Genomic DNA, 56,520 nt, shown 5'->3' with positions numbered 1-56,520 from the left:
CACTTCAGTAACCGCGTCTTCTATCAGTTTGGAAGGAAACTCCAAGTGAGTTAAGGATTATGAGTGAAGAGGTAAGTGTGAAGAGGTAAAAGTGTGCGTCAGCCAACTTAATTCTTCACTTTTACCTCATAACTATTTTAGCACTTCGGCGGAAATGCCCCGGCGGCAGATTTCGTTTCGTTTGGGAACCAGTTCTTCCCAGGAACCATTTTTAACCCGGCATTTGCCTTTATAGTGGATGATGATCGTGCATTGTTCGGCCTGTTCGGGCGTGTGTTCACAGACATCAATCAGCGTATCAATTACGTGATCGAATGTATTCACATCGTCATTGAAAACCACCAGATTGTATAAATCAGTAGCAATCACATCTTCCAATACATCGACGTCGTTTTCTTCGAACGGTTGCATTACACGAATTTTCTTGTTTGTTTAGCAAATTTACGAAATTTTGGCCGCTTTTACCACGTTTTTAGAAACTGTGGAATAAACAAAAACTTCCAAAAGTATAACTTATTGTTTACCTAAAAAGTTGCCCCTCGCGGTATGAATCCCAACATTGCGTTAACAATCCTGGTTGCCTATTTCGCCATGCTCATCCTGGTCTCCTGGTATACCGCCCGTGGGGCCGACACCAATACGTTTTTTACGGCTAACCGGCAGACTCCCTGGTACTTAGTGGCCTTTGCAATGATTGGTACATCCCTGTCGGGGGTGACGTTTATTTCGGTGCCGGGGGCCGTCGGTACCAAAGCATTTTCCTACTTTCAGGTCATCCTGGGCAACATCGTCGGCTACTACGTCATTGCGACGGTTTTGATGCCGCTGTATTACCGGATGAACCTGATTTCCATTTATGGGTACCTGGAAAAACGGTTCGGTTTCTGGTCCTACAAAACCGGGGCGGGATTCTTTCTGCTGGCCCGGACGGTGGGTTCCGCCATCCGGTTATATATCGCGGCCGGTGTCCTGCAAATTGCCATTTTCAACAGCTTCAACATTCCGTTTGAAGTTTCGGTGGCCATCACCATTCTACTCATCTGGTTGTACACCTTTAAGGGTGGGGTGAAAACCATTATTGTAACCGATACGCTCCAGACCACGTTTCTGGTGATGGCGGTGGTGTTGACCATCATTCTGATTTCGCGGGATTTGGGACTGGGTTTTGGCGATATGGTATCGACAATAGCCCAAAGTGATTATTCGCAGATTTTTTTCTGGGATGCCGACGATCCGAAAAATTTCTTCAAGCAATTTATTTCCGGGATCTTCATTGCCATCGTAATGACCGGTCTGGATCAGGACCTGATGCAGAAAAACCTGACCTGCAAAAATATTGGGGAAGCCCAGAAAAACATGCTCTGGTTTACGGTTACGTTTTCCATCGTCGTTTTCCTGTTCTTATCATTGGGCGCTCTGCTCTATACCTTTGCCCAGTCAAAAGGAATCCCGATTCCGGCCAAAACGGATGATTTATATCCGCTCCTGGCGCTGAATCATTTTGGTTTGGTGGTCGGTATCATGTTTTTGCTGGGCATCACGGCCGCCACCTACGCCAGTTCCGACTCGGCGCTGACGGCCTTGACGACGTCCTTCTGCATTGATTTCATGAACGTCGAGGGACGCCCCGAAACCGAACGCGCCCGCATTAAACACTGGGTGCATATTGGCTTTTCGGTGTTGTTTTTCGTGGTCATTATCCTCTTCAACCGCTTGAACAGCCAGGATGTGGTGACGGCGGTTTTTGACCTGGCGGGGTATACCTACGGCCCCCTGCTAGGGTTGTACGCATTTGGATTGTTCACCAAACGGCCCGTCCGCGATGGCTGGGTGCCGCTCATCTGTCTGGCTTCACCCTTCCTGACGCTGTACGTCAACAACCATTCGGCGGAATGGTTGGATGGCTATAAGTTTGGCTTTGAACGCCTGGTGCTGAACGGTTTGTTTACGTACCTTGGGTTATGGGCGGTATCGCGGAAAAGGACAATGGCTGACCCGGTGGCGGTTTGATCGCTGGAGGAGATAATAAAAATACTTAACGGATTTAACGCCAATTATGAAACAGTTACTCGTATTCAATACCCTTTTTCTCCTCGCCGGACTTGCCTTCGGTCAGAAAACCGTCGCGGTCAAAAGCACCTGGACCACGGCCACCACGTTTGCCGATCAGGCCGCGGCTGGCAGTGCGGGCGAAGTCTACCTGGAGAGTGCTAAAATTCACGCCCTGGCGACGAACAATGCCGATAAACTCTTTCTGACCATTCAGCTGGGCAACGATCAGGACCAGTTCAAGGCGCTGTTGTTCGGCAGCACCATCTGGCTCGATCAGAAAAGCAAGAAAAAGAACCGGAAAGGCATTCAATTCCCGCTTCCGGAGGAACTTGATCCGGCGACCGGCCGACCGTTGTCGATGGGTGCCAAAACCGGCCCGACGGATCGGAGCGTGATGATGAAACACCTCATCGATCGAAAAATCGAGATGAAACTCATCCGGCTCGTGGCCGAAGACGAAATGCTGGTGTCGGCCACCGGTGACCCCTCGGGTATTACGGGCAAGGTGGAGGAGAAAACCGGTCGGCTGGTATACCAGATTGCCATTCCGCTGACCCTGATCGGCGGCAAACCGGGAGCCGACACTTCGCTCGAAATCGGGTTTGAAACCGGGGTGCCTGAGCGACCCAAACAAAAAATGGATTCGGGCACGATGAGTCCGGGCATGGGGGGCATGTACGGTGGTGGTATGTACGGTGGCGGCATGTACGGCCGTCGGGGTATGTACGGCGGAGGGGGCGGTTTTAGCGGACCAACCATTGCGCCAACCCGGTTTGCCATGTCGATTCAGCTGGCAGCACAATAAGGTGTACCGGTCGGATCTGGCCTGCTGGGCAAGACCAGATCCGGCCCGTGCAGAGGGCGCAACGGGCTATTCAGGGCCAAAACCGGGTATGTTGGCTGGATGCACTGTATGGATTCGAAAGGGTAACTTGAATATTTTGACAATTAGTAGAATATTTTTAAGGATATCGTATATTTGAATAAATTTTACCCATTTTAGGGATTGTGAAACGGTTTATCTCCTTCGGTTTATTCGTCGCCCTGCTCTATCACATGATGGGACACCTGCTGGTGTTGCTCAGTGTACAGTGGCAGGAACAGCACGAACTGTCGGAGCGGTTGACGGTTTACTCCTCCGTAGACCATATTGTAGAATTCCAGATTCCGCTGCAAAAACACCCGAATGAAGCCATTCTGACCCAGCAAAAGAAGGAAGGGTTCAAATACCGGGGCAGCTTCTACGAAATTGTAAATCTGGACGTTTCGGGCGATACCCTGCACATCACCGGTTATGTGAATAAAACCAAATCGTTCTTTCAACGTGATTTGCTGTCCTTTGTGAAAGAACAATTCTCCACCGACGCGTCCGAAACCACCAAAAAGGCCCATAATCTGCTTAAATTACTCCTGAAGGAATATTCGCCCATCCATAAGGCCCGTACCTGGTTTTTCCTGTACGACTGGCGGGAAAAAGCAGTACAAATTCCTTCTTTTTTTGCATCCTTGTTAACCCGCAGTCTGCCGGTTTTTTCTCCTCCCCCCGAGTTGTTGTCTTGATTTTTCCGGATTGACTTCTGCGTTCCTGCGATTGGCTACGTAGATAAGTGTGTGCATTTGTTCATGGGTACAGTCTGGTATGAACCATCGACATTTCTGCCCTGGCAGCCGATGGGTATCCGGAGTAGTCAATCCTGTGTCGTTTCCACGTACTGGACGGCTGGTACACGCATTGTATGCGTCTGTTGGCCTATTCGTGACTAATTAAAGACAAAGACATTCAACTACATGAAAACGTTTTACCGGATTTCACTGGCAATCGGTTGCCTAACCATATTCCATTTTCAGACTTTTGCGCAAGGCTGTGTGGCCGTTCGGCACATGAGCTGTGCCTTGCCGGGTACGGCTTCGTCGGCCGATTTTTTCAAACAGCGGACCGGACGCTGGCAGGTCAATATGGGCTATCGGTATTTTCGCTCATTCCGGCATTTTAAAGGGGATGTTGAGCAGAAAGAACGGCTGGAGCAGAATACGGAGGTAATTAACCTTTCGCACGCGCTTGACCTCGGCATTACGTACCTCGCCACTCCTCGGCTGTCGTTTACGGTGAATCTGCCGCTGCAGTACAACGACCGCTCGTCGTTGTATGAGCACTATGGGAATGCCGTTTCGGTTAATCCTGATCAAAAGCGTTTTCACACGTATTCGAAAGGCATTGGCGATGTGCGGATTTCGGGGAGCTACTGGCTGGTCGATCCGGCTAAACAATCGCGGGTCAATCTGGCGCTGGGGGCAGGCATCAAGCTGCCGACCGGCAATCCGGGTGTAACCGACGATTTCCACAAACTGGACAATGAAAAGCGCGATTACGTAGTCCATAAACCGGTCGATCAATCCATTCAACTGGGCGATGGTGGTGTCGGGTTGAGCATCGAAGGGCAGGGCTACGCGCAACTGACCAGTGGGCTGGTTGCCTATGTTTCCGGGTATTACCTGTTCAATCCGCGTGAGACCAACAACGTGCTGCGCAATCCCGAATCGACGACCATTGACCCCGTTACGGGTTATTTCTCGGTTGCTGACCAGTTTGCGGCCCGTCTGGGACTGAGTCAGTCGCTGGCGTTTGTGCCCGGTCTGGCGGTCATGCTCGGCGGTCGTGTCGAGGGCATTCCCTCGTCGGATGTATTCGGGGGTAGCCAAGGTTTCCGGCGGCCCGGCTATATCGTTTCCGTGGAACCCGGTCTGTCCTATATGCGAGGCAAGTTCTCGGCGTCGGCCACGGTGCCCGTTGCACTCTATCGCAACCGGATCAAAAGTTACTCTGATAAGCTCGACCCGTTGGGTCTTCGTCACGGCGATGCGGCTTTTGCCGACTATTCCGTATCGGTTTCCTTAAGCCGCTGGTTTTAACCGTTTACGTTCCGATTTGTATCCATATTAACCGGTTGTCTGATACACTGTAGTTGGCAGGTTATCAGCCTGTTCGTTTTTTGTTCGACAGGCTATGCCGGTTTTCCGGCGTGATCAGACGCGGGCTTGACTTCTTTCAGTAATGAAAACTTCCAGTCAACTTATTGTAATACTGTTTATGCTGCTGGTTGGCAGCGCCCAAGCCCAAATGCCGCACGATGCCATTTACATGGGCAAAGGACAAATCTGCGTGGCCGGTATGTACGGAAAGAGCACCTGGGACGAGTACTGGGAAAATTCGCTCAAACGCTCCAATTCGAACATCGGAACGCATACAACCCAAAACGTCATGCTGATGCCTGCCATCGGGATCGGAAAAGGACTGAATGTGATCCTGAGTCTGCCATACGTCTGGACCGAAACCAGTGCAGGCAACCTGCTGGGGCAGAAAGGCTTGCAGGATTTGTCGGGCTGGCTGAAGTATCGGGTGCTGTCTACCCACGGTTTTTCGCTGCACGCGGTGGCCGGGGCATCGATTCCGATGGGCAACTACGTGCCGGATTTTCTGCCGATGTCGATCGGACTCCAGTGCCGAACCGTTTCGGGACGGCTCATTGCCAACTACAAACATCCGCAAACCGGGCTTTACCTGAATGCCCACGGTACTTACATGTGGCGGAGCAAGATCAAGGTGGATCGCGACGCTTACCAGGCCGACGACCGTGTGTATAACAGCCACGAGGTCAGCGTGCCGAATTCGTACGATATGGGACTGCGTCTGGGCATTTTGCGAAAGAAATGGCAAACCGAAGTCTGGGCCGAACGCACCTCCTGTACCCACGGCGATTACATCCGGCGGCACGATATGCCGTTTCCGACCAACAACATGCAGGCAACGACGGTAGGCTGGTACGGCAAGTTCCAACCCAACAAAATTGGGGTGAACGCCCGCGTAGGGTACGTAACCGACGGACGGAACGTAGGACAAAGCACGAGCTTTATGGTCGGAGTCCTGTATCAGTTCAAATTGTGGAATAACCAGTAAGGCGTAAAAGGACGGTTGAAGCCGTCACATCAGCATCTGTAACCAGTAAAAGCATGAAAACGTATATCAAATCAGTACAATCGGCGGCTTGGATAGTCAGTATGGCGGTCGTTCTGGTTTCCTGTGATAAAACGATTGATGAACCGCTACGGTCCGCGTATGCCCCGACTTCGGTGGACGAAAATGCGGGCACCTGGAAAACCTATATTCTGACCTCTTCATCCGAAGTAGCGGTGCCGGAACCCAGGGCGGTTTCTTCGCCCGAATACATCGCCGAACTGGCCAGTCTGAAACAGAAAGCGACCAGTCTCACGAAGGAGCAACGGGAAGCGGTCGCGTATTGGGGAACCGGTGCGGTCTACCGCTGGAACGAAATCGCCCGTGAATTGTCGGCGCGCTACAACCTTCCCCCGGCCTACAATGCCGAAGGGAAATACCCGGTGCCGGATGCGGCCAATCCACTGGCCGATCCGAAATTCCCGTTTGCCAATCCGCCCTACACCTCGCGGGCGCTGGCCTACCTGAGCGTGGCGCAGTACGATGCCCTGGTAGCCGCCTGGAATTACAAGTACAAGTTCAAACGGACGGCCCCTTCGAAAACCGACGCGACGATTCCGGCGGCCTTGCCGGTTTCCACCATTCCGACTTACCCGTCGGAAGATGCGGTGGTGGCGGCTGCTTCGGTCACGATTCTGAAAGCGATGTTTCCGGGAGAGGTTCCTTTTCTGGAAGCCAAGCTGAAAGAACACCGGGAAAGTCGTCTGTGGGCCGGTATGAACGTAGAAAGCGATCTGGCGGCCGGGGTTGATCTGGGCAATGCGGTGGCGGCTAAAGTCATGAACCGGGCCCGGACCGACGGAATGGGAGCGGCCAACAACCAGACGCTGACGGCAGGCATGATTGAAGACGCCAAAAAACGCGGCTTACGGGAAGCCTGGGTAAGTCAGGAGATACCGTTGCGTCCGCCCATGCTGCCCAATTACGGCGCCGTGTTGCCCTGGAATTTCGACAAGGCAACGGTCGTGGCCCTTCGGGCGGTACCGCCCCCGCCCCTCGACAGCCCGGATTTCAAGAAAGACCTGGATGAACTGAAGAACATTCAGAAAAACCAGACGCGCGAACAGGCCCGGATTGCCAATTACTGGGCGGATGGTGCGGGGAGCTATACGCCCCCCGGACACTGGCACCGCACGGCTGCGAACGTCAGCCACGAAGCGAAACACAGCGAAGTTCGGATGGCCCGGACGCTGGCGTTGCTGGGAACGGCCGAGATGGATGCGGCCATTGTTTGCTGGGAAACGAAGTATTATTATTATTTCCCGCGTCCGCAGCAATTTGGGGTGAAAACCTCCGTCGGTTTGCCCAACTTCCCGTCGTACACCTCCGGCCACTCCACGTTCTCGGGCGCTGCCGCTACGGTTCTGAGCTATATTTTTCCCGACAAGGCCAAAATGTTTGCCGATCAGGCTCAGGAAGCTTCCGTATCCCGGATTTATGGCTTGATTCACTATCGTTTTGATTGCGAAGTAGGGTTGAAGGCAGGGAATGAAGTCGGGCAATATGCCATAAATCGGGCCAAAGCGGACGGGTCAGGAATCTAATGAGCCGTTTAATGAAAGTGCTTAGTGACAGGTTGAGGGATTGGCGCTTGTAGGCCGTGGCTGAACGTCGCCACGCGTGGTCTCGACCCGCACCGGCAGCTGGAATCTGAATTCAACCTGGTGGATGGGCCGCCGGTTGACACTACGGGGTAGTGTCAATCAGTTGCTGAACAAGTCGTCCGTCACCAAACGCCCGACGTTTTATCCGGGGCCGGAAATCGGGCGGTCGGACGGCGGTGTTGACACTGGGTATAAAGTGGTCAACCGCAGGCCGAAAAATTTGGCCTGCTAAACAAACTCTGCTTTATGAAACTACAAACCGAGTCCATTGGAAGTATTCCCCGCCCCAGTGAGCTGATTGCGGCTATTCAGGCCGGACAGTCTGCCGAGGAACTGGGGCCGTTATACGAAAAGGCGGTGCAGGCAACGTTGCTGGAACTGGCAAACACGGGTTCACCGGTTTTAACGGACGGCGAACAGACCAAATCCAGCTTTGTTACCTATCCGCTGACGGGGGTCGACACCATCGTGCCGGGCGGGATGCAAATCACCTTTGAAGACGGTCACGTCCGGCAATTGCCCCTGTTAAAGAAAGGGCCTTTCCGGTTCGGGCAATACGCCGATCGCTATTTGACGAAAGCCCAGCAGTTGACCCGATTTCCGGTAAAACAGGCCGTCATCTCGGCTTCGGCCCTGAGCCTGCTCTATCCGGCTGAGGGCATCGACGGGTATTCACAGGCTGATTTTATGGCCGATCTGCTCGATGAATCCGAAAAAGACATTCGTCGTTGTCTGGAAAACGGGGCGCATAAAGTTCAGATTGACTTCACGGAAGGGCGTCTTTCGTTAAAACTGGACCCGTCGGGGGGGATTTTGCGGCATTTTATTGCACTGAATAATCAGGTGCTCGCCCGGTTTTCTTCCGAAGAAAAAAAGCGGATCGGCGTCCACGTCTGTCCCGGCGGTGACCACGATTCGACGCATAGTGCCGATGTTGATTACACCGCGTTCCTGCCCGAATTATTCAACCTGGATGTTCGCAATTTCTACCTCCAGCTGGCCAGCGAACCCGACCGGGTCAAGGTGTTGAAAACGATTCAACAGTACCTGAAACCCGACCAAATGGTGTTTGTGGGGGTCATCGACGTGCTCAATCCAGCCATAGAAACGCCCGAAGAGGTGCGCGACCGGGTGCTGGAAGCGGCCGAATACATTCCGCTTCATCAGTTGGGAACGACCGACGACTGCGGTTTTTCGCCTTTCTGCGACGACGTGTCCACGAGCCGGGAAACCGCCTTTGCGAAAATCAGAGCGCGGATCGAAGGCACAAAGCTGGCGGAAGAAAAGCTGTTTGGCTGAACTACGGCGCTGGTGTTCGATTTTCTCACTTTTTGATTCTACCACAATGCCTCATATACCCCTTCCCGAGCATCTGCCGGGAATCACCGGCCTGCTCGAGTACCGACTCGATACGGGCCAGCCCATCCGGGAACTCACACAGATTCTGCTGCGGGGAGAATCGACGCTGACACCCGGCGAACGCGAACTGATTGCTACGCTGGTGTCGGCGCGCAACCAGACCCGGTTTTGTACGGCGGCTCACACGAAAGCTGCCGACTTGCTATTCGGAGAAAATGAAACCGCCTGGCATGTCAAGCAGAATTTTGAAACTGCCCCCATCAGCGAGAAGATGAAAGCGTTACTGAATATTGCCGCCCTGACCCAGCGGAGTGGTAAAGCCGTAACGCCCGAAGCCATCGATCGGGCCAAAGCCGCCGGCGCTACCGACCGGGAGATTCATGATACGGTGTTAATCACCGGTTTATTCTGCCTGTACAACAAGTACGTCGATGGAATGGCCACCGTGACGCCGACCGATCCGGACTATTACCAACGGCTGGGTGAGCGGATCGTCAAAGGCTATCGTCGTCCGGAAAACGGTTTTCTGGTTCCGCCGAATACGTAGATTTTCAGGGCTTTATGTCGCCAGTCTTTGACAGAAGTACGCCCTTCCCGGTTGGGCACGCCCGCGGTTACGGTTTAAACCCACGCCATCTGAAAGCTATTTCCACACAGCACAGAGGTGTATTCACTTGCTGAAATTTATGAAGAAGCTATTTACCCTGACGGTTGCAATAAGCACCCTGCTAGGCTGCCAGTCGAAGCCGTCTTCCCACGAAGACATGATTACGCTTTTGCAAAAATTATCGAAGGAATATGCCACGGCTGAAAACGGTTTCGCGCCCGAAGCGGTACTCGCGCATGCCAATACCCAGTTGGCCACCGTTACCGGAGATCAGCAGCGGATGCTCTACAGTTATACGAAAGCGGATGCCTTCCTGAAACTGGGGGAGGAGGAAAAGGCCATTGAACTCCTGGAAGAAATTGTCCGGCACATCAATCCGGAGAATACACGGGCTTTTCAGGTAGCCAGGACTGACCTCGCCATGGCGTATCTACGGCTGGGTGAACAAACCAACTGCGTCGGACGGCATTCGGTGGAGTCCTGTGTGCTTCCCCTTCGGGGGGCGGCCTTCACCTGATTCAGACGGGTTCGAAAAAGGCCATTGAATTGTATGAATCCATTCTGGAAAAGGATCCCGATGATCTGGAATCGCGCTGGTTACTGAATCTGGCGTATATGACGCTTGGAAAATACCCCTCCCAGGTGCCCTCCCGCTGGTTCATTCCCCGAATGACGGATACCACGTACCGGATCAACGCCTTTGAAGACATTGCCCAGGGGCTTAAACTGAATCTGAGCAACATGGCGGGGGGCGTCATTGCCGAGGATTTTAACCAGGATGGGTACCTGGATATCGTCACATCGGCCTGGGGGCTGCAGGAACCCATGCATTATTTCAGAAACAACCGCGACGGTACGTATACGGATGTGACCACGCAGGCGGGACTGGACCGGATCACCGGCGGGTTGAACATGGTGCAGACGGATTACAACAACGATGGTTTGATCGACATTTTCGTGCTGCGCGGAGCCTGGATGGGGAAATTTGGCGAACAGCCTAATTCGCTCCTGAAAAACAACGGCGATGGCACCTTTACCGACGTAACCACGACCAGTGGTCTTTTATCGTTTCATCCGACTCAAACCGCCACCTGGAATGATTTCAACAACGACGGCTGGCTGGACGTGTTTATCGGCAACGAAACGGAAGGCTCACTGATGAATATCCTCAAGGTTCATCCTTGTGAACTCTACCTCAATAATCAGGATGGCACCTTTACGGAGGTGGCCACCAAAGCGGGTTGTGCCATTACCGGATACGTGAAAGGAGTAACATCGGGTGATTACGACAACGATGGCCGGCCGGATTTGTTCCTGTCGACCATGGACGGAAACCGCTATTTGCTGAAAAATCAGGGTATGATGGGCGGAATGCTTCATTTTGAGGATGTTTCCGACCAGGCCGGATTACGGCGAGAAAGTGGCAATTCGTTCCCCACCTGGTTCTGGGACTATGACAACGATGGCTGGCTGGACATTTTTGTCTGTGATTACACCTTTCGCCACGCGCTTTCTTTTTACGAAGCGGCTGAAGCTTTGAATAAATCGGTGGGCAGCAACGGGACGGTTTATTTATACCGCAACAACCACGACGGCACCTTTACCAACGTAGCTGAGTCGGCTGACCTGCGAAAAACCGTCTTTTCAATGGGCGCCAATTTCGGCGATATCGACAACGACGGCTGGCTGGATATGTACCTGGGTTCCGGTAATCCTAGTTTTAAATCGCTGGTTCCCAATAAGATGTTTAAGAATTTGGGAGGGCGGAAATTCGCCGATGTCACGGCTTCGGCCCGGGTAGGAAATGTCCAGAAAGGGCATGGGGTTTCCTTTGCAGATCTGGATAACGACGGCGACCAGGATGTCTACATCGATATGGGCGGGGCGTATGTCGGTGATGTGTACCCGAACTCCCTGTTTGTCAATCCCGGACAGAATACCAACAACTGGATTGGCTTGGTCCTCGAAGGAACGCGCACCAACCGCGCGGCTATCGGAAGCCGGGTGAAAGTGACGTTCCGGGAAAACGGGGTTCGGCGGAGTGTGTACCGCGATGTTAATTCGGGTGGCAGTTTTGGCGCTTCGCCCTTGCGCCGGGAAATCGGTATCGGGCAGGCGACGGTCATCGACGAAATCGAGGTGCAGTGGCAACGAACCGGCAAAAAGCAGGTCTTCCGTAACATCAAACCCAACCAGTTCCTCCGCCTAAAAGAAGGAAACGATCAAATCGAGCCACTAAACCTTAAAAAAACGGAATTCAAGGACGAAAACGGGCTGCTTTGCCGTACCCCACTGGCCGTCCTTACTCACCAATCACCTAAAAAACCATGAAGTCCCAAGTTTACCATCTCATTCTTTTCTTTCTTCTCAATGGCGTTGTTTTCGCCCAGCAAACCCGTTTGTCGGGCACCTTGACGGATGCCGATACCAAAGCCCCGCTGGCTGGGGCCAGTGTGCAAATCAAAGACCAGTTGAGCGGCACCGTGGCCGATGCCAGCGGCCAGTTCAGCATCACGACCAACCGGCGCGGCCCCTGGACGTTGGTCGTGACGATGGTGGGATACGAGAAACAACAGATTTCGGTGACCAATGCCGCTCAGGCGATCACCGTGTCCCTGAAAACGAGTACGCAGGTGTTGCAGGATGTGGTCGTGGCAGCTTCGCGGGTGGAGGAAAACATCCTGAAAGCGCCCGTCAGCATCGAAAAAATGGACAGTCGAACCATTCGGGAAACGCCCTCGGCGACCTTTTACGAAGGGATTAACAACCTGAAAGGTGTCGATATGGTCACCAGCGGGCTGACCTACAAGCAAATTAATACGCGCGGTTTTGCCAGCACCGGAAACAGCCGGTTTTTGCAACTGATCGACGGTATCGACAATCAGCCGGCCGGTTTTGGATTTTCGGTCGGGAACCAATACGGTTTGTCGGATCTGGACGCTGAAAGCGTCGAGCTGGTTCCGGGAGCGGCTTCGGCGCTGTACGGACCGGCGGCTTTTAACGGGGCATTGCTGATGCATTCGAAAGATCCGTTTCAGTACCAGGGTCTGAGCGCGCAGGCCAAGGTGGGCGTCAATCACGTCAATGATCCGAACACCGGCGCTGCGTTTTATCAGGATTATGCCCTGCGGTATGCAAAGGCGTTTAGTAACCGGCTGGCGTTCAAGCTGAACGTCTCGTACCTGCGCGGGCTGGACTGGTTTGCGACTGATTACACGGACGTCGATGCCACGACACCCGCCGAACAGAAAGGGCGTAACAATCCGGCCTATAACGGTCTGAATGTCTACGGCGATGAGGTGAACCGCACGATTACGGGCATTGGCAAAGTGGCCCGCACCGGGTATGAAGAACGGGATCTAACCGATTACAACGTCTACAGCCTGAAGCTGAACGGCGCGCTGCACTACCGCATCACACCGAATCTGGAAGCCATTTACTCCTACAACTACGCCAAGGGAACGGCCAATTACACGGGCAGTAACCGGTTTTCGGTCAATGGGTTTTCACTGCTGCAACACCGGGTCGAGTTGCGCGGAGCCAACTTTTTTGTGCGCTGGTACACCAATCAGGAAGATTCGCACGATTCGTTCAATACCCGATCGCTGGGCCAGCAAATCAACCGGACCTGGGTTCGTGACCTGAGCGGAAACGTCGTTCCGGTCAATCAGGCCGACGAAATGTGGTTCACGCGCTATACAACGGCGTATCAGGGGAAAGCACCGGGTGTCAGCGCAAGCAACCACGCAGCCGCCCGGGCCTTCGCCGATCAGGGTCGGTATGTACCCGGTTCGGCGGAATTTAACCGCGAAAAAGCCCGGCTGGAAGGGGTGCAGGGATTGGCCGGGGCGGGTATTCTGAGCCAGACCAAAATGCACCATACCGATGCTCAGTACAATTTCTCGTCGGCCCTGGAAAAAGCCGGTTTGTCGAAAACCGAAGTGCTGGCCGGGGGCAATTTCCGCCAGTACAGCCTGTTTACGAACGGAACGCTGTTCGACGACAAGGGAGGACGCATTCTGTACTACGAATACGGGGCGTTTTTGCAGGCCAGCCAGCGGTTACTGGCCGATAAACTGAAATTGACGGTTTCGGGCCGGTACGACAAGAACCAGAACTTTGCCGGGTATTTCACGCCCCGGGCGTCGCTCGTTTTCTCGCCAACGGAAGCCCATAATTTCCGGGCGTCGTTCCAGACCGGTTTTCGCAACCCCACGCCGAGCGATCAGTTCATCAAACTCAATGTGGGTCCGATCACCATTCTGGGCGGAGCACCGTCCAATAGTGCGGGCATGAATGTGTACGAAAATTCGATCAATTCGCCGACCGTTGGCGGGTTTGTTAACGGTTTTCTGGCCGATATGCAGAGCGGAAAATCGCCCCAGCAGGCGGTGATGGATAACAAGGATAAATTGCAGAAATCGAATGTCGCCTACATCAAACCCGAGAAGGTACAAAGTTACGAAGTGGGTTACCGGGGCCTGATCAACAACCGGCTGGCCGTCGATGCGAATTATTACTTTGGGCAATATCAGAACTTTATCCTGAATCAGGTCGTCATCCGGCCCGATAGCCCGGTTTTGGCCGCCGACGGGAAGATTAACCCCGCAGCCGCGCAGGACATTCTCAACTCCAAATACCAGGTTTTCCAGCTCTACACCAACGCGTCGGACAAGGTGTCGGCCCAGGGGGCCACGCTCGGTTTGACCTATTTTGTGCCGGGCGGTTACACGATTGGCGGCAATGGCACCTGGTCGGACTTTAACCTGAAAGGGGCCAATCCGAACAATATTCCGTCCTTTAACACGCCCCGCTATAAAACGAATGTGACGGTCGGGAATCGCAACATCGCCAAAAATATCGGTTTCAATGTGGCCTGGCACTGGCAGGATTCCTTCGACTGGGTCGGTTCGTTCAATGAGCTCCAGCCCGGTCGGATTCAGGCGTATCACCTCCTCGACGCGCAGGTTACCTACCGGATCCCAACCCTGAAAACCGCCCTCAAACTGGGGGCCAGTAACCTGACCAATCAGTACGTCGTGCAGGCGTACGGATCACCGGCGGTGGGTGGTTTGTATTACCTCTCGCTGACTTTCGACCAGAACATGCGCTAATATGGAAACGATTCAACTCCCTGCGACCCCGTCCACAACGGCCTACCGCAGCCTGGTTTTTGCGCTTTGTATGCTGGTGTACATTTTCAGCGGAACGGTTTCCACCCTGATGTCGACCTACCTGCCGGTGGTTGTCCGTGATTTGCTGGGCCAGGCTGGTCAGGCCGAACTGGATCAGGTGAGTGCGTACGTCGGGGCTACATTTCTGTACGGCTGGATGCTGGGCGGCATGAGTTTTGGGTATTTTGGCGACCGGCTAGGCCGCGTCCGTTCGCTGGTGGGGGCCGTAATGCTGTACGGTGGCGGCACACTCCTGACCGCGTTTGCTCCCAACTGGATCACTGTAGTTGTGCTGCGGTTTGCGACCGGCTTCGGGATCGGGGGTGTGCTGGTATTGACCACGGTGATTGTGGCCGAAATCTGGCCGGAGCGTAACCGTCCCGTGGCGCTGGGTATTCTGGCCGTGGCCTTTCCGGTCGGGATCATGCTGTCCGGGCTGGTCAACTATTTGCTACCCGACTGGCGGCAGGCGTTCTGGATTGGCGGCATTCCGTTGCTTCTCGGTGCCCTGATTATGGGGTTGGTGCAGGAGCCGGAAGGCTGGAAACAGGTTCACCAGCAATCGGCATCCGCGGAAATCAGTCTGTTCGATCCGCAGTACCGGCGGTCGTTAGGGCTGGGTTCCCTGGCGTTCGGCGCCATGCTGGTGGGGTTGTGGGCGGTTTTTTCGTGGGTGCCCACCTGGGTGCAGAGTCTGGTGGTGGGGGATGGGCAGAAAGAACGTGGCCTGTCGATGATGCTGATGGGTAGTGGGGGCGTGATCGGAGGCATTCTTTCCGGTTTTATCGTCAAAGCCATCGGACACCGCCGGACCATGCTGTTTGTGTTTGCAGCCTGTTTCGGGATGGCCGCCCTGGTGTTCAAAACCAATACGGTTTTTTCCACCGTGGTTTACCTCGAAATTGCGACGCTGGCGTTGCTGTTTGGCATCAGCCAGGGCACCATGTCGGCGTATTTGCCGGATCTGTTTCCCACCCGGCTGCGGGGCCGGGCCACCGGTTTTTGCTTTAACATCGGGCGACTCGTCACGGCGACGGCGGTTTTCTTCATCGGCACACTGGTGGCGGTATTGGGCGGGTACGGTTCCGCAATTTTCGCCTTTTCCGGCACGTTCGTCCTGGGTTTTATCGCCATCTGGGCCGGTCCACGGTATTCCAACAAACGCTAAGAAAATAGATAACTATGGCATATATCCACGTTCCCGAAGGTGTTCCCGGCATTCGCAGTCTGGTGATGTACCGACCCGATACCGGCCAGCATCTGTACGCGCTGGCGCAGGCCTTGCTGCGTAACGAATCCCCGCTGAGCGAAGCCGAGCGCGAGCTGATCGCAACCTTCGTTTCCGCCGAAAATGATTGCAATTTTTGCGCCGGAAGCCACGCGGCTGCCGCCCGGTTTCTGCTTGGACCGGACAAAATACTCGTTGATCAGGTGCTGGCCGACTACCGGACAGCCCCGATTTCCGACAAACTGAAAGCCCTGCTGACCATTGCGAAACGGGTTCAGCAGGACGCCCGAACGGTTTCGGACGAGCTGGTGGCCGAAGCCCGGCACCACGGCGCCACCGACCGAGATATTCACGATACGGTTTTGATTGCAGCCACGTTCTGCCTGTTCAATCGCTACGTCGATGGGCTGGCAACACTAACGCCCGATGCATCGGCCTACGAAGCAATGGGCGAACGCATGGGAACCATTGGTTACGTGATGCCCAAACCGGTTTCGGACTAAGATGCAATTCACGGTTTTTAGTCTACGGTTTGTGGTGTAAGTGTTTTGGTATTAGTGAGTTGGGCTCTGGATGAGCCTGCATCGAAAACCATGAATTGTAAATCGTAAACCGGAAGCATAAACCAGAAATAGTCAACCATTCATAATAGGTAAGCGAGTGATATTCCCTGACCGCCATGCGGTCAGGGAAATTAAGGTCCGATTCGAAACCGTTCAACCGTCTAATTTTATCCGATATGCCCCATATTCAATTGCCCGAAGGATTGCCCGGTATTCGCGGGCCGATGGCGTTCAGTCCCGAAACCGCCAGACCGTTGAATGCGTTAGCCAACGCCCTGCTTCAGACCGACGACGGCCTCAGTCGGGCCGAACGCGAGCTGATTGCAACCTTTGTTTCCTCCGAAAACGACTGTTTTTTCTGCCAGACCATCCACGGCGCCGTGGCCAGTTACTACTGGGGGGATGAGAATGGCGAGTTTATCAAGGCTGTCAAGGAAAACTACGGGCTAACGATGATTATGCCCAAACTCAAAGCCTTGCTGGCCATTGCCGGGAGTGTGCAAAAAGGCGGCAAACACGTGACGCCCGAACAGGTACAGGAAGCCCGCGAGCAGGGAGCCACTGACAAGGATATTCACGATACGGTCCTGATCGCAGCGGCTTTCTGCATGTTCAATCGCTACGTTGATGGCCTGGCGACCTGGGCACCCGAGAATCCGGATCTGTACAAATTCCGGGCCACCAAAATTGCGGAATACGGCTATACCGCCGACGATCATTACATGCCTGACTAGGGGACGGGGTACGGTTTTCCGTTTTCGGTAGCCGAGTTTACGGCGCTCCGGAGCGGGAATCCTATTCTGTCCACTACCGACTGAAACGTAAACCGAATACCCAAAATCGTAAACTTTACATGAACCGGCTGCTTCTTTTTGTGATTGGAATTCTGCTGCTGACGGCCGCGGAAATTGCCAAGGTCTATTTCATCATGCCGATGCCGGGTAGCCAGGAGGCCGATACGATCGAGCTGGCCTATTGGATTCACCAGAACATCTGGATCATCCGGGTGCTCGGCTGGTTGCTGGTGGGGTATGCGGCCTTCCGGTTGCTGACCGCGCCGAAACGACGGTGGCACAAGGCCCTGGTGGTGGGTTTAGGGCTGGTGTATGGCGCGGTTTTTTACCTGTTCAATTTCCGGTTGCTGGCCGAAAAAATGTTCTATCAGCCGCGGGAAACCGTCATGCTGGATCTGAAAGCCAGCAAAATTCCGGCCGATAAGGTGGTGCTGGGCGTGGTGGTGAACGGGCAGGCGCGGGCGTATCCCATTCAGTTCATCGGCTATCACCACCAGGTGCGGGACACGGTGGGTGGGGAGCCGCTGATGATTACATATTGCACCGTTTGCCGGACGGGCCGGGTGTTTCGTCCGCTGGTGGCGAGCAAGCCGGAAGAGTTTCGGCTGGTCGGCATGGATCATTTCAACGCCATGTTTGAGGACAAAACGACGGGGAGCTGGTGGCGGCAGGTGAGTGGCGAAGCGATTGCCGGTCCGCTGAAAGGACAATTCCTGCCCAGTCTTCCGGCCGAGCAAATGACCTTGCAGGCCTGGACGGAACGGCATCCGGAAACGCTGGTGCTGCAACCGGACTCCACCTTTAAAGAGCAGTATGCTAATATGCAGCCGTATGAACGAGGAAAAACCAAAGGCCCGCTTACCCGGCGTGATAGCCTGTCGTGGAAGCCGAAATCGTGGGTGGTTGGCGTTGAACACAACCAGGTAGCCCGGGCGTACGATTGGAATCAGTTGGTAAAACAGAAAGTTACCCACGATACCCTGGCCGGCACCCCGCTGGTGGTGATGGTAGCCGCCGATAGTGTCTCGTTTCACGTCTGGAACCGGACCGTCGACGGCAGGATCCTGCACTTCGTGCCGGTTTCGCCCGATGTGGTTCAGGATCAGGAAACCGGCTCACACTGGAACCGGCAGGGCATTTGTGCGGAAGGCGTGCTGAAAGGCAAGCGGCTGGAGGTGATTCCAGCTTCGCAGGAATACCTGCATTCGTGGGAAACCTTCCACCCGGCCACCACCCGGTTTCTGTGAAGGGTGATGATTGACCGTGGTCAATCATCACTTCCTGCCTTTAAAAAACATAATAGGTGAAATAGACCGTAAAGGATAGGAGCGATGCTTCTGTCCTTTATTTTTTGGGGTGGGGTGAAATTGGGTAGAATCGTATGGCAAAAAACACTCATTAGGGAAATTAGGTTATGTTTGTTAAAAAATAAGTCCCATCGGCAACATTTTTAAATTAAGTTTATGAGCAGATGAGGGCATGTCGAATATCCTGGACAATCTCAACTGTATAATGAAATCCAACGTCTCAAAAAAAAACGAGGCTTCTCTACCCTCTTTGCCTAAATCCCCCACGGGCATTTCTGGTTTGGATGAAATAACCGGCGGTGGCTTACCGACAGGGCGCCCAACCCTAATCTGTGGCTGCGCGGGCTGCGGCAAAACGCTGTTTTCTGTTGAGTTCATTGTTCATGGAGCCGTGGCTTTCGGTGAGCCGGGCGTTTTTGTATCTTTTGAGGAAAAAGCGCAGGAAATTGCGCAGAATGTACTCTCCCTGGGTTATGACCTGAACCAGCTTCAGGCGGATAAGCTTCTCAAAATCGACCATGTGCGCATTGAGCGGCATGAAATTGAAGAAACCGGCGAATATGACCTGGACGGGTTGTTTATTCGGCTGGGATATGCCATCGACAGCCTTGGAGCCAAACGTGTGGTGCTGGATACGATCGAAAACCTGTTTTCCGGTCTGCCCAACCAGGCCATTTTGCGATCCGAGCTTCGGCGGCTTTTCGAATGGTTGAAAGAAAAAGGCGTGACGGCCATCATTACCGGCGAAAGAGGGAAGGGGAACCTGACCCGGAACGGACTTGAAGAATACATTTCGGACTGCGTGATCCTGCTCGAAAACCGGGTTGCCAACCAGATTTCGACCCGGCTGCTGCGCATTGTTAAATACCGGGGGTCGGTGCATGGCACCAACGAATATCCCTTTTTGATCGATACCGAAGGCATTTCGGTTCTGCCGGTTACGTCCCTGACGCTCGACCACGAGGTAACATCGGACCGGATTTCTTCCGGCGTTTTGGCCATGGATAAAATGCTGGAGGGAAAAGGATTTTTCCGGGGAAGCAGTGTTCTGGTCTCCGGAACGGCCGGAACCGGCAAAACCAGCATCGCAGCCCGTTTTGTGGAAGCCGCCTGTCAACGCAAGGAGCGTTGTATTTTCTTCGCCTTTGAAGAGTCGTCGCAGCAAATTATTCGCAACATGCGTTCGATCGGGATGGACTTGCAAACGCATGTGGATGCCGGCTTGCTGAAAATTCATTCGGTTCGGCCCACCCTCAACGGGTTGGAAATGCATCTTGTAACCATTCATAAGATTGTCAATGAGTTTAATCCTCAGGTGGTTGTTCTTGATCCGGTAACGAATTTGATTACTGTCGGGGCGGTGAGTGAAGTGAAGTCGATGCTGATCCGGCTGATCGATTTTCTGCAGGGCCGGGGCATTACGGTCATGTTTACAGCGCTCTCCCTCAATACCATCATCAATGAACAAACCGACGAGGGCGTGTCCTCGCTGGTGGATGCCTGGTTGCTGCTGCGCGATATCGAATCGAACGGTGAGCGTAATCGGGGCCTGTACGTCATCAAGTCACGCGGCATGAAGCATTCGAATCAGGTTCGCGAGTTTATCATAACCGACGAGGGGCTGGATCTGGTCGATGTCTACCTGAGCCCGGATGGCGTGCTGACGGGCTCGGCGCGGGAGGCCCAGCAATTGCACGAAAAAACCGGGGTGGTCTTGCGCCAATACGCCGTGGATCGGAAAGACCGCGAAATCGAGCGGAAGCGCTTGGTGCTCGAATCGAAGATTGCCAGCCTGAAAGAAGAATTCGAATCCATCCAGGATGAATTGAATAAAACGTACGTCGAGGAGGAACTCCGGAAAGACGTGATGGAGAAAAACCGGGAGCAACTGACCCAAAACCGCCAGAAGGAGTAATTATAACGTGAGCCGCACCAATTGAATGAAAACAAAAGACGAAATCTGGGAGTTAAGACTCTACGTGGCTGGTAAGACTCCCAAGTCGGTAACTGCGCTGGCCAACCTGAAGCGTTATTGCGAAGAACACCTGAAAGATAAGTATGTGATTGAAGTAATCGATTTGCTGGTACAGCCGCAATTGGCCGAAGGAGATCAGATCCTGGCCATCCCGACGCTGGTTAAGAAGGTGCCTGAACCCATCCGGAAAATCATCGGCGATTTGTCGAACGAGGAGAAGGTGTTGGTGGGGCTGAATATCCGTCCGGCAAAAAAATAGCATGGACAAACTGACGACATCCCCGGATTTTGATGCTGATGACAACGAGCCGTTGTATGATCTACGCTTGTTTGTTGCGGGGGCGTCGGACAATTCTATTCGTGCCGTTGAAAATCTGAAATACATTTGTGAGAAACATATGCCTGGGCAATACGCCCTGGCGATTATTGATATTCATCAGCAAAAAAACCTTGCTGCGCAGGAACAACTCATTGCCCTGCCTTTATTAATCAAGAAACGGCCCCTGCCCGAACGGCGGCTCATCGGCGATATGTCGGATACCGAAAAGGTGTTGAAAGGTCTGGGTATTTCGCATGCACTGTAATGAAACCGGCAAAATCCTACGACCAGTTAGTTCGGGAAAACGAAGCCCTGCTTCTGCAACTGGAAGAAGCGACGGAAACGATTCATGCCATCCGGACGGGCCAGGTGGATGCGCTGGTGGTTGAGGGCAAAGACGGTCATCAACTCTACAGCCTCAAAACGGCCGACCAAACCTACCGGTTTTTTATTGAAACCATGAACGAGGGGGCCCTGACACTGAACGAGGACGGGCTGATTCTCTATTGCAATTCTCAGTTTGCATCGATGGTGGGGATGCCCCTCTCCAGGGTAATTGGCCTGTCGTTTGCCACGTTCATCCCGGCAGACCAGATGGAAACCTACGAAAAGCTGTTTCGGCAGGGCTGGAGCGAAGACCGTAAGTTTGAAATGGCCCTTCAGGGGTTCAATCATCAGATTCTTTGCCAGCTTTCGGTGTCGTCGCTGGAACTGGATAGTGGTATTTCGCTGAGTGTCATCATTACCGATCTGACGACCCAGAAGGAAACCCAGAAATTGCTGAAAGCCAACAACCAGCGGCTGGAGGAGATGAATGCCGCGCTGGAAATCAGTAACCACGATTTGCTGCAGTTTGCCTCGGTGGCCTCCCACGATTTGCAGGAGCCGCTTCGTAAAATCCAGATGTTTTCGGAGTTGATCAAAAAACGGCATGGCGACGACCTGCCGGCCGAAAGCGTGCGGTACCTGGAAAAGATCATTGATTCGTCGGAACGGATGCGAACGATGATTGTCGATATTCTGCGCTACTCCCGGTTGTCCTCGAATGACAACACCTTTGTCAAAACCAATTTGAACGATCTGGTCGGTGAGGTGTTGAACGATTTTGAATTGCGGATTCGGGAAAAAAACGCCCGTTTTTTGATCGATCCCCTGCCCGAACCGGAAGTGAATCGGGGCCAGTTGCGCCAGATTTTTCAGAACCTGATCAGTAATGCGCTGAAATTCAGTAAACATGACCAGCCCCCTCTGATTGAAATCAAGGGTGAGGTGCTGCCGGGAACCCACGACGACGAACCGGTTTGTGTTCTGACCATCACCGACAACGGCATCGGTTTTGAGCAGCAGTACGCCGAGAAGATATTTTCGCTTTTTCAGCGCCTGAATACCAAGGATGTTTATGAGGGGTCGGGCATTGGCCTGGCCGTCGCCAAACGCATTATTGACAAACATAACGGGCATATTCAGGCCCGGAGTCAGGAAGGCGTTGGGGCCACATTTATTATTCATTTACCTTTAAAGCAAAAACGACTGGCTTAACATGATTGCGGAGCTTACCAGAAAGAAGATATTACTGGCGGACGACGATAGGGATGATATACAGTTTTTTATAGATTTTTTAGGAAACAGGCGGGATATTAACGTACTCGCCTGTGTTAGCAATGGGGTGGAAGTATTGGCGTATCTGAATCAGGTCACGCGGCTGGAGGAGTGGCCTGATGTCATCATTCTGGACCAGAATATGCCCCGGAAAACCGGTACGGAAACCCTGGAGCTGATCCAGTCAAAAAACTGGCTGGCTCCGGCCAGTTGCGTTATCTATTCGACCCATATCGGGCCGGAACTGATTCAGGAAGGCAAGCAACTGGGGGCGAAGCTGGTGAAAGCCAAGCCGGTTTCGGAAGAAGGATATAACGAGATGATGGACGAAATTTTGGCGGTATGTTGATGCATACCGAAGCTTAAACACACTATTACAGGAAGCGTATGATTACCCGCCCTTTAAAAAAACGCTCAGCCGCTGCGGCCTATAAACAAGCTAACCTGCCCGTGGATGGGCAAACCCGCGTGGTCATTGAGCGGGTGACGCCCGAACTGGACGGCGGCCGGTTTCCGGTAAAAGCCGTTCCGGGCGATTCGATTACCGTAGAAGCCGATATTTTCCTCGATGGGCATGATAAACTGGCCGCCCGTTTGCTGTATCGACCTGCCGACGAGACGGTCTGGAGCGAAGTGCCGATGGTTTTTATCAACAACGACCGGTGGGGAGCTTCGTTTTCGATCCTAAAAGAAGGGAAATACCTCTATACCATCGAAGGCTGGGTGGATCATGTGGCCTCCTGGCGGCACGAGATCAGCCTGAAGGCCACCGCCGGTCAGCTCGTGACAAGTGAATTAAAGGCCGGGATCGTGTATCTGGAAAGCATGGTGCAGCGGGCGGAAGGCGACGACCTGGCGCAACTGCAAGGCATCGTTTCGCTGTTCAAAGCGGCATCGGAAGGTGCCGAAGATTCCTACGACGAATCCATTCAACTGATTCAGAGCGAGTCGTTTGAACGACTTATTAGTCAATACCCCGAGCGTCGGCATCCGTCACGGTACGGGCGCGAACTGGTGGTCGATGTGGATCGGCCCAAAGCCGGTTTCAGCACCTGGTACTGCCTGTTTCCGCGATCGGCGGCTCCCGAACCGGATGCGAACGGAAGGCCCGTTCACGGAACGTTCCGGGATGTGGAAAGGCTGCTGCCGCGCCTGGAGTCGATGGGGTTCGATGTGCTGTACCTGCCGCCGATTCATCCGATTGGGCAGGCGTTTCGGAAGGGGAAAAACAATAACGTGGTGGCTCAGCCCGGCGAACCGGGCGTTCCCTACGGTATTGGGTCGGAACTGGGCGGTCATCGGGCCATTCACCCGGACTTAGGGACGCTTGACGACTTTAAACACCTGATTGCCATCGCAAAAAATCACGGGATGGAAGTGGCGATGGACCTGGCGATTCAGGTTTCGCCGGATCATCCGTGGGCCAAAGAGCATCCCGAATGGTTTAAAAAACGCCCGGACGGTTCGATTCAGTACGCTGAAAATCCGCCCAAGAAATACCAGGATATTTACCCGGTTTATTTTGAAACCGACGATTGGCAGAGCCTCTGGCTGGAAATGAAGGAGACCATCCTAACCTGGGCATCGTGGGGCGTCCGGATTATTCGGGTCGATAACCCCCACACGAAACCCTTTCAGTTTTGGGAATGGCTGATTTCGGAAGTGAAGAAGGCGTATCCTGATCTGATCTTTCTGGCCGAAGCCTTCACCAAACCGCGCGTCATGCAGCAACTGGCGAAACGCGGTTTTGCGCAATCCTATACCTATTTCACCTGGCGCAACAGCAAGTACGAGTTGCAGGAATACCTGACGGAGTTGACCCAGAGCGAGATGAAATACTATTATCGCCCGAATTTCTGGCCGACTACCCACGACATCAATCCGTACATCCTGCAAGCGGGCCACGAACCGCAGTTCCTGATCCGGTTTTTGCTGGCGGCCACCCTCTCGTCGAATTACGGGATTTACGGCCCTTCGTTCGAACTGATGGAGCACGTGCCGATTCCGGGCAAGGAAGAATACCTCAACTCGGAAAAATACGAAATCCGCCACTGGGACTGGGCGCGCACCAACCGGTTGACCTACCTGATCGGCCTTGTGAACCGGATCCGGAAAGAAAATCCGGCCCTGCAATCGACCAACAACCTGACCTTTTGCCGGGTGGACGACGATGCGCTGATGGCGTATCTGAAAGTGTCGGGCAAAAACCGGCTGCTGATGGTGATCAACACGGATGCCTATAACCGCCGGGCGAATATGATTCAGGTGCCGATCTGGGAACTGGGCCTTGGCGATGAGCAGGAATATGTGGTGCATGACCTGCTGACCGGAGCGCAGTATATCTGGAAAGGCCAGTGGAATTATGTCGAACTGGATCCGTACCAGCTACCCATGCATTTATTCAAGATTGAGTAAGAGCCGGTTTTGGGTGGGCCGTTGCCTCACTAACCGGGAAACTTGGGCGTCGGTGCAGTTATGGAATAGTAATCCCCAAAGTTGCATTGACAAAGCTAATGATTCAGAAAGCGATTCAGTATCCGGCCCTGATTAAATACCTGAAAGGCTACAGTAACTATTCCTGGTTGCATTATTGTGACGGAACTAAAGTGCTGGTAGCCAAATCACTCTGTTATTTTGAGAAGAAATTGCCCGGTTTTTTTCGGGTGCACAAAACCGCGTTGGTAAATCCGCATTACATCACGGATTTTATGGCTCCTCCGGGCCATAAAATGTCGGGTTCCATTCGTCTGAAAGATGGAGAGACGCTGCCGGTTAGCCGCCGGCGCTGGAATCATCTCATTGATCCGATGAGTGTGGCGATGCTTCAGACTTCCGACGTATTCACCCCGGCCGGTCACCGGGTTGCTTCGGAACCGGCTGAACGGCCGTCTGCGGAACCGGCAAAGGCTGCCCGTACACTCTGGGTGGTTATGGCCGATGAAGTCAAGGGTGGTTTGCTGCGGCAGTTGATCCGCGAACGCTGGCCCCAGTGGCAGATCCGGGTGTTTGAAACCGGGTCGAGCCTGTTGAAAGCGTTGTCCGGCGTTGCGGAACCCGAATCGCCGGGTCTGATGGTGTTGGACGGAAGCGAGCTCCGAAGTGGTGTAACCCTGGAATCGATTAAAGGTAACCTACGCTTTCGCCGGATTCCGATCGTTATGCTGGCACCGCACGGAAACCCGGGTCAGGCCGAGCAGGGGTATGCTTCTGGTGCCAATTCAGTCGTTGTGCATTCGAACGACCTGACCCGGTTTCTACAGGTTCTGGAAAAAATATTTCGGTATTGGCTATCCGTCGCTTCCGCTCCCGTTATCGCTGCGATCACTCCATCCCTGGCGTATAATGGAAGGGGCCGGGAGTGTATCGGTTAATGATTGCCCGGCAGGATGGCGGTTTCCCACCAGTAATCTTTCAGGGTACGGAAGTAGTCGATCCATTCCGTAAAACCGACCGGTTTGACGATGTAAGAGGTGGCGCCCCGGTCGTACGATTCGGAAATGTCTTCCGAATGGCTCGAACTGCTGAAGACCACCACGGGAATATTACCAATTTCCACGCTCCGGTTCTGGATTTCCTTCAGGGTGTGCCAGGCATCTTCCCGCTCGGGAAGGTATAAATCCAGCAAGATGAAATGCGGCAGCCGTCGTCCCGTCTGAATGCATTCATCCAGGTAATGAATCGCTTCCTGTTCCGTCGATTTGATCACTGCTTCCGCCCCGGTAAAGCTCTGTTGAAGAGCGTTTTTTATAAGCAATTGATGATCCAGGTCATCTTCAATAATCAGTATTCGGGCGTTTTTTGTGCGGTTTACATCGATTCTATTCCGGGAGATACTCATGATTTTCAGGTTATCACTTTTGAACGAACATTAAAGATACACCAAAATACCAAGTTCTTTTCCTTTGAAACATCCGAAAATACAAGATAGGAATACCAGACAGCAAGAATCCGGAAAAACTGAGTGAATGGCCCGTTTTTTCCGGATAGTGACCCGATCTATCATAATTCCTGATGTCCTCTCCGGTACCTCACGGATTCGGTCCTGATTCTAACAATACCGCAACGATTGAGTTAAATCACTAAAGCTTTTGAAGGAATAGAGCCGGTTCTGGTGTTCCACACCCGGTTTCTACGAAGTAAGTAACGCTTGATTTTATACGTTCATTTAATTTACTCAGCGAATGAAGAAGATAGTTTTGACAGTAGCAATGCTGGTAGCCACCACGGTTGCCGCGCTACAGGTACAGGCCCAAAGCACCAGTTCGGAGGGCAATGCGGCCAACCCAGCCCAGAGTAAAACCGGAAATGCCAGCGAATCGACAAACGACGGCACCAAAACACGGGCCCAACCCAGCAGTACCGTTACGGGATCCCGGCCGAAGGAGAACAGCATGTCCGACAAGTCGCAGGGAAATACCCAGAGGGATCGGGAAAAACGGAGACGGGTGCATTCCGATGCCGATGGCAAAACGGATGTAGGGCAGGTTAAACCCAAAGCCGATCCGAAAACCCGGAAAAAACGGGGCAGCGGTCGGTCGTTTGGAAATACGGGTACGGATAATTGATGTGATGTCGCCCGGAAGGCTCCTTTCGCTCCCGGTCGGAGGGAGCCTTTCGGGTATTGTTTACCCTTTTTGTTACATTGCCATGAAAATCAAGGAGATTGCTGAAGCCATCGAAAACAGCCTGGAGGCTCTCAAAGGGGAGAAAGCGATTGATAAAAAGTTTAGCAGTCAGAAAACCCTGCCGGATGAAGCGAGCGCCAGGCAGGTGTTTGCCCAGGCCCGGGAGCGGCTGTTTGACGTGGATCGCTGGTCGGATATTTCGAATTTCACAGCCTCCTTTTTTCTCCACAACGTTCAGGGAAATCCGAAACCGGCTGGCCGGCCCGAACGGGGGGATTATATCAAAATCGAACTACCCGGTCCGACGCCCGTCAACTGGGTTACGGTCGTTGAGATTGTCGATGACGCGAAAAAAGTTAGTTTTACGGCGCGGCCCTGCCCGGACCCGCACGGCTCCGGTGGGCAGACGGACCATTTCCTGCAGGATTCCTCAACCAGCACCTTCCAGGTCGAGTGGCGCGGCCATACGGTGAAGGCCAGCCAGATCGGTCGCAACGAAATGGCGAATAACCAAAAACCGGAAGCGGGCGACCGGGCCCTGATCAATACCGTGGTGGCGGGTGGGGGCTGGCTTTTTTACCAGAAAATTCAGTGGAAATCACTGACGGCCTATCTGGTGAATGGATAGGGGTTGGCAATTTTAAGCGATCAGAACGGACTTTTCGCGGCTCAATTCGTATCATTATGGGTCGGCCCGGCCAATAACCCTTTTGTCTACATGCTTGATTCGAGTGTTTCTCCCCTGTCCAGTCGGTTTTCCTGGCTCGATCTGATTCGGGATACGGCGACGATCCGGTTGCTTGAGACGACCGTTCTGCCCTCTTATCTGAACGCCTGCCGCTGGTTTGCGGGCAAGGCCCGGCCCCAGGACCGGTTCCGGATTGCCTTTGTCCACGAAATTCCCTTCCGGCCGGACGACGCAGCCCCCGATACCGCATTTTTACTGATTGTGGAGGTAAGGTACGCCGAAGGCGAAGCGGAGAGTTATCTGCTGCCGGTCTCCTTTGTGGCAACTGATCGGGCAAAAACGACGGAAATTCCGGATAAAGGCGTTCTGACCGCGGCCGAATTTGACCAGAAAACCGGGTGGGTGATCGACGCCATTTACGATGACCGCTTCCGGCAGGCGATTTTTTTCAATATCGTTCATCAGCAAACCCTGAACCAGCAGGCCGGCCAGATCGTCTGCCACCGGGGGCTCGGACTGGCCGATGGCGAAGCGTCCGGGCTGATTGTCAGTCGTGTCCTGCCGGTTGATTCGAGCAATTCGGCCCTGGTGTACGGTTTTCCGGGTGAAAAAGAAACGTACTTTCTGAAGCTCTACCGCAAACTTTTTCAGGAAACCAATCCGGAAGTGGAACTGGTTAGCTTCCTGACGGAAAACAGCCATTTTTCGCACATTCCGGCTTACGCGGGCAGCCTGATCTGGCGGCAGAAAACCATCCCGGATATTACGCTGGGGATGATGCAGCGCATGGTTGATAATCAGAAAGATAGCTGGAGCCAGACGGGCGATTACCTGAATGACTTTCTCTACGCGGTGCCGCACCGCCTGTTTACCATCAGGGAGGAGGTCTTCGAGCGGGTCGAGTTGCTGGGCCGGCGGACCGCCCAACTGCATCTGGCCCTCTTCAGTCCCGAATCGGGCGATCCGGCGTTTCGACCGGAATCGTTTACCGACGAGTATCGGGAGTTTATTAGCCGCCGGTTTGAGAGCCTGCTCGAACGGCGGTATGCGATGCTTATCGACAACTATACCCGGCTGGACCCGCTGGCGCAGCGGCTGGCGTGGGTATTCATGGAAGCGAAGGAAATGATCGACGAGTTTGTGGAGGATTTCCGAAACCGCCCGCTGGAATCGCTGCGGATCCGGATTCACGGGGATTATCATTTGGGGCAGGTGCTGGCAACGGATGACGACTTCATTATGATTGATTTTGAAGGCGAACCGGAAAGCAGCATCGTCGAACGCAAGATCAAGCATTCTCCGCTAAAAGATGTGGCTGGCATGATCCGGTCGTATCATTATGCGGTTTCGGCCAAGCTTTTCGGCAGTGTCGAAACGGAAAAAATTGCCCCGGACCACCTGCAGCGCGTTTCCGAACGCTGGTTTAATCTTATTCGGGATACCTATATGAATGCGTACCTCGACACGATTGGCAGCCCGCATCCGCTTTTTAAAAACAATAACGAGCTGAACTTTCTGTTGCTGGTCTATCTGCTGGAAAAAGCCGTGTATGAACTGGGGTACGAAATCAGTTACCGGCCGGCCTGGGTTAAAATTCCGCTGAAAGGCATCATGGATGTCATTCGGGAAATCGAAAAAATCCGGATGGCTGACCCAAACCGAAATTCGGACGTACCCCGGTTGCAAATGGGTTTGTTACAGTCGAAAAAAGAGTAAGTTTGTGCAAAACCGCCTGGCAATGGAACAACCGCAACCGGATCATTGGCTTGACCCCGTCCGGCTGATCGGTTTGCCGTTTCCGAACGAATAAAACCGGCTGGATTCATTTGATTCATCCGTCAAAAAATATCTATCTTTCAAGCGCTAAATGATGTGGCTTTTCTATGGCGAAACGTACGACTAAAACACCCGCAACTCCTGAAACAAAACCGGAAACCGAACGGGACGCGCAGCTAACGCCTTCGACCGAACCGGAGGTGTACAGTCGGCTGACCGAATTTGATATTTACCTGTTTCGGGCCGGAAAACATACCCGTTTGTACGAAAAGCTGGGGGCCCATGTAGTGGAATGGAAGGGCGTTGTTGGAACGTATTTTGCCGTCTGGGCGCCTGCAGCCCGGTATGTATCCGTAATCGGGAACTTTAACGGCTGGCAAAAGGGAAGCCACCCGCTGCACGTTCGCTGGGATGGTTCGGGCATCTGGGAGGGCTTTATTCCGCACATCGGCCGGGGCGAAGTGTATAAATACGCCATCACGCACGAGAGCGGCCGGGAACTTGAAAAAGGGGACCCGTTTGCGCTCTGGTGGGAAACTCCCCCGCTAACGGCTTCGGTGGTCTGGGACACCTGGTATGAATGGAAGGATGACTACTGGATGCGAAACCGGGGTAAATTCAACGCGCTCAACAAGCCGATTTCCGTCTACGAAATTCACCTGAGTTCGTGGCGTCGTGACCCGGCTGACCCCGAGCGCAAGCTGTCGTATGGCGAAGTGGCCGACGCGCTGGTGCCGTACCTGAAAGAGATGGGCTTTACGCATGTTGAGTTTATGCCCGTCATGGAGTTTCCGTATGATCCCTCGTGGGGGTATCAGATTACCGGTTATTTTGCGCCGAGCAGCCGGTTTGGCACTCCGCAGGATTTCATGACGCTGATCGAGCGGCTGCACCAGGAAAACATCGGGGTGTATCTGGACTGGGTGCCGTCGCACTTTCCCGGCGATGCCCACGGGTTGTATGAATTCGACGGTTCGCACCTGTACGAACACCCCGATCCGCGCAAAGGCTATCATCCCGACTGGAAAAGCTATATTTTCAACTACGGCCGCAACGAAGTCCGGTCGTTTTTGCTGAGCAACGCGCTATTCTGGCTGGATCGTTTCCATGCCGATGGATTGCGGGTCGACGCCGTTGCGTCCATGCTGTACCTGGATTATTCGCGAAACCACGGCGAATGGGAACCGAACATCTTCGGCGGGCGGGAAAACCTGGAAGCCATTTCGTTGTTCAAGGAACTCAACGAAGCGGTTTATAAAGATTACCCGGAAGCCCAGACCATTGCGGAAGAATCGACGGCATTTCCGGGCGTTACCAGACCCACCTACACGGGCGGCCTGGGTTTCGGAATGAAGTGGATGATGGGCTGGATGAACGACACACTGCGGTATTTCCAGCGCGACGCCTATTACCGGCGGTGGCACCAGGACGAAGTGACGTTCAGTACGGTATACGCCTTTTCCGAGAATTTCATGCTGCCGTTTTCGCACGATGAAGTCGTGTATGGCAAAAAGTCGCTCGTGAGTAAAATGCCCGGCGACGAATGGCAGCGTTTTGCGAATTTGCGGCTGTTGTTTACCTACATGTTTACCCATCCGGGTACCAAATTACTGTTCATGGGCGGGGAGTTTGGGCAAACCTCGGAGTGGAAATTTGCCGGAAGTCTCGACTGGCATTTGCTGGAATATGCTCCGCATCAGGGCATGAAAGAATGCGTCAAGGCCTTGAATCACCTATACCGCAGCGAACCTGCCCTGTACGAACAAAGCTTTGTGGCTGAGGGCTTCGAGTGGATCGATACGATGGACCGCGAAAACAGCATTCTGGTGTATGCCCGGAAAGGCACCCGGACGAAGGAGCAAATGGTGGTTGTGCTCAACATGACGCCCATGCCCCGTACGGATTACCGGGTAGGCGTTCCGGTGGCGGGCACCTGGGTAGAAGTCTTCAACAGCGACCACCAGGATTTCTACGGCAGCGGTTTGCGGAATCCCGCCCCCCTGGTGTCTACCCCGGACGTCTGGCACGGACGACCGAACTCAATTACGCTGGCCATTCCGCCATTGGGAGCCGTGGTGCTGAAGTATCAGAATAAGCCCTAGCCGAAGGCTATGTCGGGATGGGCAAATGGGCAACTCTGTACGGCATTCATTCGTTGCAAGAGAGCCCCGGCGGTGGCATAGCCTCCCTGCTGAAACGGTAGCAACGGCAAGTGCCGAAGCCAAAAACCGCCGGAGCATCGTTCGGCCCGAATAGTGGATAAGTAAAAAATGATCCTGTCAATCCCGGAGAGAATAGTGCCTTTTCCGTTTATCCGATTAACTTTGCCTTACAAAGTAAGTTCACCCATATGAGAAAAATAATAACGCTGGTTTTTGTCCTCTTCTCTGCTGTCGCGTATTCTCAAACTCCCACCTCCAAACGTCTTAGTAGTGGCATCGATATCGGAGCCGGATTTAAAAAAGATTACCTGGTTCCTTCGTTTACGTATTACGAACTGCTGAACCTGGATGCCAACCAGACTTTTTCCATTGGATGGACCGTGCGGGTAGGTGCTTTTTATGCCAAGAATCTGGACTATATTACGGCACCAGCCCGCTTAACCCGCGAAAAAACCGGTTTTGCTGCGCTTTCGGCTCCGTTGGTAGAAGACAATCTGGATACCATGCGTTTTAGCCGGGTTTCGGCGACTTCGGCCAACCTGGGCGTTCGGGCCCAGATTCGCCTGGGACCGGTAGAACTGGGGGCGAGCGCCGATGTAATTGGGTTTGGTTTCGGAAAAAACCGTCGGGGAATCTATCATTCGTCGACGGGTATGTTCATGGGGGCCGATACGGCGGGCAAAGAAGTGAAACTCAGTTTTAGCGACCATCCCACGCAGTATGCGCAACCCAAGCGAATCAACACCCGCTTGCTGGGGGATAATGATCAAGGGGCTTTAGCCACCGAAGTGTATGTCCGGCTGCTGGTGATGCGACGATTGGGCGTGCGGGTCAGCTACCAGTGGATAACCACCGAAATGCATGCCAGTAACGAGAACATCGTGACGGAAAACCAGCGGTTTCGAAACCGCGCCAGTATGGTTTATGTAGGGCTTTCGTTCCCGTTCTTTAAATAAAGAAATAAATTAAAACAGATGCGGCAATCTATTGACTATCAATAGATTGCCGCATCTGTTTTAAGGGTGATACAGCCTTAAGCCTCCACCGTTTTCAGGCTGAAATAGGTTTCGTAGACGGCTTTCGCGGCTTCATTGTTTCGGATTTGAAACTTATCAAGGTACTGGTGCAAGCCGGTTTTAAAGAGCTCGGACGTTTCGGTAAATTCGATTTCGGACCGGAGTTTGCTCAGGGATTTTTCGGCTTCGTTCTTAAAACCGCTGGTTATCGGATTGCCCGAAATTTCGTATAACGACAACTCGGCCTGCCGGATGCAATGGGCTACCGAACGCGGGAAAAACTTGTCCAGAATCAGGAATTCCACAATGGTGGACGAGCTGATCATTTTGTACTGCTGCCGGTACATGTTGTACGCACTGACCGACTTCAAAACCGCCGTCCAGATCATGAGATCGAGCGTCGAGCCGACGGCGTCGGCGTCGGGCAGGAGTGTAAAGTACTTCACATCCAGAAACCGGGACGTTTTGTCGGCCCGTTCCAGAAACCGGCCCACCCGGCCGAAATGCCAGGCTTCGTTGCGGGTTATGGTGCAATCAATCACGCCGTAATAATGCTGACAGCCATTCTTGACATCATTCAAAAAATCCTGCAACCGATTGAGGTTTGATTGCCCCTTGGTAGTCGAATCCCGCACCCGCAGGTAAAGCTCATTGATGTTCTCCCACATTTCTTTCGAGATGCTCTCCCGGATCGTCCGGGCATTTTCGCGGGCGTTGTTCAGACAGCTTACAATGGAGTTGGGATTGCGCTTGTCGAAGGTCATGAAATTAATGACATTTTCGCGCGTTGGTTCCTGGTAATAATTGTAAAACAGGTAGTTATCAGCGGTAGCAATCAGAAGCGGTTCCCACTGTTCATCGACGTTAGGGGGTAAATCCAGCGCCAGGTTAAAATTGACACTCATAAAACGGGAATAGTTATCGGCCCGTTCGATGTAGCGGTTCATCCAATAAATAGAATTTGCAACGCGACTAAGCATAAATCCAAAATTTAATACAGGTTGTGTAGTTGTAAATATAATTTTTTACCTGGCAAAATAGCCTTTTTCGAAATTATTCTTAATCAATTTATTCTCGTGGATCAATTCCTATTTTTGTATTTCCACTAATCACCGCGTTCGTATGAAAAATTTTCTGTTGACCTTTAGCCTTCTTGTAACCGTAATGAGTTTAGCAGTAGCTGGGCCAGCGCCCAAACCGGAACCGGCCGCCGATCCGAGCCGGCTGTATGAAGTCCGGATCTATTACCCGACACCGGGCAATTACGAAGCGATTATCGACCGGTTTCGGAAGTATACCTGCCGGATTTTTGAAAAACACGGCATGACCAACGTCGGCTACTGGTTGCCGATCGACGGATCACCGGAGCGGATTATTTATATTTTGTCGTACCCAAGCCGCGAAGCCCGGGATGCTTCCTGGAAGGCTTTCGGCAGTGATCCAGAGTGGAAAGAAGTGGTCGCTAAAACCGAAGCCAACGGCAAAATCGTCGCCAAAGTCGATCAGATTTTCATGACGGAAGCGGAGATTTCACCCGCCATCAAACCATCGAAAAAACCGGGTCGGGTCTTCGAACTGCGTACCTATTCGCCGGCTCCCGGCAAACTGAATGATTTGATTGCCCGGTTTAAAAATCACACCATCAAGCTGTTTACCAAACACGGCATGACGCATATCGGCTACTGGCTGACCACGCAGCCCGACGAAACCGGCCAGTCGAAGCTGGTCTATATTCTGGCTCACCCGAGCGAAGCCGAAGGGAAGAAGCATTTTGATGAATTCCGGAATGATCCGAAATGGGTCAAAGCGAAAGCCGACTCGGAGAAAAACGGTTCGCTGACCAATAAGGTTGAGTCGGTGTATATGAAACCGACAGATTATTCACCGATTCAATAGTGGAAAAACAGCAATAAAAAGGAGGAAAGAGAGGGATTCATCGCCCGCTACTTTCCTCCTTTTTGGTTACGCCCTATTTCGTTACAGGTCCTCATCCCGCTCCTGATCCAGTCCTTCGGTTTGGGTTCGGCGGACGGAAGGGCGCAAGCCGTTGACGGGGCGTTGATTGGCGTATTTTTTATCGGTAGGAATCCGATCCTGATCGCCCGAGGAACGGGCCTTTGACGCCAGGTTGGAAACGGAGAAAAAGCCGTTCCGGAACTGGTTGTATTCTTCTTCGGTCATGGCCTGTCGGGCCGCCAGACCTTTCTCGTACCCATCGTTGAAGGAGGCAATCCGGCTGTCGGTGCGGGCCAGTTTGCGGTCTTCAATCAGTTGATCAATCTCGTTGGTAAGCTGCTGTTTGCGTTGACGCAATGCATCGATCGACGGCAGGATGGCCAGCTCGTGGTCCATGATGTTCTTCTGCGTCAGGTGCTTTGCCATGTCCTGTTGAGCCGCTGCGTATTGCTTTTCCAGTTTCGTACGCCGACGACGAAGCCGCCACAAACGCGGATCGGCCTGCAACCACCGGAACCAGAACTTCTGCAAAACCGGCAGGCCAATGCCCAGACAAACCGCCCCCGCCAAGGCAAACAAGACCCCACTCAGGACGAACGACAGCAGCGCCCACGGACTGTTGACCAACTGAAGGTTCAACTCGTCGGACTGCTGAAGTTGCTGCTCAATCTTTTGCAAAACCCGCTGATCGGCCACCGGATTCGGATTGGCCGGGTCGAGGGGTGTTGCGTTCAATTGAATATTCTTGATGCTTTTGTTGATGGCTTCTTTTAGCTTGTCGGTCCGGTAGGCATCGTAGCGGAACCAGCCCAGAATCACGAGCGTGATAATGGACAGTGTTGCCAGCCCCATTTTGAACCAGCCGTACCGTTTGGCGGCCTCGGGCGATGAATCCGACATATACGGTTCTTCCACCAGCCGGTCGTAGGCCGGTTTGAGCAGAATCGACACCATCGCCAGGCCGACGGCGAACATCCAGGCTTCGGTATTATTCCGGATGTTAAGGGCGTAGGCTACAATTTCGTGCGAAATGATGAGGTCTCCCGCCACAAAGGCAATCCCGGCGGCTACAAAAATAAATCCGGCAAACAGTGAGTAGTCGGAGGTTGTTTTTTGCCGACGCTCCTTCAATTGGTCGCGTTCGGTTTCCACCGCTTTGATCTCGGCCTCCAGCCGTTCGGTTTCCTTGCCGGCCAGTGTTGTCTGCATGACGTGCTCCTGCAACCGATCGTAGGCCGACCGGCGTTGGGCCGTCGTATCGGCTACCTCCTGATCAATCTGCCGGATTTCGTCGCGTTTACTTTGGACTCGTTCCTGCAACCATTCATCACTGACCTGGCTGGACAAATATCCTTCGTACGTCTGGCGGTCGGTACCTTCGACGCCACTGGTGTAGCCATGCTGAAAATCCTGGCTGTTGCCTGGCTGTTGGTCATTCATAGTTTGTTCAGTTTCATTGACTGAAAACTCGCCAATGAAGGCCCTCGGATAGGGTTCCGACAGGCTGCGGGCGAGGTGGAATTAGGGCGATAAAAACCGCTTGGGTACTCATGATTTGTAGATTAACCTCATCCCCTCGTGTTTGTGTTTTTGGATCCCGCTCTTTTTATGTGATTTTCACGCCCGAACCGTTGGCTTGTCGTTTTTGGAGTGCCTTCGGGCCTGGATTCCTGTGTAAAAACCGGTCAAGCCAGTATATTATTGTTTAACAAGTCATTTTTATGAAAGGTTCGATTGCGAAGCGTAGCGCGATGCCAGGAAAGCCACGAGCGGCAGACCGGAATTCTTCGTCTTTTGCTCGTGGCTTACACCTTTTAGCTGATCTCGTCGGCATTTTTCCGCACACCAATGAGTCGGAACAGAATTAGCGAAACGACCAGCAGGCCGGCGAAAATCAGGCTCAGCATGGGGTTGTAATAAATGATAGCGATGAGGCAGACGATCGATAAAACCAGCGCGACGGCCGGAGTATACGGGTAAAAAGGAGCCATAAAGGGGCGTTCCAGATGGGGTTCTTTTTTTCGAAGCTGAAACAAACTGATCATGCTGCTGATGTACATGATCACCGCACCGAGGGCCGACAGAATGATGATATCGCCGGTGGTGCCGGAAAGCAAAGCAATCAGGCCGACAATACCGCCCCCGATCAGGGCCCAGTGGGGGGTTTGAAACCGCCGGTTGACCTGCGCCAGAAAACCGGGCAGATAACCGCTGCGGGCGAGGGCAAAAACCTGACGGGAGTAGCCAAGGGTGAGGGAGTGAAATGACGCAATGAGTCCGAAAAGGCCCAGACTGGCGAAGATTTTCGACCAGGGATTGGTTCGGCCCAGCACCATCGCCAAGGTTTCAGGAAGCGGGTAATCAATTTCACTGAGCAGCCGCCAGTCGCCCGCACCTGCCGTGAGCAGCATGGTACCGAGCGCCAGCGCAACCAGGGTTCCAATGCCCAGCAGATACCCGCGTGGGATGGTTTTCTTCGGATTTTTTACTTCCTCGGCCACCATGGCCACTCCTTCGATGGCTAAATAAAACCAGATGGCAAACGGTAAGGCCGCAAAGACACCCCCCATGCCGAATGATTCGTTATGGGCCACCACATTTTTGGTTTCGTAGGCGGGTGCAACCAGCGCCATATAGATCAGTAACTCGACGACGGCCAGGGCGGTTACGATCATGGAAAAGTTGGCCGACTCCTTGATTCCCAGGATATTGATGGTAATGAACACCACGTACGTGCCAACGGCCACGGCCAGTACGGGTAAATCTGGATTCAGAAAATTGGCATACGCCCCGAGCGCAGCCGCAATGGCCGGGGGGGACATCAGAAAATCGACCAGGGTGGCAAAACCGGCAATGAAGGCGGCCGTGGAACCAAAGGCGCGTTTGGCGTAACTAAACGGGCCCCCTGCGTCGGGAATGGAAGTGGTGAGTTCGGTATAACTAAAAATGAAGGCCAGGTACATGACCGTCACCAGCAGGGTGGCCACCAGAAAACCGATTGTGCCGGCGACGGCCCAGCCGTAATTCCAGCCAAAATATTCGCCCGAAATAACCATGCCGACGGCAATGGACCATAATTGGGCAGTGTTGATAACCTTCCGCAAACCGGGTTGGGTTGTGGATTCGGTGGAGTGGACCGGGGTAGATCCCGATGACGATTCGACCATCTGATTAAGTTAAAAAGAAAACGGAAAAGTACAAGAATTAGGCCCGTAAGAAGCAAATTCGGGATTGTTGTCTAAATAAAAGCCATTTCTGGTACTAATCCAAAAATACTTGTTTCAGAACGGCCCAAAGTTTCCGCTTTAATTTCTGGTCAGCTTCGATAGCGGCCAGCGAATCGGCGAGGAGGAACGTAATGCCAAAAATCCGGACGGGTTGATACCGGTCCATCTGGATATTGAGGTGAATCGTTTTGAACGGAACGCCGAAGGAGATGAAATGGTGGAGCCGTTTGTTTTCCAGCACCGAATGAAAATCGACCAGCCCCGAACCTGCCAGGTTGAGCATATCAATTTCGTTGAGGTTCAGGTGAATCGCTTTCAGAATGTTTTCGAGAAAAATCAGTTCGCTCGGCGTTAGTTCTTCGTCGATCAGGAGCAGGACTTTGGGCTTCTCCGCAGCCGGTTTTGGGGCTGGTGTTTCCGAAATGGAAACCGGTTGGGGAACCGCTTTAGGCTGGGCAGTAACCAGGGGAACCGGTTCCGGTTCGGGCAGAGCGACCGGCGCCTGGGGTTCTGTTGGTTCGGAAAGAACGTCGGCAACGCCTTGATCACTAATCAGTTCGGGCCGCACCGCGACGGCGTCGACCGGTTGATCGCGTTTCGGCACGAGGGGGGCGGGCTCGTCGGTCCGGTATAAGGTCTCCTGCCCGAAAAGATAGTGATAAGCGTTTGTCTGCATGGTTTGAGCCTATAGTTTATACCACTGGATCGCCGGGAGCGGTTTTCGCCGGCCGTCGAATGTCTTCTGTTCCGGCCCGTAGTATTTGACCAGGTAATCCAGTACAACCGGCTCCGATTCGCCCAGATCCCAGAGTTTCTGGGTGCGCTGCATCCACCGGATTTTCTCTTTCCAGCCGTCTCTCGTAAAGCGGTTTTGTAAAATCAGCTTGCTCGAATGGCAGGCCGTACACTGCGCCACCACCAGCGTCAGCCGGTCATCGACGACCAGACCCGTTGCCGGATCGTGTTGCAGGGAGTCGCCGACGGTTCCGTTCGTCGATCGGGTGGCCGGAACCGACGGGGCCAGCGCCGAAAGAGCCAGCCAGCCGGCGAACAAAACCGTCAAGCCAACCAGACTTTTTTGCTTTTTCATAAACCCTTAACTTTTCAGAACGCCGATCAGCAGCAATGCCCATCCCGCCAGCATGAGCAATCCTCCGATGGGCGCAACGGCTCCGAATTTGGTGATACCCGTAAAGCAAATGGTGTAGAGCGATCCACTAAAAATAATAACGCCGAACAGGTACGCGTAGCCTGCCCAGCCGTAAAATTTTGCCGAAGCCGCCGACGTTGCCGGGAGCTGCAGCAGAATGCCAAGGGCGACTAGCGCCAGGGCGTGGTAAAACTGATACCGAACGGCGGTTTCGAAGGTATCCATTCGTTTGGACACCTCAAGCATCGCCCGGAGAGCGTGCGCTCCGAACGCCCCGAGGGCCACCCCCAGAAAACCCAGAATAGCCCCGGACTGGATAAAAAGTTTATGCATGATCAGCGGTTTTTCAGTTTCGTGTTCCAAATATCGCACTTCCAACCCGTACCATCGTGCTTCCTTCCTCAATTGCGATCAAATAATCGCTGCTCATCCCCATCGACAGTTCCCGAAACCGGACATTCGGGCGTTGCAGGCCGCTCAGTTGGTCGTAAAGTTGTTTGAGCCGGCGAAACTCCTGCCGGATTTGGGTTTCATCGTCGGTATTGGTCGCCATGCCCATCAGCCCCACCACCCGAACGCTGGTGAGCGACTCCAGTTCGGGGCTGTTCAGTAAGCTGTGAGCCTGCGTTTCGTCGAAGCCAAACTTGGTTTCTTCCTCCGCAATGTGAATCTGGAGCAGGCAGTCAATCACGCGTTGATGACGACTGGCCTGTTTATTGATTTCCTGCAGGAGCTTCAGGCTATCTACGGAATGAATCAGACCGACAAACGGCGCAATGTACTTTACTTTGTTGGTTTGCAGGTGACCAATCAGGTGCCATTCGATGTCGGACGGTAGCTGCGGCTGTTTTTCAACCATTTCCTGAACCTTGTTCTCGCCAAACCGCCGGCAACCGGCGTCATAAGCCTCCTGCAAGAGCGCGACGGGCTTGGTTTTGGTTACGGCAATGAGTTTGGTGCGGTCCGGAAGCTGGCTTTCGATGGTTCGGATGTTGGTGGCAATTGTCATTTAACCTTATTTTGGGGCAAAGATAAGGCATCGGCGCTGAATCCCGGTTTTGCGGAAACGATCCTGCCAAGTTTGAAAATAATACCCGAGTCTATTGAATTCCGTAGAGGAAAGTCTTACTTTACATTCCATAACACCACCAGTACTATCCATGGAGTCTTATAACCAGGACCGACGTAATAACCGTAAAAATTACCTACTAGTTGCCTTAGGGATTCTGGCTGCCCTGAATCTGCTTCTGCTTTATTTTTATTACCAGGAACGACAAACCAATAAAAATCAGCAATCGACACTCATTGACAAAACGCAGGAAATGCTGATTACCAAAGCCCGGCTGGACTCGATTTCGACCCAGCTGGATGCTAAAATTTCGGAGATCCAGTCGTTGGGTGGTCAGGTCGACTCGTTGCTGAAAGTGAAGGAACAGCTGGAAGCCGACAAGCGGAATCTCCGCAACGTGGCGGCTTTTGATGTCCGGAAATACGACGCTAAAATTAAGGAATACCTGGCGCTGCTGAACGAAAAGGACAAGGAAATTGGGCAACTGAAAGAAGAGAACAGCATTCTGACGTCCCAGAACCAGACGCTGACGGAAGAAAATACCAGTCTGAAAAATGAGCGACAGGCCTTGACGGATACGGTCAGTCGGTATTCGGAGCAAAACCGGGAACTGGCCGAAAAAGTGACCCTCGGTTCGGCCCTGAAAGCGGAGAATCTGGTGGTGAACGCCATTAACCGACGGGGCAAGGAAAGTGACGGGGGCGAATACCGGAGCCGGCGAATCGAGAAAATAAAAATTGCGTTTCGGCTGGCGACCAATCCCATCGCCCAGCAGAACGAGAAGGAAATCTACCTTCGGATTCTGGATCCGAGCGGTTCGGTCATTGCCGACAATGCCACCGGTTCCGGCCAGTTTATTGTCAATGGGCAGGAAATGGTCTATACGGCTAAGCAAACCATCCAATACGACAACTCGGGCCAGCAGGTCGTGTTTATTTACGGCCGGGGAAACATTCCCTTTAAAGAAGGAACCCACCAGATCGAACTGTTCTCGGAAGGGTTTAAGATCGGACAGGGGGATTTTACGATAAAATAAGGGAACGAACTCAAGCCGGAGAGGGGTAAAGGGAAGGCAAACAAAAATTCCTTTTATCCCTTTCTCGTTTCCGCCTTTATGCTTACCTTTGCGTCCTCATTTTGAAATCATTATCCATTTAACACAATTGTCATGCAGTTCACAAAGAACTATGAGACGGTGTTCATTTTGACTCCCGTTTTATCTGAAACTCAGATAAAGGACACTGTCGACAAGTTCCGCAAAGTGTTAACCGACAACGGCGCGGAAATTGTAAACGAAGAGAGTATGGGTCTGCGGAAACTCGCCTACCCGATCCAGCACAAAAACACGGGTTATTATTTCCTGTTTGAATTCTCGGCAGAGACGAAAGTTCCGGAAGCCCTGGACATTGAATACCGCCGGGATGAGCGTATTATTCGCTACCTGACTACCGTTCTCGACAAGCATGCCCTGGCATACAACGAACGTCGTCGGAAAGGACAACTGGGTAAAAACAAACAAACCGAAAAAGCAGGAGAGGAGGCTAAATAATCATGAGTCTGCAGAACGAACCCGTTAGCAAAAACGAAAACCGCAAGAAATATTGCCGTTTCAAAAAGTCCGGTATCAAATACATCGACTACAAGGACCCCAATTTCTTACTGAAATTGTTGAACGAACAAGGTAAAATCCTGCCCCGGCGGATTACCGGAACGAGCCTGAAATACCAGCGTAAAGTGGGTCAGGCCGTTAAGCGTGCCCGCCATCTGGCCTTGTTACCTTATGTAGGCGATTCTCTGAAATAAGTTTAGGGTTTATGGTCCTCGGTTTACAGTTTACGGTTTTCCACCCCGTGGAGCAACCGTAAACCGTGCGCCGAAAACCGTACACTGAGAACTGACAACTCATTCATACTTATGCAAATCATACTGAAAACCGACATTGCCGGACTAGGTTTTAAGAACGATACGGTTGACGTAAAACCTGGCTACGGCCGCAATTACCTGATTCCGCAAGGGTTTGCGGTGATGGCAACGGAAACAAATAAAAAAGTAGTCGCCGAAAACATTCGGCAGGCTGCCCACAAAGCCGAAAAAATCAAGAACGATGCCCTGGCCACGGCGGAAGCCCTGGGCCAGCTGTCGCTGACGATTCCGGCGAAAGCGGGCGAAAGTGGTAAGATTTTCGGACGGGTGACCAACACCCAGGTAGCCGACGCCCTGAAAGAAAAAGGCTTCGATATCGACCGGAAAAAAATCACGATCGACGACGTGAAAGTACTGGGCAGCTACAATGCCGTTATCAACCTGCACAAGGATGTTAAACAAGCGGTTAAGTTTGATGTCGTAGGCGAGTAATCTATTGATAACCAGGAATTTGGTGTCAAAAATAAATTGAAGCGGTCCGGAGTTTTTCGGGCCGCTTTTTTGTTATGGCTGTATGGACTTTCGTACTGAACTGACCCCGGAAAATCTCCCGGTTTTGATCCGTTCCAACGACCGGATCGTGACCATCGGATCGTGCTTTGCCGATGTGCTGGGCCGTCAATTAACCGACAACAAGCTCGATGTGCTGACGAACCCGTTTGGAACCGTGTTCAACCCGGTTTCCGTCGCAAAACTCGTGCAATTGGCCCTGGAAGCGGCCGAGCCGGACCCGGACTTGTTTGTCGAGCGCGACGGCTTGTGGTTTCATTACGATTTTCATTCCTCGTTTTGGGGACGCAGTCGTGAAGAATTACACCACCGCCTGAGCGATCAGCTGAAGCAAACGGGTCAGGGGCTGAAAACCGCCAACTGGCTCGTTCTGACACTGGGCACCGCCGTTGTTTACCGGCATCTGGAAACCGGCAACGTGGTGGCAAATTGCCAGAAAATGCCCGGTTTTCTGTTTGAAAAATACCTCTATGCCTACGAACACGTGCAGGGAACGCTGGCCGGTCTGGTGAAAACCCTGAAACGGGCTAATCCGGCTTTGCAGATTCTGCTGACGGTCAGCCCGGTTCGGCATACCAAAGATTCGCTGCCGCTGAATCAGGCCAGTAAGTCGATGCTGCGGACGGCCTGCCACGAATTGACGGTCTGGAATGAGTCCGTCCATTATTTCCCGGCCTATGAGATCATGATGGATGATTTGCGGGATTACCGGTTTTACGAAGCCGATCTGATTCATCCGAACGCCATCGCCGAAACCTATATTTTTGAAAAATTTGCCGGAAGCGCGTTTGATGACGAACTTCGCCGGCTGATCACCGACTGGCAGCAACTTCGGAAGGCGCTGGCCCACCGGCCTTCTCACGAAGGAACGGAGTCGCACCGGCGGTTTCTGGAAAATTTACTGAAACAACTGGAAGTGTTTTCGGGGACGATCGATGTTACCAACGAAAAGAATGAAGTAGAGCGTCGTCTGCGATCCTTCCAAACGATTGATACCAGTGCGAACCAGGCCGCCTGATTCGCTGTTTACCCATCAGAACGCGTACGTATGTCAACTTATAAACTTACGAAAGAAACCGTATTAGGGGCTCTCAGCCACGTGGAAGAACCCGATTTGAAACGTGATCTGGTGTCACTTAATATGGTGAAAGATATTGAACTGGGAATCGACCAGGTCCGGTTTACGGTGGTTTTAACCACTCCGGCCTGCCCGCTGAAAGAACTCATTCGCAAGCGCTGTGTCGATGCCATTCATACTTACATTGGGCCGGATATCGACGTGCATGTCAACCTCACGGCCGATGTCAGTTCGACCCGGTTTAATGCCCCGGTTTTGCCGGGCGTTAAAAACATCATTGCCATTTCGTCCGGGAAAGGCGGGGTTGGCAAATCGACCGTAACGGCCAATCTGGCGGTGGCGCTGTACAAGTCCGGGGCCAAGGTCGGCATTATTGACGCCGATATTTTCGGGCCGTCGATTCCGTTGATGTTCGGAGCGGAAGAACTGCAACCCGGCGTCATTCAGGTGCAGGGTAAGAACATGCTGCAGCCGATTCGTCAGTTTGGTATTAAACTGATGTCGATTGGTTTTCTGACGCCCCGCGACAATGCGATCGTTTGGCGGGGACCGATGGCGAGCCAGGCTCTGCGTCAGTTTTTTGCCGATACGAACTGGGAAGAACTGGATTATCTGCTGATCGACCTGCCGCCGGGAACCAGCGATATTCACCTGACGCTGGTGCAAACCGTACCCGTAACGGGAGCGGTCATTGTTACAACGCCCCAGAAAGTGGCGCTGGCCGATGCCACGAAAGGGCTGGCCATGTTCCGGCAGCCACAGATTAACGTTCCGGTCCTGGGCGTCATTGAAAATATGGCGTATTTTACCCCCGCCGAATTGCCCGATTCGAAATACTATATTTTTGGAAAAGGCGGAGGGCAACAACTGGCCGACAAGTATGATGTGCCGTTGTTAGGACAGATTCCGCTGGTGCAGAACATTCGGGAAGCGGGGGACGAAGGAAAACCGGTGGTGACCGAAAATGATCCGGTGACATCGGGGGCCTTCCGGTCGGCGGCCGAAGCCCTGGCGCAGCAGATTTCGGTTCGGAATGCCACACTGGAGAAAACCCGGCCCGTTGAAATTGTGCGGCAATAAGGCCAATCGATTGGATTAAAGCAGGAAAAAACGTATTTTTACCCTCAGTCATCAGACCACCTTTTTTTATACTACATTTCGAATGGGAACTGCAACAGATAACGAATTTTTAGTGGATCGCGTCGAAACAGCCCTGAACAGCATTCGTCCTTATCTGGAAGCAGACGGGGGGAACGTGAAAGTGCTGGAGGTGACGAGCGACAGAGTAGCCCGGCTGGAGCTGGTCGGGGCGTGTGGTTCGTGTCCCATGTCGGCAATGACCTTCAAAGCCGGTCTGGAAGAAGCCATTTTGAAAGCCGTCCCGGAGATTTTGCGGGTGGAAGCAACGAATCTGACACCGGCGTTTTAATAGATTGGTGCATTAGCGAAACAAAGACTTTTGCAGAGTTTAGCCGCTTTCCCGTGGGAAGAGCGGCTTTTTTGTTATTTTGCATCCCCTGGAGCCACGAACTAACGTCCGTGATTTTACGGGAATCGGTTGGTGATTTTGTCTACTTTTCGCACTATAATCCGCTCACGGACTAACGTCTGTGGGTATGAATCATGAAAATTGGTATCTTCTTCGGTGGCCCGTCGCGTGAGCGGGAAGTTTCCTTTGCCGGTGGTCGGACGGCCCTGACGCATATTGACAAAGCCTTGTTTCAACCCGTGATGGTGTTTGTGGACGGGCTGGGTAATTTTATCCTGATTCGGGAAGAATTGCTGAGCCAGCGCTCGATCCGGGCCTTTTATCCGCACCAAACCGATAGCCGCTTTAACGTGTATATTGAATCGTTAGCGAATCGATCCTCCGACGAACTGGAAGGGCAAATCAGGGCCATTGGTCAACGGATTCAGCCGCAGGAATTTCGCCAGTATTTTGATCTCGTGTTTCTGGCGATGCATGGCCCCGACTGCGAAGATGGTGGCATTCAGGGCCTGCTGGAATGGTATAAAATACCGTATACCGGCCCGGGTTTGATGGGGTCGGCGGTTGGCATCAATAAGATCCTGCAAAATGAACTGATCGCGCTCGTCAACGGTCAGCAGAAGAAAACCGCATCGGTTAGCCGACCAGCCTGGGATCAGGCTGATAAGGCGGTTTTTTTTGAATCCCTGCAAAACCGGCTGGGTTTGCCCATTGTAGTGAAAGCTCCGCATCAGGGATCGTCGATCGGAGTCGTCATTGTGCGGGAGAATGACCTGACTAAATTTACGCAGGCCGTTAACCAGTGCTTTTTTCGGCAGGAGATCGATCTGAACCACTGGAAGCTGTTTTCCGAAGAAGAAAAGACGGGCTTTGTTCAGGACATTACCGAACTGGATTCCGGCATTGGCTACCCGGTGGTCGTCGAAGAAACCGGGGAAACGATTTACCACCCGAACGACCTGCTCGAAAAAGCGAATGCCTGGGCCGCGTCCGGTTACGAATCGCTGGGTATTGCTTCGGTTAATTCCGAAGACGATGTGTTGTTCGAGGAATTCATCAGCGGCCAGGAGTTTTCCTGCGGGGTTATTCAAGATGATGACGGAACGGCTGTGGCCTTGCCCCCGACCGAAATCTACAACGTGACGAGTTTCGATTTTAAATCCAAATACCAATCCAATACAACCCGGAAGCGGATTCCGGTGGGTACTTCGCTTGAACACAACCGCGAGATTCAGGAAAATGTCCGGGAGGTATTTACCAAACTGGGCATGAATGTCTGCGCGCGCATCGACGGTTTTTTAACGCCAGACCAACCCGACGAACCGGGGCGGGTTTTGCTGCACGACCCGAATACCATTCCGGGCATGTCACCCACGTCGCTTATTTTCAAGCAGATGGCTGAAATCGGGTTGAACGTCACGCAGGCGATCACGTATTTTATTCGTCAGTCGCTCCGCGAGCGGATTCGGACCGGTAAAGATATGGTCCGCCTGCGGCAACAGCTGGCCGATCTGGACACGCGCCTGGCGGATCGGCGGAATCTGCATTTACCAACGGAGGAGTTTGTCGTCGATGTGGCCGGTGATGCGCCCGAAGCCGCCTGGCAGGAAGCGAAAGCCTGGTATGGTTCCCAGGCCGCCCAGGGACAGACGAGACCCGTTGTGTTGTTAAAAACCGCCCAGGAACGGCACGAATTGCCCATTAATTTGTTGTTCAAAGACACCGTTGCCGAAGCGCAGGAAGCGCTTGCGCAGCCGGTGCATCCGTTGATTCTGGAAACCCGCGAACGGGCCCGGGCTATCACGGAACGGTTTTCGTAAAAACAACAGACCCATGGATTTACAATTGCGCGGAAAAACCGCCCTGGTGACCGGCTCAACCGCCGGCATCGGGCTGGCTATTGCCCGAACACTGGCGCAGGAAGGCGCCGAAGTCATTCTTAACGGCCGGAACAGAGCGAGGGTCGAAGCACTGGTTCAGCAGTTGTCGGACGAATTGCCCGGTACCCGGTTTCGGGGCATTGCCGCTGATTTCAGCAAAGTCGAACAAATTGACGCCCTGCTGGCCGCCTTGCCGGAAGTCGATATTCTGATTAATAATGTCGGCATTTTTGAACCCAAGGCTTTTACGGACATTCCCGACGAAGACTGGTTCCGGTTTTTTGACGTGAACGTCATGAGTGGAGTCCGGCTTTCCCGCCACTATTTCCCGAAAATGTTGGCCAAAGGCTGGGGCCGTATCATCTTTATTTCCAGCGAATCGGCCCTGCAAATTCCGACGGAAATGATTCATTACGGGACCACCAAAACCGCCCAATTGGCGATTTCACGTGGGTTGGCCGAACTGACAACCGGGACGGAGGTGACGGTCAATACGGTTTTGCCCGGCCCGACGTTCTCCGAAGGCGTTGGCGATTTTATCGGAAACCTGGCCACCATGAACCAGGTTTCGGTGGAAGAAATGGAAAAGGATTTCTTCAAAAATGCCCGGCCAACGTCCATCATCAAACGGTTTGCGACCACGCAGGAAGTAGCCAATCTGGTGGCTTACCTGGCCAGCCCGCTGGCATCGGCTACCAACGGCGCGGCTGTTCGGGTCGATGGGGGCGTGACCAAGACCATTGTCTGAGCGGAGTCGGTTTACGGTTTTCAGTTTACGGTGGCTCCGCCGAAGGACAGGAAGTCGCCACACAATACTGAAAACCGTAAACCGAAAACCGGTTTTTACGCTCTTTCTTCCCAAACCTGGCAGAGATTCACGATCACTTCCACGGCTTTTTCCATGTCCTGAACGGAAACCCATTCCAGCCGGGAGTGAAACGCGTGTTCGCCCGCGAAAATATTGGGGCAGGGGAGTCCCATGAATGATAAGCGCGAACCGTCGGTACCGCCCCGAATGCTCCGGCGTTCGGGTGTCAGCTCGCTTCGGCGTATGGCTTCGAGTGCATTTTCGACCACCGCCGGATGCTGGTCGAGCACTTCTTTCATGTTCCGGTATTGCTCTTTTACTACGAAGGTGGCGCTGGAATTGGGATACGACGCCAAAACCGTGTTCAGTTGCTGCTGAAGGTATTGTTCCTTTTCGTGCAACCCGCTGACGCTAAAGTCGCGGATAATAAAGTCAATGAGCGCCTGATCCTGATTGCCTTCCAGGTGCCCCGGGTGAATAAAACCTTCATGCCCTTCCGTTGTTTCGGGCGAGAGGGAATCCTTGGGGAGAGTGGCCAGCAAATCAGCGGCAATTTTCAGGGCGTTTTCCAGCTTGCCTTTCGCAAAACCGGGATGCGTGCTGACGCCCTGAATCGTGATTTTTACCGCATCGGCGGAAAACGTTTCATCCTCCAGCGTGCCTCGCATTTCTCCGTCGATCGTATAGCCAAAATCAGCGCTCAGCTTTTCCAGATCTACTTTTTCCGTTCCGCGCCCAACCTCTTCGTCGGGCGTGAACAGCAGCCGGATGGTGCCATGTTTGATCACCGGTTCGTTGAGGATCAACTCCGCAGCCGCCATGATTTCGGCCACACCTGCTTTGTTATCGGCACCGAGGAGCGTCGTGCCGCTGGCGGTGATGATGTCGTTGCCAATCTGGTCGTTCAGGTCGGGATGGTCGGCCCGGCGAATGATCTGTGTCGGATCGTCGGGCAGGACAATGTCGGAACCGTCCCAGCCGTGGTGAATGAGCGGTTTGACGCCTTCGCCCGTTACATCGGGTGAAGTATCCATATGGGCACACAGGCATAAAACCGGTACGTTGGGCTTGTCGGTATTGGCCGGAATCGTGGCGTAGACATACCCGAAATCATCCAGCTCCGCGTCGGGAATGCCCATTTCGTGCAATTCTTCGACTAGCAGCCGACCCAGGTTTTTCTGTTTTTCGGTCGATGGATTCGTGGTGGAACGCGGGTCAGACTGCGTGTCAATCTGAACGTACCGCAGAAACCGTTCGGTAACGGAAGTCGTTTTCATAGGTAACTAACGGGGCGTTAAGCTTCCACTGCCGTCTTGAATTCGGACGTGAAATGAAACTTGATGTCGGGGTTGTTCTGCATATTCATTCGCAGAATCCAGTCGGACTCGGCCAGGAAAACCGGGTTGCCGTCTTTGTCGTAGGCAATGGCCAGTCCTTTCAGGCGAATGAATTCGTCGAGTTTCTTTTTATCGTCCGCCGTGAGCCAGCAGGCTTTGGAAACCGGCATCGAAACCCAGCGGCATTTAGCACCGTATTCGTGTTCGAGCCGGTATTGGATGACATCGAATTGCAGTTCACCGACCGTTCCGACAATTTTCCGGTTGCCGCTAGTCATCGTAAACAATTGCGCTACCCCCTCGTCGGTCAACTGCTGAATGCCTTTCTCCAACTGCTTGGATTTCATGGGGTCGGCATTGATCAACTCCTTGAAAATCTCGGGCGAAAAGCTCGGGATACCGGTGTACTGCAACTCTTCACCTTCGGTGAGGGTATCCCCAATCTTGAAGGAGCCGGTATCGTACAAGCCTACCACATCGCCCGGAAACCCTTCATCCACGATGCTTTTGCTGTCGGCCATGAAGCTGAACGGGCTTGAAAACCGCACATCCTTGTCGAGCCGGGTGTGGTGGTAAAATTTGCCCCGTTCGAAGGTTCCCGAACAAATACGCAGGAACGCAATCCGGTCGCGGTGACGCGGGTCGAGGTTGGCGTGGATTTTAAAGATAAAACCGGTAAATTTCGGTTCATCCGGCTGCACAATGCGTTTGTCGGTGGCGCGGGCGATGGGTTCGGGCGAAATGTCACAGAACGTGTCGAGCAACTCCTTCACCCCGAAGTTGTTGACAGCCGACCCGAAGAAAACCGGGGCAACTTTCCCTTCCAGGTACGTCTTCCGATCGAAGGGGTCGTAAACGCCTTCGATCAGTTCGGCATCTTCGCGGAGTTGTTCGGCATCGCGTTCGCCCACTTTCTGATCCAGCACCGGCGTGTTGATGTCGATTTCCAGAATATCGTCTTCCACCTTCGTTTTGTTGACGCGGAAGAAGTTCATGGTTTTGTCGTAGAGGCTGTAAACGCCCTTGAAGTCTGAACCCATGTTGACGGGCCAGGTCAGCGGGCGAACGCGGATGTTGAGCTTGGTTTCCAGCTCGTCGAGCAGGTCGAACGGATTCTGGCCCTCGCGGTCGAGTTTGTTGATAAAGATAATCACCGGCGTATCGCGCATCCGGCACACCTCCATCAGCCGCTCGGTTTGTTCCTCCACACCCTTCACACAGTCGATGACCAGAATAACGCTGTCGACGGCGGTGAGCGTTCGGTAGGTATCTTCCGCAAAATCTTTGTGACCCGGCGTATCGAGGATGTTGATTTTGAGATCCCGGTATTCAAACGTCATCACCGAGGTGGCGACTGAAATACCGCGTTGTTTTTCAATTTCCATGAAGTCCGACGTGGCCGACTTCTTGATTTTGTTGGACTTGACGGCCCCGGCGGTTTGGATGGCCCCCCCGAAAAGCAGCAATTTTTCAGTCAGTGTCGTTTTCCCGGCATCCGGGTGGCTGATGATGGCGAACGTCCGGCGACGGCTGATTTCCTGTAGCGTACTCATTATGGCGATGACCGACCCGGTTTCGGGCGGTTTTTTCTTCGTTTTTGATGGAAATACAAAGATACGAAATTTTCAGGGGCGGGTTGTGGAACATTCCGGCAACGGCGCTCGTTGAAGCATGGTCTTTTCACCAGAATTAGTAGTTTTGGGGGAAAACGGCTTTCTTAACCGAAACACATGAAGAAAATATTGTATCTGGTCAGACACGCCAAAGCCGAGGATCGGGCCAGTTTTCAGCGGGATCACGACCGGGAGCTGGTTCCGGAAGGCATTATGGCAGCCGCCCGGGTAGGCCGTCACCTGGCCGAGTTGGGCGTGAAGCCGGGCTGTCTGATTAGCAGCACCGCCAACCGGGCCAGAGATACCGGGAAAGTGATGGCCGAACAGCTGCGAATCGACCCGGATAAGATGGTGCTGGAGCCGAAGTTGTTTGATGGGGGACCAAAGGCCTACATTGCCGCGATTAACGGCCTGAACCCGGACTGTGAGTCGGCCATGTTGTTCGGGCATAATCCGGATATTTCCTATTTTGCGGAGTATCTGACCCATGCGGATGTGGGCTCGATGAGTAAAGGGGCTGTAGCCATTATCGAGTTTGAAGGGCTGACCTGGGCTGAAATCTCGGGGCGAACGGGTCGGCTGGTGGACCTGATTTTGCCCAAAAAATTAAAAGAATCATGAACCGAAACCGGCGCTTCCTGTTTGTGGGAGCTTTACTTTTTACCCTTATCGTCGTCCTGCTGGCAGTCGACATGGCCCGGCGAACGACGGCACCCTGGAATAAAAAGCGGCAACTGGAACGGGCCTTACCGACTGAGCCGGATGGAACCGCAATCGATTCGTCGGCCATGGACGTGGGGGATACGTTGTTTGTGGAGGATACCACAAGCCGGTAACTCGGTAACTTATTTATTTCCAATCGAACCAGGGCCGTATGGGTGGCATAACCTCTTTCATTAAACGCAAAATTCTGCGGATCGACCGCGACCGCTGGAATTACCAATACGACAAGGGCCTTTGGAATGGTCTGCAAGGGATCGACGAACTGGCCCGCTTTAGCGTCATTGTGGGGTATATTAAATTCCTGAAACCGGGGCAGCCCGTTATTCTGGAAATTGGCTGTGGGGAAGGTTTTTTGCAGCAACGGCTTCAAACGCAGAATTACGGCCGGTATGTTGGAATGGATATTTCGGATTCTGCCATCAAAACCGCCCACGCTCAGGCGGATGAGAAGTGCACGTATCAGGTGGGTGATATGGATCGCTACCAGCCCGAAGGGGCATTCGACCTGATCATTTTCAACGAATCCATTTATTACAGCCGTCATCCGTTTCTAACGCTCCAGCGGTATGCTACCTATTTGAAAGCCAATGGTTTACTTGTTGTGACCATCAATAATCATAAACATAGTGACGAACTTTGGGCAAGCATCAAAGACGGTTTTGAACTCTTCGACGAAGCTACCACGGTTACCACCAAAACCACCTGCGTCTGCAAAGTCCTGATACCAAGGGGAGTTAACAATTAAGAGTTAACAATTAAGAGTTAAGAATTAAGAGTTAAGAATTAAGAGTTAAGAGTTATGAGTTAAGAGTTATGAGTTAAGAGTTATGAGTTAAGAATCCTACTTTTAACTCTTAACTCTTTTGGCATGTTGTTTGATGATTTTGTGTGCAAGCAAATGGTAGCTTTTCTGAAGGTATGGAGAAAATTTTAGGAATTGGATCGCGGGTGCGGCACGAAGAATGGGGCGACGGGGTGATCATCAATATTAAATCAACCGGCTACGTTGTGACTTTTATCGATTCCGGCGTCCAAATAGTGAAATTGAGCACACCACTGGCGGTGATCGAAGGGGTGGCACCCGATACGGATCTGATTAGCCTGTTCGATATGGAGCAATCCTTATCCCGGATTTTGCAAAAATGGGTGGAAGTGACCGAAGTGGTGCCGTTGGGCGATAAGTGGAAAGGCGGAACCCTGATTTTAAAACCGGGTCGGGCCGATCTGGCATCCAAAGAAATACCGATTGAGGTCTTTTTCCACAAAATCGTCATGATGCGCGACCGGTTGCGGGTGCTGGAACAACGCATCAACGCCAGTGCCCTTGAGGAAGAAGAGAAGATCAATTTGCAGCAAAATATTACCCGGATTTATGGGAGTATGACCTCCTTTAATCTCCTGTTCAAACAACCTGAACAGTATTTTTTCGGCGAAAAAACCGGTAGTGCAGTTTCATGAACGATAACAGTAAAATGTGATTTGGGTTAGGGTTAACCGACGAGATTAGTGCCCGCTATTTTTGATGGCGGGCACTTTTGTTGCCTGGGCACGCGGATGGAAATCCGTGATGATTTGCTTGAGATAGTCGCGGTCCAGATGGGTATAAATCTCCGTCGTGGTAATGGACTCATGCCCGAGCATCTGCTGCACCGCCCGCAAATCAGCTCCGCCTTCAATCAGGTGCGTGGCAAACGAATGCCGGAACGTGTGCGGACTGATTTCCTTATGAACACCGGCCTCAAGGGCTACCTTCTTGATGGTTTTGAAAACCGACACCCGCGACAGCGTGCCGCCCCGCAGATTAAGAAAAACCGTATCTTCCGCTCCTTTCTGGATGTCGAGCTGACTCCGAACGTGCTCGAGGTAAATCGTTGTATATTTAATGGCGTCCTTGCCTATCGGAACCAGCCTCATCTTGTTGCCTTTTCCGGTGATGCGGATAAAACCAACGTCGAAATAACAGCTGGTCAACCGCAGATTCAGTAATTCGGAGACCCGTAAGCCCGAGCTGTACAGGACTTCCAGCATGGCGCGGTCGCGGGTGCCACCGGGCGTCGAGAGGTCGATGGCTTCCAGCAAGGCTTCAATTTCGGGAAAACTGAGGGTGTCGGGTAGTTTTCGGCTCAGCCGGGGTCCCTCGATCGATTGGGTGGGGTCGGTCTGGATCGCGTTTTCCAGCAACAGAAATTTATAAAAGGCTTTGAGTCCCGACAAAAACCGGGCCTGTGAGGGCGCTGCCAGACCCAGGTCCGTCAGGTAGGTCAGAAAATCAAACAGGAGATCTTCCGTCACCTGGGTCGGCGGAACCGCTGCGCCGGATAACTCGAGGAACTCGCGGAGCTTGGTGACGTCGCGCAGGTAGGCTTCGACTGAATTTTCAGCCAGCGAACGTTCCAGCTTCAGGTAATTTTTAAACGCGTTGATGTAACTTTGCCACACAGGGAACACCGATTTTGAAAGACGAATTACGGTTTAATTTGGCAATTGGCCGCTCTGCGGGCCGGCGTATTTCGTCATTTTCGTTCCTAACCCCCTAAATTTATGAAACAGATTCTTATTTTGAACGGCCCGAACCTGAACCTGCTGGGCAAGCGCGAACCGCATATTTACGGGAGCCGAACCTTTATTGATTACCTGGAAACCATCGAACAGGCGTTTCCGGACGTACAGATCCGGTATTTTCAGTCGAATCACGAGGGCGAACTGATTGATAAGATCCACGAACTGGGCTTCAGCATCGACGGGATTGTGATCAATGCCGGGGCGTATACCCACACCTCCATTGCAATTGCTGACGCGCTTTCGGCGGTGCCCGCACCGACGGTTGAAGTGCACATTTCCAACGTCCACGCCCGCGAAGCATTCCGGCACCACAGCTATTTGTCGGCCAAATGCAAGGGCGTGATTGTTGGCCTGGGGTTGCTGGGCTATAACCTGGCCGTGCAGTACCTGTTGAGTCTGGAGAAAAAAGAATAAGAGCGTTTGCGCATGATTACGTTTTACCCCGGCCCTTCGAAAGTGTATCCGCAGGTAGCCGCCTACGCTCAGGAAGCCGTTCGTTCGGGCGTGGTGAGCTGGAACCACCGCAGTCCCGGTTTTATGGACATTGTGAAAGAAACCGTACGGCTCCTGCACGAAAAACTGGCGATTCCGGCGGATTACCACCTGGCCCTGGTTTCGTCGGCCACGGAATGCTGGGAAATCATCGCCCAGTCGCTGACGGTAACCACGAGCCTGCATCCGTATGGCGGGGCCTTCGGTAAAAAATGGATGGAATACGCCCACCGGATCAAACCGATGATTTTACCGGGCGAAGCCGATGTGCTGTGCGTGGTGCAGAACGAAACCTCGAACGGCACGCAGGTTCGGATGGACACCCTGGCGAACTTTCGGCAGGAATTCAGCGGATTGATTGCCGTCGATGCGGTTTCGTCACTGGGGGGGCTGGCGTTCGACTGGTCGCTGGCCGATGTCTGGTTTGCCTCCGTTCAAAAATGCCTGGGTTTACCGGCGGGACTGGCGGTTTTGATTTATTCACCCCAGGCGCTGCGACAGGCCGAGGTGATCAACGATCGGCAGTATTACAATAGTTTGCTGTTCGTACACGAGAACTTTGCGAACTACCAGACCCCCTATACGCCGAATGGATTGGGGATTTATTTGCTGATGCGGGTCTTGCAACAGATTCCGGGCATTGCCGAGGTGGATCAGTTGATCCGGAAACGCGCCACTGACTGGTACCGGTTTTTCGAGACGGAAACGAACTGGAAGCTCCTGATTGATCAGCCGGAGCTGCGTTCGGATACGGTGATTGCGGTGCAGGGGAGTGAAGAGCAGATCCGGGCGGTGAAAACCGATGCGCAAAAAGCCGGAATCACGCTGGGCAACGGCTATGGCAACTGGAAATCCACCACCTTCCGGATTGCGAATTTCCCGGCCATAGAGGAGTGGGAAATTGAAAAACTCAAGACGTTCCTCCGGACGTATGAACTGGCGGCCCCTCCGGTTTAGTTCGGGTTGTTGAGGCAGTTAAAATGTTACCAAATCGGGACAGGAGTCCGTCGCTACGATGCTGAATTTCAAGGAAATTATTTCCGTTACGCTCATTCTGTTTTCGGTGATCGACGTCATTGGTTCACTGCCGATCATCATCGACTTACGCCGGAAAGTGGGGGCCATCCAATCCGAAAAAGCCACGCTGGTGTCGGGTTTGCTGATGATTTCCTTCTTGTACGTCGGCGAATCGATTCTGAAACTGTTCGGGGTCGATGTCTCGTCGTTTGCCGTGGCCGGGGCGCTGATTATTTTTCTGCTGGGGCTGGAAATGATTCTGGGCCGGAATATCTTTAAGGCCGACGACCATAGCACCGGAGCCGCTCACATCGTGCCGATTGCGTTTCCGCTCATTGCCGGGGCCGGAACGATGACAACCATATTGTCCCTGAAAGCCGAGTATGCGACGACCAACATTCTGGCCGGAATCCTGATCAACCTCATCCTGATTTATATCGTTCTGAAGTCGTCGGGCTGGATTGAAAACCGCCTTGGTCCCGCCGGAACCAACATCCTGCGGAAAGTTTTCGGTATTATTTTGCTCGCGATTGCCATCAAACTGTTCAAAAATAACTTCTGACCGTGGATTCCGGGGATGGAAGCGATTTGACGCGAATTGATTTTCGGAGGAGGGCTTTAATCCGTACCTTCGCAGGATATAAACCGTGTTGAACCGCTTTGGCGAAACGTATTCCGCCGGACGGTATCACACCCGCATCGAATCCCATTTACCAACGTTCATCACCAAAAAACACCGTAATCCTAGTGCAGACCCCCGATTCATTAAACGCCGTTGCCGAATTTCACCGGACCTTTCACCACCCGGTTCTGGATCAGCCCCAAA

General features: G+C 53.0%; 59 protein-coding genes (2 of these 59 running past the window's edge). 46 read left to right on the top strand and 13 right to left on the bottom strand.

Annotated elements, in window-relative coordinates:
* Together recR and ACFPMF_RS20215 are read right to left on the bottom strand one after the other, a co-directional pair.
* Positions 1-45, bottom strand: partial view of a recombination mediator RecR gene (gene recR, locus ACFPMF_RS20220; RefSeq protein WP_379848550.1) — the 5' end (the start) only. It extends 567 nt beyond the left edge of the window; only the first 45 of its 612 coding nucleotides appear in the window; its start codon is at positions 43-45; its stop codon lies beyond the left edge, outside the window.
* An 87-nt stretch (positions 46-132) separates the two neighbouring features.
* Positions 133-411, bottom strand: coding sequence for an ATP-dependent Clp protease adaptor ClpS (locus tag ACFPMF_RS20215; protein ID WP_379848549.1), 279 nt, complete (start codon positions 409-411; stop codon positions 133-135).
* Between the two features lie 135 nt (positions 412-546).
* On the opposite strand from ACFPMF_RS20215, the gene ACFPMF_RS20210 reads away from it, so the two are divergent.
* The 23 genes from ACFPMF_RS20210 to ACFPMF_RS20100 all read left to right on the top strand — a co-directional run bounded on the left by ACFPMF_RS20210 (position 547) and on the right by ACFPMF_RS20100 (position 25,964).
* Complete coding sequence (locus tag ACFPMF_RS20210; RefSeq protein WP_379848548.1) at positions 547-2,010, top strand: sodium:solute symporter; 1,464 nt, start codon at positions 547-549, stop codon at positions 2,008-2,010.
* Positions 2,011-2,056: 46 nt separating this feature from the next.
* On the top strand, positions 2,057-2,857 hold the full coding sequence (locus tag ACFPMF_RS20205) for a hypothetical protein (RefSeq protein ID WP_379848547.1): 801 nt from the start codon (positions 2,057-2,059) through the stop codon (positions 2,855-2,857).
* A 203-nt stretch (positions 2,858-3,060) separates the two neighbouring features.
* Positions 3,061-3,612 (top strand): hypothetical protein, encoded by a 552-nt coding sequence (locus ACFPMF_RS20200; protein WP_379848546.1) that lies wholly within the window; start codon positions 3,061-3,063, stop codon positions 3,610-3,612.
* A 228-nt stretch (positions 3,613-3,840) separates the two neighbouring features.
* Positions 3,841-4,962, top strand: a complete 1,122-nt coding sequence (locus tag ACFPMF_RS20195; RefSeq protein WP_379848545.1) for a hypothetical protein — start codon at positions 3,841-3,843, stop codon at positions 4,960-4,962.
* A 142-nt stretch (positions 4,963-5,104) separates the two neighbouring features.
* A complete protein-coding gene (locus tag ACFPMF_RS20190; RefSeq protein ID WP_379848544.1) occupies positions 5,105-6,007 on the top strand; it encodes a hypothetical protein in 903 nt (300 codons plus the stop codon).
* Between the two features lie 53 nt (positions 6,008-6,060).
* Positions 6,061-7,608, top strand: a complete 1,548-nt coding sequence (locus tag ACFPMF_RS20185; protein ID WP_379848543.1) for a vanadium-dependent haloperoxidase — start codon at positions 6,061-6,063, stop codon at positions 7,606-7,608.
* A 76-nt stretch (positions 7,609-7,684) separates the two neighbouring features.
* Complete coding sequence (locus tag ACFPMF_RS20180; RefSeq protein WP_379848542.1) at positions 7,685-7,900, top strand: hypothetical protein; 216 nt, start codon at positions 7,685-7,687, stop codon at positions 7,898-7,900.
* 14 nt (positions 7,901-7,914) lie between these two features.
* Positions 7,915-8,967 (top strand): uroporphyrinogen decarboxylase/cobalamine-independent methonine synthase family protein, encoded by a 1,053-nt coding sequence (locus tag ACFPMF_RS20175; RefSeq protein ID WP_379848541.1) that lies wholly within the window; start codon positions 7,915-7,917, stop codon positions 8,965-8,967.
* A 46-nt stretch (positions 8,968-9,013) separates the two neighbouring features.
* Complete coding sequence (locus tag ACFPMF_RS20170; protein ID WP_379848540.1) at positions 9,014-9,574, top strand: carboxymuconolactone decarboxylase family protein; 561 nt, start codon at positions 9,014-9,016, stop codon at positions 9,572-9,574.
* Between the two features lie 139 nt (positions 9,575-9,713).
* Complete coding sequence (locus tag ACFPMF_RS20165; protein ID WP_379848539.1) at positions 9,714-10,151, top strand: hypothetical protein; 438 nt, start codon at positions 9,714-9,716, stop codon at positions 10,149-10,151.
* Positions 10,152-10,180: 29 nt separating this feature from the next.
* Positions 10,181-11,965, top strand: coding sequence for a CRTAC1 family protein (locus ACFPMF_RS20160; protein WP_379848538.1), 1,785 nt, complete (start codon positions 10,181-10,183; stop codon positions 11,963-11,965).
* On the top strand, positions 11,962-14,748 hold the full coding sequence (locus ACFPMF_RS20155; protein WP_379848537.1) for a TonB-dependent receptor: 2,787 nt from the start codon (positions 11,962-11,964) through the stop codon (positions 14,746-14,748). Before ACFPMF_RS20160 ends, ACFPMF_RS20155 begins: the two co-directional genes overlap by 4 nt.
* Position 14,749: 1 nt before the next feature.
* Entirely contained in the window at positions 14,750-15,976 is a 1,227-nt protein-coding gene (locus tag ACFPMF_RS20150; protein WP_379848536.1) for an MFS transporter, read from the top strand.
* A 14-nt stretch (positions 15,977-15,990) separates the two neighbouring features.
* A complete protein-coding gene (locus ACFPMF_RS20145) occupies positions 15,991-16,539 on the top strand; it encodes a carboxymuconolactone decarboxylase family protein (RefSeq protein ID WP_379848535.1) in 549 nt (182 codons plus the stop codon).
* Between the two features lie 236 nt (positions 16,540-16,775).
* Positions 16,776-17,333: a carboxymuconolactone decarboxylase family protein gene (locus ACFPMF_RS20140; protein WP_379848534.1), complete on the top strand. Its 558-nt coding sequence runs from the start codon at positions 16,776-16,778 to the stop codon at positions 17,331-17,333.
* Between the two features lie 119 nt (positions 17,334-17,452).
* Positions 17,453-18,640, top strand: coding sequence for a DUF3179 domain-containing (seleno)protein (locus ACFPMF_RS20135; RefSeq protein WP_379848533.1), 1,188 nt, complete (start codon positions 17,453-17,455; stop codon positions 18,638-18,640).
* 265 nt (positions 18,641-18,905) lie between these two features.
* Complete coding sequence (kaiC, locus tag ACFPMF_RS20130) at positions 18,906-20,615, top strand: circadian clock protein KaiC (protein WP_379848532.1); 1,710 nt, start codon at positions 18,906-18,908, stop codon at positions 20,613-20,615.
* Between the two features lie 25 nt (positions 20,616-20,640).
* Entirely contained in the window at positions 20,641-20,934 is a 294-nt protein-coding gene (locus ACFPMF_RS20125) for a circadian clock KaiB family protein (RefSeq protein WP_379848531.1), read from the top strand.
* Position 20,935: 1 nt separating this feature from the next.
* The gene (locus tag ACFPMF_RS20120) at positions 20,936-21,259 is read left to right on the top strand and encodes a circadian clock KaiB family protein (RefSeq protein ID WP_379848530.1); all 324 of its coding nucleotides are present in this window, start codon (positions 20,936-20,938) and stop codon (positions 21,257-21,259) included.
* Positions 21,259-22,533: a sensor histidine kinase gene (locus ACFPMF_RS20115; protein WP_379848529.1), complete on the top strand. Its 1,275-nt coding sequence runs from the start codon at positions 21,259-21,261 to the stop codon at positions 22,531-22,533. The genes ACFPMF_RS20120 and ACFPMF_RS20115 overlap by 1 nt, the downstream gene beginning before the upstream one ends.
* A 1-nt stretch (position 22,534) precedes the next feature.
* Entirely contained in the window at positions 22,535-22,942 is a 408-nt protein-coding gene (locus ACFPMF_RS20110) for a response regulator (RefSeq protein WP_379848528.1), read from the top strand.
* A 38-nt stretch (positions 22,943-22,980) separates the two neighbouring features.
* Positions 22,981-25,008: an alpha-1,4-glucan--maltose-1-phosphate maltosyltransferase gene (locus tag ACFPMF_RS20105; protein ID WP_379848527.1), complete on the top strand. Its 2,028-nt coding sequence runs from the start codon at positions 22,981-22,983 to the stop codon at positions 25,006-25,008.
* A gap of 98 nt (positions 25,009-25,106) precedes the next feature.
* Positions 25,107-25,964 (top strand): response regulator transcription factor, encoded by an 858-nt coding sequence (locus ACFPMF_RS20100; protein ID WP_379848526.1) that lies wholly within the window; start codon positions 25,107-25,109, stop codon positions 25,962-25,964.
* Here the strand turns inward: ACFPMF_RS20100 and ACFPMF_RS20095 are convergent.
* Positions 25,961-26,431 carry a response regulator gene (locus ACFPMF_RS20095; RefSeq protein ID WP_379848525.1) on the bottom strand — a complete coding sequence of 157 codons (471 nt, stop codon included), beginning with the start codon at positions 26,429-26,431 and terminating at the stop codon, positions 25,961-25,963. The genes ACFPMF_RS20100 and ACFPMF_RS20095 overlap by 4 nt on opposite strands.
* Positions 26,432-26,774: 343 nt before the next feature.
* Here ACFPMF_RS20095 and ACFPMF_RS20090 point away from each other — a divergent pair, with 343 nt between their 5' ends.
* From ACFPMF_RS20090 to ACFPMF_RS20070, 5 genes are all read left to right on the top strand, one after another.
* A complete protein-coding gene (locus ACFPMF_RS20090) occupies positions 26,775-27,158 on the top strand; it encodes a hypothetical protein (protein WP_379848524.1) in 384 nt (127 codons plus the stop codon).
* 82 nt (positions 27,159-27,240) lie between these two features.
* On the top strand, positions 27,241-27,846 hold the full coding sequence (locus ACFPMF_RS20085; RefSeq protein WP_379848523.1) for a hypothetical protein: 606 nt from the start codon (positions 27,241-27,243) through the stop codon (positions 27,844-27,846).
* Between the two features lie 90 nt (positions 27,847-27,936).
* Positions 27,937-29,622 (top strand): putative maltokinase, encoded by a 1,686-nt coding sequence (locus tag ACFPMF_RS20080; RefSeq protein WP_379848522.1) that lies wholly within the window; start codon positions 27,937-27,939, stop codon positions 29,620-29,622.
* 167 nt (positions 29,623-29,789) lie between these two features.
* Complete coding sequence (gene glgB, locus ACFPMF_RS20075) at positions 29,790-31,784, top strand: 1,4-alpha-glucan branching protein GlgB (protein WP_379848521.1); 1,995 nt, start codon at positions 29,790-29,792, stop codon at positions 31,782-31,784.
* A gap of 248 nt (positions 31,785-32,032) precedes the next feature.
* Complete coding sequence (locus tag ACFPMF_RS20070) at positions 32,033-32,800, top strand: hypothetical protein (protein ID WP_379848520.1); 768 nt, start codon at positions 32,033-32,035, stop codon at positions 32,798-32,800.
* Between the two features lie 77 nt (positions 32,801-32,877).
* Here ACFPMF_RS20070 and ACFPMF_RS20065 read toward each other — a convergent pair whose 3' ends face one another.
* Complete coding sequence (locus ACFPMF_RS20065; protein WP_379848519.1) at positions 32,878-33,840, bottom strand: alpha-E domain-containing protein; 963 nt, start codon at positions 33,838-33,840, stop codon at positions 32,878-32,880.
* A gap of 142 nt (positions 33,841-33,982) precedes the next feature.
* Here ACFPMF_RS20065 and ACFPMF_RS20060 point away from each other — a divergent pair, with 142 nt between their 5' ends.
* Positions 33,983-34,756: an NIPSNAP family protein gene (locus ACFPMF_RS20060; RefSeq protein ID WP_379848518.1), complete on the top strand. Its 774-nt coding sequence runs from the start codon at positions 33,983-33,985 to the stop codon at positions 34,754-34,756.
* An 81-nt stretch (positions 34,757-34,837) separates the two neighbouring features.
* On the opposite strand, the gene ACFPMF_RS20055 is transcribed toward ACFPMF_RS20060, so the two are convergent.
* The 6 genes from ACFPMF_RS20055 to ACFPMF_RS20030 all read right to left on the bottom strand — a co-directional run bounded on the left by ACFPMF_RS20055 (position 34,838) and on the right by ACFPMF_RS20030 (position 40,202).
* On the bottom strand, positions 34,838-36,256 hold the full coding sequence (locus tag ACFPMF_RS20055; protein WP_379848517.1) for a hypothetical protein: 1,419 nt from the start codon (positions 36,254-36,256) through the stop codon (positions 34,838-34,840).
* A gap of 374 nt (positions 36,257-36,630) precedes the next feature.
* Positions 36,631-37,983, bottom strand: a complete 1,353-nt coding sequence (eat, locus tag ACFPMF_RS20050) for an ethanolamine permease (protein WP_379848516.1) — start codon at positions 37,981-37,983, stop codon at positions 36,631-36,633.
* A 94-nt stretch (positions 37,984-38,077) separates the two neighbouring features.
* Entirely contained in the window at positions 38,078-38,719 is a 642-nt protein-coding gene (locus tag ACFPMF_RS20045; RefSeq protein ID WP_379848515.1) for a hypothetical protein, read from the bottom strand.
* A 9-nt stretch (positions 38,720-38,728) separates the two neighbouring features.
* Positions 38,729-39,133 (bottom strand): hypothetical protein, encoded by a 405-nt coding sequence (locus tag ACFPMF_RS20040; protein WP_379848514.1) that lies wholly within the window; start codon positions 39,131-39,133, stop codon positions 38,729-38,731.
* A gap of 6 nt (positions 39,134-39,139) precedes the next feature.
* Entirely contained in the window at positions 39,140-39,526 is a 387-nt protein-coding gene (locus ACFPMF_RS20035; RefSeq protein ID WP_379848513.1) for a DUF423 domain-containing protein, read from the bottom strand.
* A 13-nt stretch (positions 39,527-39,539) separates the two neighbouring features.
* The gene (locus ACFPMF_RS20030) at positions 39,540-40,202 is read right to left on the bottom strand and encodes a YggS family pyridoxal phosphate-dependent enzyme (protein ID WP_379848512.1); all 663 of its coding nucleotides are present in this window, start codon (positions 40,200-40,202) and stop codon (positions 39,540-39,542) included.
* Positions 40,203-40,353: 151 nt separating this feature from the next.
* On the opposite strand from ACFPMF_RS20030, the gene ACFPMF_RS20025 reads away from it, so the two are divergent.
* The 9 genes from ACFPMF_RS20025 (at position 40,354) to ACFPMF_RS19985 (ending at position 47,890) form a co-directional block, all read left to right on the top strand.
* On the top strand, positions 40,354-41,298 hold the full coding sequence (locus ACFPMF_RS20025; protein ID WP_379848511.1) for a hypothetical protein: 945 nt from the start codon (positions 40,354-40,356) through the stop codon (positions 41,296-41,298).
* A gap of 132 nt (positions 41,299-41,430) precedes the next feature.
* Positions 41,431-41,811 (top strand): 30S ribosomal protein S6, encoded by a 381-nt coding sequence (gene rpsF, locus ACFPMF_RS20020; RefSeq protein WP_379848510.1) that lies wholly within the window; start codon positions 41,431-41,433, stop codon positions 41,809-41,811.
* A gap of 2 nt (positions 41,812-41,813) precedes the next feature.
* On the top strand, positions 41,814-42,065 hold the full coding sequence (rpsR, locus tag ACFPMF_RS20015) for a 30S ribosomal protein S18 (protein ID WP_038117645.1): 252 nt from the start codon (positions 41,814-41,816) through the stop codon (positions 42,063-42,065).
* Between the two features lie 111 nt (positions 42,066-42,176).
* The gene (rplI, locus tag ACFPMF_RS20010; RefSeq protein WP_379848509.1) at positions 42,177-42,617 is read left to right on the top strand and encodes a 50S ribosomal protein L9; all 441 of its coding nucleotides are present in this window, start codon (positions 42,177-42,179) and stop codon (positions 42,615-42,617) included.
* 82 nt (positions 42,618-42,699) lie between these two features.
* The gene (locus ACFPMF_RS20005; RefSeq protein ID WP_379848508.1) at positions 42,700-43,713 is read left to right on the top strand and encodes a GSCFA domain-containing protein; all 1,014 of its coding nucleotides are present in this window, start codon (positions 42,700-42,702) and stop codon (positions 43,711-43,713) included.
* A 30-nt stretch (positions 43,714-43,743) separates the two neighbouring features.
* Positions 43,744-44,853, top strand: a complete 1,110-nt coding sequence (locus ACFPMF_RS20000; protein ID WP_379848507.1) for an Mrp/NBP35 family ATP-binding protein — start codon at positions 43,744-43,746, stop codon at positions 44,851-44,853.
* An 82-nt stretch (positions 44,854-44,935) separates the two neighbouring features.
* Positions 44,936-45,202 carry a NifU family protein gene (locus ACFPMF_RS19995; protein ID WP_379848506.1) on the top strand — a complete coding sequence of 89 codons (267 nt, stop codon included), beginning with the start codon at positions 44,936-44,938 and terminating at the stop codon, positions 45,200-45,202.
* A 194-nt stretch (positions 45,203-45,396) separates the two neighbouring features.
* A complete protein-coding gene (locus ACFPMF_RS19990) occupies positions 45,397-47,082 on the top strand; it encodes a D-alanine--D-alanine ligase family protein (RefSeq protein WP_379848505.1) in 1,686 nt (561 codons plus the stop codon).
* A 13-nt stretch (positions 47,083-47,095) separates the two neighbouring features.
* Positions 47,096-47,890, top strand: a complete 795-nt coding sequence (locus tag ACFPMF_RS19985; RefSeq protein WP_379848504.1) for an SDR family NAD(P)-dependent oxidoreductase — start codon at positions 47,096-47,098, stop codon at positions 47,888-47,890.
* A 95-nt stretch (positions 47,891-47,985) separates the two neighbouring features.
* Here ACFPMF_RS19985 and pepT read toward each other — a convergent pair whose 3' ends face one another.
* Together pepT and ACFPMF_RS19975 are read right to left on the bottom strand one after the other, a co-directional pair.
* Positions 47,986-49,227 carry a peptidase T gene (gene pepT / locus ACFPMF_RS19980; protein ID WP_379848503.1) on the bottom strand — a complete coding sequence of 414 codons (1,242 nt, stop codon included), beginning with the start codon at positions 49,225-49,227 and terminating at the stop codon, positions 47,986-47,988.
* Positions 49,228-49,244: 17 nt separating this feature from the next.
* On the bottom strand, positions 49,245-50,840 hold the full coding sequence (locus tag ACFPMF_RS19975; RefSeq protein ID WP_379848502.1) for a peptide chain release factor 3: 1,596 nt from the start codon (positions 50,838-50,840) through the stop codon (positions 49,245-49,247).
* Positions 50,841-51,017: 177 nt separating this feature from the next.
* Here ACFPMF_RS19975 and ACFPMF_RS19970 point away from each other — a divergent pair, with 177 nt between their 5' ends.
* The 4 genes from ACFPMF_RS19970 (at position 51,018) to ACFPMF_RS19955 (ending at position 53,081) form a co-directional block, all read left to right on the top strand.
* On the top strand, positions 51,018-51,521 hold the full coding sequence (locus ACFPMF_RS19970) for a SixA phosphatase family protein (RefSeq protein WP_379848501.1): 504 nt from the start codon (positions 51,018-51,020) through the stop codon (positions 51,519-51,521).
* On the top strand, positions 51,518-51,736 hold the full coding sequence (locus tag ACFPMF_RS19965) for a hypothetical protein (RefSeq protein ID WP_379848500.1): 219 nt from the start codon (positions 51,518-51,520) through the stop codon (positions 51,734-51,736). Before ACFPMF_RS19970 ends, ACFPMF_RS19965 begins: the two co-directional genes overlap by 4 nt.
* A 38-nt stretch (positions 51,737-51,774) precedes the next feature.
* Entirely contained in the window at positions 51,775-52,368 is a 594-nt protein-coding gene (locus ACFPMF_RS19960) for a class I SAM-dependent methyltransferase (RefSeq protein ID WP_379848499.1), read from the top strand.
* Between the two features lie 173 nt (positions 52,369-52,541).
* Complete coding sequence (locus tag ACFPMF_RS19955) at positions 52,542-53,081, top strand: hypothetical protein (RefSeq protein WP_379848498.1); 540 nt, start codon at positions 52,542-52,544, stop codon at positions 53,079-53,081.
* Positions 53,082-53,126: 45 nt separating this feature from the next.
* Here ACFPMF_RS19955 and xerD read toward each other — a convergent pair whose 3' ends face one another.
* Positions 53,127-54,062 (bottom strand): site-specific tyrosine recombinase XerD, encoded by a 936-nt coding sequence (gene xerD / locus ACFPMF_RS19950; RefSeq protein WP_379848497.1) that lies wholly within the window; start codon positions 54,060-54,062, stop codon positions 53,127-53,129.
* 102 nt (positions 54,063-54,164) lie between these two features.
* On the opposite strand from xerD, the gene aroQ reads away from it, so the two are divergent.
* From aroQ to ACFPMF_RS19930, 4 genes are all read left to right on the top strand, one after another.
* Entirely contained in the window at positions 54,165-54,599 is a 435-nt protein-coding gene (aroQ, locus tag ACFPMF_RS19945) for a type II 3-dehydroquinate dehydratase (protein ID WP_379848496.1), read from the top strand.
* 12 nt (positions 54,600-54,611) lie between these two features.
* Positions 54,612-55,634 (top strand): aminotransferase class V-fold PLP-dependent enzyme, encoded by a 1,023-nt coding sequence (locus ACFPMF_RS19940; protein WP_379848495.1) that lies wholly within the window; start codon positions 54,612-54,614, stop codon positions 55,632-55,634.
* Positions 55,635-55,692: 58 nt separating this feature from the next.
* Positions 55,693-56,256: a MarC family protein gene (locus tag ACFPMF_RS19935; protein WP_379848494.1), complete on the top strand. Its 564-nt coding sequence runs from the start codon at positions 55,693-55,695 to the stop codon at positions 56,254-56,256.
* Between the two features lie 185 nt (positions 56,257-56,441).
* On the top strand, positions 56,442-56,520 hold the 5' portion of the coding sequence (locus ACFPMF_RS19930) for a pyrophosphohydrolase domain-containing protein (RefSeq protein WP_379848493.1). Its footprint extends 386 nt past the window's final position; 79 of the gene's 465 nt are visible here — the first part of the coding sequence; its start codon is at positions 56,442-56,444; its stop codon lies beyond the right edge, outside the window.

It is taken from the genome of Larkinella bovis (assembly GCF_042655385.1).
Lineage (GTDB): Bacteria > Bacteroidota > Bacteroidia > Cytophagales > Spirosomataceae > Larkinella > Larkinella bovis.
Note: the sequence above shows the minus strand (reverse complement) of the source record. Positions and strands in the feature narration are given on the sequence as shown.

Bases quoted from the DNA above. Each gene is read 5' to 3' on its own strand.
- ACFPMF_RS20215 (WP_379848549.1), bottom strand. From the start codon at position 411: ATGCAACCGTTCGAAGAAAACGACGTCGATGTATTGGAAGATGTGATT.
- ACFPMF_RS20210 (WP_379848548.1), top strand. From the start codon at position 547: ATGAATCCCAACATTGCGTTAACAATCCTGGTTGCCTATTTCGCCATG.
- ACFPMF_RS20205 (WP_379848547.1), top strand. From the start codon at position 2,057: ATGAAACAGTTACTCGTATTCAATACCCTTTTTCTCCTCGCCGGACTT.
- ACFPMF_RS20195 (WP_379848545.1), top strand. From the start codon at position 3,841: ATGAAAACGTTTTACCGGATTTCACTGGCAATCGGTTGCCTAACCATA.
- ACFPMF_RS20190 (WP_379848544.1), top strand. From the start codon at position 5,105: ATGAAAACTTCCAGTCAACTTATTGTAATACTGTTTATGCTGCTGGTT.
- ACFPMF_RS20185 (WP_379848543.1), top strand. From the start codon at position 6,061: ATGAAAACGTATATCAAATCAGTACAATCGGCGGCTTGGATAGTCAGT.
- ACFPMF_RS20175 (WP_379848541.1), top strand. From the start codon at position 7,915: ATGAAACTACAAACCGAGTCCATTGGAAGTATTCCCCGCCCCAGTGAG.
- ACFPMF_RS20170 (WP_379848540.1), top strand. From the start codon at position 9,014: ATGCCTCATATACCCCTTCCCGAGCATCTGCCGGGAATCACCGGCCTG.
- ACFPMF_RS20165 (WP_379848539.1), top strand. From the start codon at position 9,714: ATGAAGAAGCTATTTACCCTGACGGTTGCAATAAGCACCCTGCTAGGC.
- ACFPMF_RS20155 (WP_379848537.1), top strand. From the start codon at position 11,962: ATGAAGTCCCAAGTTTACCATCTCATTCTTTTCTTTCTTCTCAATGGC.
- ACFPMF_RS20150 (WP_379848536.1), top strand. From the start codon at position 14,750: ATGGAAACGATTCAACTCCCTGCGACCCCGTCCACAACGGCCTACCGC.
- ACFPMF_RS20145 (WP_379848535.1), top strand. From the start codon at position 15,991: ATGGCATATATCCACGTTCCCGAAGGTGTTCCCGGCATTCGCAGTCTG.
- ACFPMF_RS20140 (WP_379848534.1), top strand. From the start codon at position 16,776: ATGCCCCATATTCAATTGCCCGAAGGATTGCCCGGTATTCGCGGGCCG.
- ACFPMF_RS20135 (WP_379848533.1), top strand. From the start codon at position 17,453: ATGAACCGGCTGCTTCTTTTTGTGATTGGAATTCTGCTGCTGACGGCC.
- kaiC (WP_379848532.1), top strand. From the start codon at position 18,906: ATGAAATCCAACGTCTCAAAAAAAAACGAGGCTTCTCTACCCTCTTTG.
- ACFPMF_RS20125 (WP_379848531.1), top strand. From the start codon at position 20,641: ATGAAAACAAAAGACGAAATCTGGGAGTTAAGACTCTACGTGGCTGGT.
- ACFPMF_RS20120 (WP_379848530.1), top strand. From the start codon at position 20,936: ATGGACAAACTGACGACATCCCCGGATTTTGATGCTGATGACAACGAG.
- ACFPMF_RS20115 (WP_379848529.1), top strand. From the start codon at position 21,259: ATGAAACCGGCAAAATCCTACGACCAGTTAGTTCGGGAAAACGAAGCC.
- ACFPMF_RS20110 (WP_379848528.1), top strand. From the start codon at position 22,535: ATGATTGCGGAGCTTACCAGAAAGAAGATATTACTGGCGGACGACGAT.
- ACFPMF_RS20105 (WP_379848527.1), top strand. From the start codon at position 22,981: ATGATTACCCGCCCTTTAAAAAAACGCTCAGCCGCTGCGGCCTATAAA.
- ACFPMF_RS20100 (WP_379848526.1), top strand. From the start codon at position 25,107: ATGATTCAGAAAGCGATTCAGTATCCGGCCCTGATTAAATACCTGAAA.
- ACFPMF_RS20095 (WP_379848525.1), bottom strand. From the start codon at position 26,431: ATGAGTATCTCCCGGAATAGAATCGATGTAAACCGCACAAAAAACGCC.
- ACFPMF_RS20090 (WP_379848524.1), top strand. From the start codon at position 26,775: ATGAAGAAGATAGTTTTGACAGTAGCAATGCTGGTAGCCACCACGGTT.
- ACFPMF_RS20085 (WP_379848523.1), top strand. From the start codon at position 27,241: ATGAAAATCAAGGAGATTGCTGAAGCCATCGAAAACAGCCTGGAGGCT.
- ACFPMF_RS20080 (WP_379848522.1), top strand. From the start codon at position 27,937: ATGCTTGATTCGAGTGTTTCTCCCCTGTCCAGTCGGTTTTCCTGGCTC.
- glgB (WP_379848521.1), top strand. From the start codon at position 29,790: ATGGCGAAACGTACGACTAAAACACCCGCAACTCCTGAAACAAAACCG.
- ACFPMF_RS20070 (WP_379848520.1), top strand. From the start codon at position 32,033: ATGAGAAAAATAATAACGCTGGTTTTTGTCCTCTTCTCTGCTGTCGCG.
- ACFPMF_RS20065 (WP_379848519.1), bottom strand. From the start codon at position 33,840: ATGCTTAGTCGCGTTGCAAATTCTATTTATTGGATGAACCGCTACATC.
- ACFPMF_RS20060 (WP_379848518.1), top strand. From the start codon at position 33,983: ATGAAAAATTTTCTGTTGACCTTTAGCCTTCTTGTAACCGTAATGAGT.
- ACFPMF_RS20055 (WP_379848517.1), bottom strand. From the start codon at position 36,256: ATGAATGACCAACAGCCAGGCAACAGCCAGGATTTTCAGCATGGCTAC.
- eat (WP_379848516.1), bottom strand. From the start codon at position 37,983: ATGGTCGAATCGTCATCGGGATCTACCCCGGTCCACTCCACCGAATCC.
- ACFPMF_RS20045 (WP_379848515.1), bottom strand. From the start codon at position 38,719: ATGCAGACAAACGCTTATCACTATCTTTTCGGGCAGGAGACCTTATAC.
- ACFPMF_RS20040 (WP_379848514.1), bottom strand. From the start codon at position 39,133: ATGAAAAAGCAAAAAAGTCTGGTTGGCTTGACGGTTTTGTTCGCCGGC.
- ACFPMF_RS20035 (WP_379848513.1), bottom strand. From the start codon at position 39,526: ATGCATAAACTTTTTATCCAGTCCGGGGCTATTCTGGGTTTTCTGGGG.
- ACFPMF_RS20030 (WP_379848512.1), bottom strand. From the start codon at position 40,202: ATGACAATTGCCACCAACATCCGAACCATCGAAAGCCAGCTTCCGGAC.
- ACFPMF_RS20025 (WP_379848511.1), top strand. From the start codon at position 40,354: ATGGAGTCTTATAACCAGGACCGACGTAATAACCGTAAAAATTACCTA.
- rpsF (WP_379848510.1), top strand. From the start codon at position 41,431: ATGCAGTTCACAAAGAACTATGAGACGGTGTTCATTTTGACTCCCGTT.
- rpsR (WP_038117645.1), top strand. From the start codon at position 41,814: ATGAGTCTGCAGAACGAACCCGTTAGCAAAAACGAAAACCGCAAGAAA.
- rplI (WP_379848509.1), top strand. From the start codon at position 42,177: ATGCAAATCATACTGAAAACCGACATTGCCGGACTAGGTTTTAAGAAC.
- ACFPMF_RS20005 (WP_379848508.1), top strand. From the start codon at position 42,700: ATGGACTTTCGTACTGAACTGACCCCGGAAAATCTCCCGGTTTTGATC.
- ACFPMF_RS20000 (WP_379848507.1), top strand. From the start codon at position 43,744: ATGTCAACTTATAAACTTACGAAAGAAACCGTATTAGGGGCTCTCAGC.
- ACFPMF_RS19995 (WP_379848506.1), top strand. From the start codon at position 44,936: ATGGGAACTGCAACAGATAACGAATTTTTAGTGGATCGCGTCGAAACA.
- ACFPMF_RS19990 (WP_379848505.1), top strand. From the start codon at position 45,397: ATGAAAATTGGTATCTTCTTCGGTGGCCCGTCGCGTGAGCGGGAAGTT.
- ACFPMF_RS19985 (WP_379848504.1), top strand. From the start codon at position 47,096: ATGGATTTACAATTGCGCGGAAAAACCGCCCTGGTGACCGGCTCAACC.
- pepT (WP_379848503.1), bottom strand. From the start codon at position 49,227: ATGAAAACGACTTCCGTTACCGAACGGTTTCTGCGGTACGTTCAGATT.
- ACFPMF_RS19975 (WP_379848502.1), bottom strand. From the start codon at position 50,840: ATGAGTACGCTACAGGAAATCAGCCGTCGCCGGACGTTCGCCATCATC.
- ACFPMF_RS19970 (WP_379848501.1), top strand. From the start codon at position 51,018: ATGAAGAAAATATTGTATCTGGTCAGACACGCCAAAGCCGAGGATCGG.
- ACFPMF_RS19965 (WP_379848500.1), top strand. From the start codon at position 51,518: ATGAACCGAAACCGGCGCTTCCTGTTTGTGGGAGCTTTACTTTTTACC.
- ACFPMF_RS19960 (WP_379848499.1), top strand. From the start codon at position 51,775: ATGGGTGGCATAACCTCTTTCATTAAACGCAAAATTCTGCGGATCGAC.
- ACFPMF_RS19955 (WP_379848498.1), top strand. From the start codon at position 52,542: ATGGAGAAAATTTTAGGAATTGGATCGCGGGTGCGGCACGAAGAATGG.
- aroQ (WP_379848496.1), top strand. From the start codon at position 54,165: ATGAAACAGATTCTTATTTTGAACGGCCCGAACCTGAACCTGCTGGGC.
- ACFPMF_RS19940 (WP_379848495.1), top strand. From the start codon at position 54,612: ATGATTACGTTTTACCCCGGCCCTTCGAAAGTGTATCCGCAGGTAGCC.
- ACFPMF_RS19935 (WP_379848494.1), top strand. From the start codon at position 55,693: ATGCTGAATTTCAAGGAAATTATTTCCGTTACGCTCATTCTGTTTTCG.